Origin of the sequence: Stenotrophomonas maltophilia group sp. RNC7 (assembly GCF_030910085.1) — a bacterium.
Lineage (GTDB): Bacteria > Pseudomonadota > Gammaproteobacteria > Xanthomonadales > Xanthomonadaceae > Stenotrophomonas > Stenotrophomonas sepilia.
Genome location: NZ_JAVFVN010000444.1, coordinates 1 through 56015, shown reverse-complemented (window position 1 = coordinate 56015; position 56015 = coordinate 1). Strand labels below are relative to the sequence as shown.

General features: G+C 68.2%; 52 protein-coding genes and 1 tRNA gene (1 of these 53 running past the window's edge). 29 read left to right on the top strand and 24 right to left on the bottom strand.

Annotated features, from left to right (window positions below):
* The 8 genes from RCF13_RS07710 to RCF13_RS07675 form a co-directional block, all read left to right on the top strand.
* Positions 1-692 carry the 3' portion of a nucleotidyltransferase domain-containing protein gene (locus RCF13_RS07710; protein WP_061479019.1) on the top strand. 130 nt of this gene lie to the left of the window's left edge, so only the last 692 of its 822 coding nucleotides appear in the window; its start codon lies off the left edge, out of view; its stop codon occupies positions 690-692.
* Between the two features lie 142 nt (positions 693-834).
* A complete protein-coding gene (locus RCF13_RS07705) occupies positions 835-1365 on the top strand; it encodes a gamma carbonic anhydrase family protein (protein WP_134969184.1) in 531 nt (176 codons plus the stop codon).
* 123 nt (positions 1366-1488) lie between these two features.
* Positions 1489-2178: an RDD family protein gene (locus tag RCF13_RS07700; protein ID WP_061479017.1), complete on the top strand. Its 690-nt coding sequence runs from the start codon at positions 1489-1491 to the stop codon at positions 2176-2178.
* Positions 2175-3167 carry a stage II sporulation protein M gene (locus tag RCF13_RS07695; RefSeq protein ID WP_065177881.1) on the top strand — a complete coding sequence of 331 codons (993 nt, stop codon included), beginning with the start codon at positions 2175-2177 and terminating at the stop codon, positions 3165-3167. Before RCF13_RS07700 ends, RCF13_RS07695 begins: the two co-directional genes overlap by 4 nt.
* The gene (locus tag RCF13_RS07690; protein ID WP_231352384.1) at positions 3157-4773 is read left to right on the top strand and encodes a DUF4129 domain-containing protein; all 1617 of its coding nucleotides are present in this window, start codon (positions 3157-3159) and stop codon (positions 4771-4773) included. The genes RCF13_RS07695 and RCF13_RS07690 overlap by 11 nt, the downstream gene beginning before the upstream one ends.
* The gene (locus tag RCF13_RS07685) at positions 4770-5954 is read left to right on the top strand and encodes a DUF4350 domain-containing protein (RefSeq protein WP_231352386.1); all 1185 of its coding nucleotides are present in this window, start codon (positions 4770-4772) and stop codon (positions 5952-5954) included. The genes RCF13_RS07690 and RCF13_RS07685 overlap by 4 nt, the downstream gene beginning before the upstream one ends.
* Positions 5951-6937, top strand: a complete 987-nt coding sequence (locus RCF13_RS07680; protein WP_061479013.1) for a MoxR family ATPase — start codon at positions 5951-5953, stop codon at positions 6935-6937. The genes RCF13_RS07685 and RCF13_RS07680 overlap by 4 nt, the downstream gene beginning before the upstream one ends.
* Positions 6934-8247, top strand: a complete 1314-nt coding sequence (locus RCF13_RS07675; protein ID WP_231352388.1) for a DUF58 domain-containing protein — start codon at positions 6934-6936, stop codon at positions 8245-8247. The genes RCF13_RS07680 and RCF13_RS07675 overlap by 4 nt, the downstream gene beginning before the upstream one ends.
* A gap of 85 nt (positions 8248-8332) precedes the next feature.
* On the opposite strand, the gene RCF13_RS07670 is transcribed toward RCF13_RS07675, so the two are convergent.
* From RCF13_RS07670 to RCF13_RS07660, 3 genes are read right to left on the bottom strand one after another with little or no spacing between them, the layout of a single operon-like run.
* Positions 8333-8980, bottom strand: a complete 648-nt coding sequence (locus RCF13_RS07670; protein ID WP_134969137.1) for a hypothetical protein — start codon at positions 8978-8980, stop codon at positions 8333-8335.
* On the bottom strand, positions 8980-10158 hold the full coding sequence (locus RCF13_RS07665) for a glutathionylspermidine synthase family protein (RefSeq protein ID WP_061479010.1): 1179 nt from the start codon (positions 10156-10158) through the stop codon (positions 8980-8982). Before RCF13_RS07665 ends, RCF13_RS07670 begins: the two co-directional genes overlap by 1 nt.
* A gap of 7 nt (positions 10159-10165) precedes the next feature.
* Positions 10166-10738 carry a DUF1190 domain-containing protein gene (locus RCF13_RS07660; RefSeq protein ID WP_005420172.1) on the bottom strand — a complete coding sequence of 191 codons (573 nt, stop codon included), beginning with the start codon at positions 10736-10738 and terminating at the stop codon, positions 10166-10168.
* A gap of 367 nt (positions 10739-11105) precedes the next feature.
* On the opposite strand from RCF13_RS07660, the gene ilvD reads away from it, so the two are divergent.
* Positions 11106-12944 carry a dihydroxy-acid dehydratase gene (ilvD, locus tag RCF13_RS07655; protein WP_061479009.1) on the top strand — a complete coding sequence of 613 codons (1839 nt, stop codon included), beginning with the start codon at positions 11106-11108 and terminating at the stop codon, positions 12942-12944.
* Between the two features lie 107 nt (positions 12945-13051).
* Here ilvD and dinG read toward each other — a convergent pair whose 3' ends face one another.
* From dinG to aroE, 3 genes are all read right to left on the bottom strand, one after another.
* A complete protein-coding gene (dinG, locus tag RCF13_RS07650) occupies positions 13052-15154 on the bottom strand; it encodes an ATP-dependent DNA helicase DinG (protein WP_134969139.1) in 2103 nt (700 codons plus the stop codon).
* A 155-nt stretch (positions 15155-15309) separates the two neighbouring features.
* The gene (locus RCF13_RS07645) at positions 15310-15663 is read right to left on the bottom strand and encodes a hypothetical protein (RefSeq protein WP_134969140.1); all 354 of its coding nucleotides are present in this window, start codon (positions 15661-15663) and stop codon (positions 15310-15312) included.
* Between the two features lie 3 nt (positions 15664-15666).
* Positions 15667-16512 carry a shikimate dehydrogenase gene (gene aroE, locus RCF13_RS07640; RefSeq protein ID WP_049414396.1) on the bottom strand — a complete coding sequence of 282 codons (846 nt, stop codon included), beginning with the start codon at positions 16510-16512 and terminating at the stop codon, positions 15667-15669.
* Positions 16513-16560: 48 nt separating this feature from the next.
* On the opposite strand from aroE, the gene RCF13_RS07635 reads away from it, so the two are divergent.
* Positions 16561-17424 (top strand): hypothetical protein, encoded by an 864-nt coding sequence (locus RCF13_RS07635; RefSeq protein WP_231352389.1) that lies wholly within the window; start codon positions 16561-16563, stop codon positions 17422-17424.
* Between the two features lie 82 nt (positions 17425-17506).
* On the opposite strand, the gene RCF13_RS07630 is transcribed toward RCF13_RS07635, so the two are convergent.
* The 4 genes from RCF13_RS07630 to RCF13_RS07615 all read right to left on the bottom strand — a co-directional run bounded on the left by RCF13_RS07630 (position 17507) and on the right by RCF13_RS07615 (position 20107).
* Positions 17507-17776, bottom strand: a complete 270-nt coding sequence (locus RCF13_RS07630) for a hypothetical protein (RefSeq protein ID WP_061479005.1) — start codon at positions 17774-17776, stop codon at positions 17507-17509.
* Between the two features lie 32 nt (positions 17777-17808).
* A complete protein-coding gene (hemB, locus tag RCF13_RS07625; protein ID WP_006400669.1) occupies positions 17809-18798 on the bottom strand; it encodes a porphobilinogen synthase in 990 nt (329 codons plus the stop codon).
* Positions 18799-18817: 19 nt separating this feature from the next.
* Positions 18818-19735 carry a bestrophin family ion channel gene (locus RCF13_RS07620; protein ID WP_061479004.1) on the bottom strand — a complete coding sequence of 306 codons (918 nt, stop codon included), beginning with the start codon at positions 19733-19735 and terminating at the stop codon, positions 18818-18820.
* Positions 19736-19858: 123 nt separating this feature from the next.
* Entirely contained in the window at positions 19859-20107 is a 249-nt protein-coding gene (locus tag RCF13_RS07615; protein ID WP_005420185.1) for a hypothetical protein, read from the bottom strand.
* Positions 20108-20294: 187 nt separating this feature from the next.
* Between RCF13_RS07615 and RCF13_RS07610 the strand changes: the two genes are divergently transcribed.
* Entirely contained in the window at positions 20295-20753 is a 459-nt protein-coding gene (locus RCF13_RS07610) for a hypothetical protein (protein ID WP_005420187.1), read from the top strand.
* 84 nt (positions 20754-20837) lie between these two features.
* On the opposite strand, the gene RCF13_RS07605 is transcribed toward RCF13_RS07610, so the two are convergent.
* The 4 genes from RCF13_RS07605 to RCF13_RS07590 form a co-directional block, all read right to left on the bottom strand.
* Positions 20838-22640, bottom strand: a complete 1803-nt coding sequence (locus RCF13_RS07605; RefSeq protein WP_061479003.1) for a DUF885 domain-containing protein — start codon at positions 22638-22640, stop codon at positions 20838-20840.
* Between the two features lie 67 nt (positions 22641-22707).
* Positions 22708-23223, bottom strand: a complete 516-nt coding sequence (locus tag RCF13_RS07600) for a cytochrome c oxidase assembly factor Coa1 family protein (RefSeq protein WP_134969089.1) — start codon at positions 23221-23223, stop codon at positions 22708-22710.
* A gap of 25 nt (positions 23224-23248) precedes the next feature.
* Positions 23249-25474 (bottom strand): S9 family peptidase, encoded by a 2226-nt coding sequence (locus tag RCF13_RS07595; protein ID WP_134969090.1) that lies wholly within the window; start codon positions 25472-25474, stop codon positions 23249-23251.
* Between the two features lie 160 nt (positions 25475-25634).
* A complete protein-coding gene (locus RCF13_RS07590) occupies positions 25635-26324 on the bottom strand; it encodes a glutathione binding-like protein (protein ID WP_061479000.1) in 690 nt (229 codons plus the stop codon).
* A 112-nt stretch (positions 26325-26436) separates the two neighbouring features.
* On the opposite strand from RCF13_RS07590, the gene RCF13_RS07585 reads away from it, so the two are divergent.
* Positions 26437-27057, top strand: a complete 621-nt coding sequence (locus RCF13_RS07585; RefSeq protein WP_049414405.1) for a TIGR00645 family protein — start codon at positions 26437-26439, stop codon at positions 27055-27057.
* Between the two features lie 200 nt (positions 27058-27257).
* Positions 27258-28271 (top strand): energy transducer TonB, encoded by a 1014-nt coding sequence (locus tag RCF13_RS07580; protein WP_231352390.1) that lies wholly within the window; start codon positions 27258-27260, stop codon positions 28269-28271.
* Between the two features lie 82 nt (positions 28272-28353).
* Here RCF13_RS07580 and RCF13_RS07575 read toward each other — a convergent pair whose 3' ends face one another.
* Positions 28354-28608 (bottom strand): hypothetical protein, encoded by a 255-nt coding sequence (locus tag RCF13_RS07575; protein WP_099485746.1) that lies wholly within the window; start codon positions 28606-28608, stop codon positions 28354-28356.
* A 78-nt stretch (positions 28609-28686) separates the two neighbouring features.
* Here RCF13_RS07575 and RCF13_RS07570 point away from each other — a divergent pair, with 78 nt between their 5' ends.
* Together RCF13_RS07570 and RCF13_RS07565 are read left to right on the top strand one after the other, a co-directional pair.
* Positions 28687-29472, top strand: coding sequence for a helix-turn-helix transcriptional regulator (locus tag RCF13_RS07570; protein WP_061478997.1), 786 nt, complete (start codon positions 28687-28689; stop codon positions 29470-29472).
* Between the two features lie 67 nt (positions 29473-29539).
* Positions 29540-29965 (top strand): hypothetical protein, encoded by a 426-nt coding sequence (locus tag RCF13_RS07565; protein WP_134968856.1) that lies wholly within the window; start codon positions 29540-29542, stop codon positions 29963-29965.
* Positions 29966-30037: 72 nt separating this feature from the next.
* On the opposite strand, the gene RCF13_RS07560 is transcribed toward RCF13_RS07565, so the two are convergent.
* From RCF13_RS07560 to RCF13_RS07550, 3 genes are read right to left on the bottom strand one after another with little or no spacing between them, the layout of a single operon-like run.
* Positions 30038-31222 (bottom strand): ABC transporter permease, encoded by a 1185-nt coding sequence (locus RCF13_RS07560; protein WP_053496786.1) that lies wholly within the window; start codon positions 31220-31222, stop codon positions 30038-30040.
* Positions 31219-31965: an ATP-binding cassette domain-containing protein gene (locus RCF13_RS07555; RefSeq protein WP_134968857.1), complete on the bottom strand. Its 747-nt coding sequence runs from the start codon at positions 31963-31965 to the stop codon at positions 31219-31221. The genes RCF13_RS07560 and RCF13_RS07555 overlap by 4 nt, the downstream gene beginning before the upstream one ends.
* Positions 31962-33488, bottom strand: a complete 1527-nt coding sequence (locus RCF13_RS07550) for an alpha/beta hydrolase (protein ID WP_134968858.1) — start codon at positions 33486-33488, stop codon at positions 31962-31964. The genes RCF13_RS07555 and RCF13_RS07550 overlap by 4 nt, the downstream gene beginning before the upstream one ends.
* A 270-nt stretch (positions 33489-33758) precedes the next feature.
* Between RCF13_RS07550 and RCF13_RS07545 the strand changes: the two genes are divergently transcribed.
* The 3 genes from RCF13_RS07545 to RCF13_RS07535 all read left to right on the top strand — a co-directional run bounded on the left by RCF13_RS07545 (position 33759) and on the right by RCF13_RS07535 (position 36998).
* The gene (locus RCF13_RS07545; RefSeq protein WP_061478993.1) at positions 33759-34244 is read left to right on the top strand and encodes a DUF1203 domain-containing protein; all 486 of its coding nucleotides are present in this window, start codon (positions 33759-33761) and stop codon (positions 34242-34244) included.
* Positions 34245-34477: 233 nt separating this feature from the next.
* Positions 34478-35647 carry a lytic polysaccharide monooxygenase gene (locus tag RCF13_RS07540; protein WP_134968859.1) on the top strand — a complete coding sequence of 390 codons (1170 nt, stop codon included), beginning with the start codon at positions 34478-34480 and terminating at the stop codon, positions 35645-35647.
* 181 nt (positions 35648-35828) lie between these two features.
* The gene (locus RCF13_RS07535; protein WP_134968860.1) at positions 35829-36998 is read left to right on the top strand and encodes a lytic polysaccharide monooxygenase; all 1170 of its coding nucleotides are present in this window, start codon (positions 35829-35831) and stop codon (positions 36996-36998) included.
* A 75-nt stretch (positions 36999-37073) separates the two neighbouring features.
* Here RCF13_RS07535 and RCF13_RS07530 read toward each other — a convergent pair whose 3' ends face one another.
* Positions 37074-37823: a ferredoxin--NADP reductase gene (locus tag RCF13_RS07530; protein ID WP_072168039.1), complete on the bottom strand. Its 750-nt coding sequence runs from the start codon at positions 37821-37823 to the stop codon at positions 37074-37076.
* 84 nt (positions 37824-37907) lie between these two features.
* Here RCF13_RS07530 and RCF13_RS07525 point away from each other — a divergent pair, with 84 nt between their 5' ends.
* The 4 genes from RCF13_RS07525 to RCF13_RS07510 all read left to right on the top strand — a co-directional run bounded on the left by RCF13_RS07525 (position 37908) and on the right by RCF13_RS07510 (position 41685).
* A complete protein-coding gene (locus RCF13_RS07525) occupies positions 37908-38876 on the top strand; it encodes an ABC transporter ATP-binding protein (RefSeq protein ID WP_061478990.1) in 969 nt (322 codons plus the stop codon).
* Positions 38873-39664 (top strand): ABC transporter permease, encoded by a 792-nt coding sequence (locus RCF13_RS07520; RefSeq protein WP_061478989.1) that lies wholly within the window; start codon positions 38873-38875, stop codon positions 39662-39664. The genes RCF13_RS07525 and RCF13_RS07520 overlap by 4 nt, the downstream gene beginning before the upstream one ends.
* 159 nt (positions 39665-39823) lie before the next feature.
* Positions 39824-40762 (top strand): 2-dehydropantoate 2-reductase, encoded by a 939-nt coding sequence (gene panE, locus RCF13_RS07515; protein WP_061478988.1) that lies wholly within the window; start codon positions 39824-39826, stop codon positions 40760-40762.
* Complete coding sequence (locus RCF13_RS07510) at positions 40759-41685, top strand: NAD-dependent epimerase/dehydratase family protein (RefSeq protein WP_134968862.1); 927 nt, start codon at positions 40759-40761, stop codon at positions 41683-41685. Before panE ends, RCF13_RS07510 begins: the two co-directional genes overlap by 4 nt.
* A 78-nt stretch (positions 41686-41763) precedes the next feature.
* On the opposite strand, the gene RCF13_RS07505 is transcribed toward RCF13_RS07510, so the two are convergent.
* Positions 41764-42561: a TatD family hydrolase gene (locus RCF13_RS07505; protein WP_099485779.1), complete on the bottom strand. Its 798-nt coding sequence runs from the start codon at positions 42559-42561 to the stop codon at positions 41764-41766.
* 67 nt (positions 42562-42628) lie between these two features.
* Here RCF13_RS07505 and hrpB point away from each other — a divergent pair, with 67 nt between their 5' ends.
* Together hrpB and RCF13_RS07495 are read left to right on the top strand one after the other, a co-directional pair.
* Positions 42629-45133, top strand: a complete 2505-nt coding sequence (gene hrpB / locus RCF13_RS07500; RefSeq protein ID WP_231352391.1) for an ATP-dependent helicase HrpB — start codon at positions 42629-42631, stop codon at positions 45131-45133.
* A gap of 198 nt (positions 45134-45331) precedes the next feature.
* Positions 45332-45706, top strand: a complete 375-nt coding sequence (locus tag RCF13_RS07495) for a hypothetical protein (protein WP_061478985.1) — start codon at positions 45332-45334, stop codon at positions 45704-45706.
* A gap of 94 nt (positions 45707-45800) precedes the next feature.
* Here the strand turns inward: RCF13_RS07495 and RCF13_RS07490 are convergent, their stop codons facing one another.
* Positions 45801-46340 (bottom strand): pseudouridine synthase, encoded by a 540-nt coding sequence (locus RCF13_RS07490; protein ID WP_061478984.1) that lies wholly within the window; start codon positions 46338-46340, stop codon positions 45801-45803.
* Between the two features lie 242 nt (positions 46341-46582).
* Complete coding sequence (locus RCF13_RS07485) at positions 46583-47440, bottom strand: class I SAM-dependent methyltransferase (RefSeq protein ID WP_061478983.1); 858 nt, start codon at positions 47438-47440, stop codon at positions 46583-46585.
* Positions 47441-47609: 169 nt separating this feature from the next.
* Here RCF13_RS07485 and RCF13_RS07480 point away from each other — a divergent pair, with 169 nt between their 5' ends.
* The 4 genes from RCF13_RS07480 (at position 47610) to RCF13_RS07465 (ending at position 52044) form a co-directional block, all read left to right on the top strand.
* Positions 47610-48566, top strand: coding sequence for an aldo/keto reductase (locus RCF13_RS07480; RefSeq protein WP_061478982.1), 957 nt, complete (start codon positions 47610-47612; stop codon positions 48564-48566).
* A gap of 649 nt (positions 48567-49215) precedes the next feature.
* Positions 49216-49286, top strand: a tRNA-Gln gene (locus tag RCF13_RS07475).
* A gap of 356 nt (positions 49287-49642) precedes the next feature.
* The gene (locus tag RCF13_RS07470; RefSeq protein ID WP_134969094.1) at positions 49643-50767 is read left to right on the top strand and encodes a slipin family protein; all 1125 of its coding nucleotides are present in this window, start codon (positions 49643-49645) and stop codon (positions 50765-50767) included.
* 56 nt (positions 50768-50823) lie between these two features.
* Positions 50824-52044 carry an RtcB family protein gene (locus RCF13_RS07465; protein ID WP_134969095.1) on the top strand — a complete coding sequence of 407 codons (1221 nt, stop codon included), beginning with the start codon at positions 50824-50826 and terminating at the stop codon, positions 52042-52044.
* A 109-nt stretch (positions 52045-52153) separates the two neighbouring features.
* Here RCF13_RS07465 and RCF13_RS07460 read toward each other — a convergent pair whose 3' ends face one another.
* The gene (locus tag RCF13_RS07460; protein ID WP_134969096.1) at positions 52154-53059 is read right to left on the bottom strand and encodes an NAD(P)/FAD-dependent oxidoreductase; all 906 of its coding nucleotides are present in this window, start codon (positions 53057-53059) and stop codon (positions 52154-52156) included.
* A complete protein-coding gene (locus tag RCF13_RS07455; RefSeq protein ID WP_134969097.1) occupies positions 53049-53504 on the bottom strand; it encodes an Rrf2 family transcriptional regulator in 456 nt (151 codons plus the stop codon). The genes RCF13_RS07460 and RCF13_RS07455 overlap by 11 nt, the downstream gene beginning before the upstream one ends.
* A gap of 183 nt (positions 53505-53687) precedes the next feature.
* Between RCF13_RS07455 and RCF13_RS07450 the strand changes: the two genes are divergently transcribed.
* The gene (locus RCF13_RS07450; RefSeq protein ID WP_231352392.1) at positions 53688-55808 is read left to right on the top strand and encodes a methyl-accepting chemotaxis protein; all 2121 of its coding nucleotides are present in this window, start codon (positions 53688-53690) and stop codon (positions 55806-55808) included.
* Positions 55809-56015 lie beyond the last annotated feature (207 nt).

Genomic DNA, 56015 nt, shown 5'->3' with positions numbered 1-56015 from the left:
CTTCGCCGGACAGCGACTACGACGCACGCTTCATCTACGTGCATCGCCAGCCGTGGTATCTCAGCGTCAACGAGAGCACCGGTCCCGGCGAAGCGCAGCGCGATGTGATCGAACTGCCGATCGACGATGAGCTCGACGTCAGCGGCTGGGACCTGCGCAAGGCACTGCGGCTGGTCTCAAAATCCAATCCGACACTGATCGAATGGCTGCGTTCGCCGATCGTGTACCGGCAGGACGACGCCGCCGTGGCGCAGTTGTGGGAGGCCGCAAAGTCCTTCTATTCGCCGCTGGGCACGTGGTGGCACTACTTCAGCATGGCGCGCTCGAACCATCGCGGGTACCTGCGTGGCGAGATGGTACGCACCAAGAAGTACCTGTACGTGCTGCGCCCACTGCTGGCCTGCCAGTGGATCGAGCACGAGCAGACACCTCCGCCGATGGCCTTCGAGGATCTGCTGGATCGACTGCTGCCGCATGGCCCGGTGCGTGAAGCCATCGATGCCCTGCTGGTAGTGAAACGCGCCAGTGCCGAGGTCAATGCCGGACCACGCATCGCGGCGATCAGCGATTTCATCGATCGTGAGCTGGCCACCCGGACTGCGCAGGCGCCACAGCTGCCCGTTGGACACGGTGATGCGGCGTGGCTGGATGAGCTGTTCCGGCAGGTGCTGGCCAAGCACGCGCCGGCATGAAGAGCCGCAGCTGCTTCCGGTCGTGCCGGCCGCTGGCCGGCAACCCCAGAATTCCAGGTACGCCCATTGACGTTGCCAGCCAGCGGCCGGCACTACCACACGGGTATCATCGTCGCGAACGTCCTGATTTCCGGAGACACCGATGACCCCGCTGCGCCCCTTCCGCGACAAGATGCCCGTCCTCGGCGAGCGCGTGTACATCGATCCGGCCTGCACCGTCATCGGTGACGTGGAGCTGGCCGAGGACGTATCGGTGTGGCCGGGCACGATCATCCGCGGTGATGTCAATCACGTGCGCATCGGCGCGCGCACCAACGTGCAGGACGGCACCATCATCCACGTCAGCCACCACAGCCCCTACAACAAGGCCGGCTACCCGACCCTGATCGGCGAAGGCGTGACCGTCGGCCACGGCTGCATCATCCATGCCTGCACGATCGGCGACTACAGCCTGATCGGCATGGGCGCCTGCATCCTCGACAGTGCGCGCGTCGAGCGCCATGGCTTCGTCGGCGCCGGTGCGGTGGTCGGCCCGGGCAAGGTGGTCGGCGAAGGCGAGCTGTGGGTGGGCAATCCGGCCCGCCCGGCCCGCACGCTGAGCGACAAGGAGATCGAGTCGCTGCACTACTCGGCCGACCACTACGTGCGGCTGAAGGACGAATACCTGGGCTGAGCAGCCAACGCCGCCATGCGGCTCTGCTAAAGTCTGGGCCCGACCAGGACCTGTCGAGACCCCCATGCCTGTGGCTGCCTGCCGGAGAGGACTCCGGCGCCCACAACGAAGGCCATCGCACTGATGGCCGCACCGATGCTCGATACCTACCGCGAGGTGGTGACGCCGGAGGGTGTGCCGCTGCAGCTGCCGGCAGCCGGCCCGGTGCCACGGGCGATGGCGTGGCTGGTGGATCTGGGCGTGCGCATCGCGGTACTGGTGGTGATGTCGATTCCACTGGCACTGCTGGATTCGTTCGGCTCCGGGCTCGGCCTGGTGCTGATGTTCCTGGTGTACTGGGCCTACCCGATCGTCTGCGAAGCGCTGTGGGGCCGTACGCTCGGCAAGCGCGCGCTGGGCCTGCGCGTGCTTGCGCGCGATGGCGCGCCGGTAGGCTGGATGGCTGCCATCACCCGCAACCTGCTGCGCACCGTGGACATGCTGCCGTTCGGCTATGCACTGGGCCTGATCAGCAGCCTGTTCGATCCCCATGGCCGTCGCCTGGGCGATCTGGTGGCCGGCACCGTGGTGGTGCATGCGCCCGTGCCGTACCTGCCGCCTCCGCCCACCATCGACAGCGTGCTGGCCCCGCCGCAGCCGCTGCGACCGGAAGAGCAGGCCGCGCTGATGGCCTTCGCCGAGCGCGCGCCACGGCTGTCGGCGGCCCGCCAGCAGGAACTGGCCGGCATCGCCGAACCGCTGACCGGCACCCACGGCCAGGTCGGCGTACTGCGCCTGTATGCCATGGCCAACTGGCTGTTGGGGCGGCGATGAAGCAGGAACAGTTCGTCGCCCGCTACCAGCAGGAATGGCAGGACCTGGAACACTGGCTGCTGCTGCGTGCTGGTGCTGCGCGCCGCACGCGGCGCAAGGCCAGCGCGCTGGCAGTGGACGACGCCGCCTTCCCGCAGCGCTACCGGCGCCTGTGCCAGCAGCTGGCACTGGCCCGCGAGCGCGGCTACAGCCCGCAGCTGGTGCAGCGCCTGCAGCAGTTGATGCAGCAGGGCCACAGTGTGCTGTACCGCACTCCGCCGACGCGCTGGCGCGGTGCACTGGAATTCCTGGTGGCCGACTTCCCGCTGCTGGTGCGCAGCCAGGCGCGCAGCATGTGGGTGGCACTGGCGATGTTCGCGCTGCCGGCGGTGGCCTGCTTCGTGCTGGCGCAGCTCTACCCGGACCTGATCCACATGGTGATGGACAACCGCCAGATCGCCGAGATGGAGCGCATGTACGATCCAGCGGCCGAACGCCTCGGGCGTGACAGCGGCACGGACTGGATGATGTTCGGCCACTACATCCTGAACAACATCAGCATCGCCCTGCGTACCTTCGCCAGTGGCCTGCTGGCCGGCCTGGGCACGCTGCTGGTGCTGCTGTTCAACGGCGTGATCATCGGTTCAGTGGCCGGCCACCTGCAGCACATCGGCCATGGCGATCCGTTCTGGCGCTTCGTCGCAGGCCATGGTGCGTTCGAGCTGACCGCGATCGTGATCGCCGGCGGTGCCGGCCTGCAGCTGGGCATGAAACTGCTGGCCCCCGGCCGGCGCAGCCGCCTGGATGCCCTGGTCGAAGGCGGCCGCATCGGGGCCCGGCTGTGCCTGGGCGTGGCGTTCATGCTGCTGGTGGCCGCGTTCATCGAAGCGTTCTGGTCGTCGATTGCCGAAGTGCCGGCGTGGGGCAAGTTCAGCGTGGCCGGCGTGCTGTGGGCCGGCGTGCTGCTGTGGCTGTGGCGCGGCGGGCGCGGAGGCGGCAATGCGCATTGACCGCCTGGACGTGGCGCTGCGCGCGCGCAGTGGCTGGGAAGCGATGGAGCTGGGCAGCGCCCTGTCGCGCCGCCACGCACGTGCGGTGTGGGGCAGCTGGCTGCTGGCCAGTGCGCCGCTGTTCGTGATCTTCAACGCGTTGGGCTGGTGGCTGGATGCGTTCGGCTGGGCCTGGCTGGCAATGTGGTGGTGCAAGCCGCTGTTCGAGCGCGCACCGCTGTACGTGCTGTCGCGCGGCATCTTCGGTGAGCCGGTGGGCGCGCTGGCAGCGCTGCGTGCGCAGCGCAGCTGGGGCAATGCAGGCTTCTGGGGCTACCTGGGCTGGCGCCGCTTCAGCGTACTGCGCAGCCTGTGCCTGCCGGTGAACCTGCTGGAAGGCAACGCGCCGGCCCAGCGCGGTGCACGCCGCCGCGCCGTGGCGGCCGGTGCCGCGGGCGCCGCCGTTGTGCTGACCGTGGCCTGCATGGCCTTTGAAGGGGTGCTGGTGTCCGGCGCGATCGGCGCGGTGTTCATGTTCATGCCACTGGAGCTGATGTCCGAATCATGGCGTGCCGCATGGGACATGATCGGCCAGGACACGCCTGCCTGGGCGCAGCTGGGCTTCAACCTGGCGTGCTGGCTGGCATCGGTGCTGATCGGACCGTTCTATGTCGGCGCCGGCTTCGGCCTGTACTTGAACCGACGTACGCAGATGGAAGCGTGGGACGTGGAGATCGCCCTGCGCCGCCTGCGCGAGCGGCTGCTGCCGGCAGCATCGACGCTGGCGCTGCTGCTGTGCCTTGCCCTGCCGCTGGCCTCCGCGCCAGTGCATGCGCAGGACGCGCAGACAGTCGCTGGGCAGGCCGACGATGCCGAAGAGGACGAGGGCCGTGCGGAAGAACCCGCCACTGCGGCCAACGATCCGGCCAATACGCCGGCGATGATCTTCGGTGCGGCGCCGGTGGACACCGCCGGTTTCCGCCAGGCGGTGAACCGCGCCTATGAGGATCCGCTGCAGCGCCCGACCCGCCAGGTCACGCGCTGGAAGCCGATCGAACAGGCCGAGGAAAAAAAGAAGGAAGACAAGGCGCTGCAGAGCGACGGCAGCGACAAGGGCGAGCGCAGCAACCGCAAGGCCAGCATTGCCTGGCTGGCGCGCCTGGCCGAGTGGGGTCTGTGGGGCCTGCTGGGCGTCCTGCTGCTGGTGCTGTTGTTGACCGCCCGTCTGTGGCTGCCGTGGCTGCGCGGCAGTGGCCGGCGCAAGGCCGAGGCTGCACCACAGGTGGTGGAGGAACAGGTGGAGCTGCCGGTCGTGCTGCCGCCGGACGTGGCCACCCAGGCCGGCCTGCTGTGGGACCAGGGCCGGCCGCGTCAGGCGCTGGCCCTGCTGTACCGCGCCAGCGTACGCACCGTGGGCGAGCGCAGCGGCATCGCGCTTCCGCCCGGTGCCACCGAAGCGCAATGCCTTCGCGCCTCGCGGCGCATGCCCGATGCCACCGACCGTGACCTGTTCGCGCGCATCGTGCGCATGTGGCAGTACGCCGCCTACGGTGGCCGCCTGCCCAGCCGCGCCGATTTCGATGCACTGGCCGACACGCTGCGCCAGCAATACGGGTGGCTGGCATGAGCCCGCGCCTGTTCTGGTCGCTGTTGCTGGGCGGGCTGGTGCTGCTCGGCGTACCGCTGACGATCCTCTTTCTGCGCACGCATGAGCGGGTGACCGAGACCGTGCAGCTGCCGCCGCAGGGCGAAGCTGGCTACAACCCGCTGTACGTGCTTGGCCAGGCACTGCGCGCCGATGGCATCGACGTGCACTCGCGGCCGCGACTGGACCTGCAGCAGATGGCGCTGGGACCGCGCGATACGGTGGTGCTGCTGCAGGACAGCAGCGAACTGCCGGCACCGGCAGCCAGGGCCCTGCTGGCCTGGGTCGATGGTGGTGGCCATCTGCTGGTGCGTACGCCGCCACCCGCAGAGGACGACGCCAGCAGTACGCAGGGACCGCTGCTGGACCAGCTCGGCGTGGACAGCCTGTACCAGCAGAGCGACTGCCAGCCGTTCCACGTCATCGACGATCCCAGCCATGTGGAGTTCTGCGGTGGTCGCCGCTTCACGCTGGGCTTTGCCGCCCGTACACAAGCCGAACGGCGTTGGGGCAACGAGCGCAACCTGGTGTTCGCGCGACTGCGCCACGGGCAGGGCAAGGTGAGCGTGCTGGCCGACATGGAGTTCATGCGCGGCGAGGTGGATTCGCCGGCAGCACGCCTGGCATCGGCTGCGGGCAAGGCCAGCGACGGCCTGCACGATCTCTCGCACCGCGACCTGACCCGTTATCTGCTCGATCCGAACTATGGCAAGGGCACTTTCTGGCTGGTCTACGCCAGCCGCCCGCCGTCGCTGTGGGCGCGCCTGTTCTACCAGGGCTGGCCGGTGTGGGCGCCGCTGCTGCTGGCCCTGCTGGGCTGGCTGTGGGGCCGTTCGCAACGCTTCGGCAGCCGCCTGCCGTCGCCGGTGCTGGAACGCCGCTCGCTGCTGGAACACGTGCGTGCCAGCGGCGAGCTGCTGCTGCGCTTCGGCCACGGCGCGTGCCTGTACCACGCCGTGCTCGCCCTGTTCCTGCATCGCCTGCGCCTGCGCGCACCGGTGGCTGCCGCACTGGAGGGCGCCCCCCGCGAACAGGCCATCGCCGAACTGCTGAAGTGGCCGCAAGGCCGCGTTGCCAGCGCGCTCACGCCGCCTCCGCCGCACGATTCCTCCGCCCTGCGCGAGCGCATCCGCTTGCTGCTCCAGATGAGATCCCTGCTATGACCGAAGTCCCCGAGCTGCCGGCGGCCGCCAACGCCCGCCTGATCGAACGCGTCGATGCCATCCGCGATGCCGTCGGCCACGCCTTCATTGGCCAGGCCGACGTACTGGACCAGATCCTGGTGGCCCTGCTGGCCGGTGGCCATGTGCTGATCGAGGGCGTGCCCGGGCTGGGCAAGACCCTGCTGGTGCGGGCACTCGCGCAGGCGCTGGAGCTGGATTATGGCCGCGTGCAGTTCACCCCCGACCTGATGCCCAGCGACGTCAGTGGCCATGCGGTGTACGACCCGAAGAGCGAGAGCTTCAGGATCCGCCGTGGCCCGGTGTTCACCAATCTGCTGTTGGCCGACGAGATCAACCGTGCGCCGGCCAAGACCCAGTCGGCACTGCTGGAAGTGATGCAGGAAGGCCAGGTGACCATCGAAGGCAAGGCGTTCACCCTGGCGCCGCCGTTCATGGCGCTGGCCACGCAGAACCCGCTGGAGCAGGAAGGCACCTACCCGCTGCCAGAGGCACAGCTGGACCGCTTCCTGCTGAAGGTGCTGATCGACTACCCGCAACTGGAGGACGAGAAGCGCATGGTGACCGCGATCACCAGTGGCCGTGCCGCCAGCGATTTCGACCTGAGCCAGGTGCCACGCGTGCTCGGTGCCGGCGAACTGCTGGAACTGCAGCGTGCGACCGCGGCGATCACCGTCGATGACGAAGTGATCGACTACGCGGTGCGGATTGTGGCGGCCACGAGGCAGTGGCCAGGCATCGCGGTCGGCGCTGGCCCGCGCGGCAGCATCGCGCTGGTGCGTGCCTCGCGCGCGCAGGCGGTGCTGGCCGGCCGTGACTTCGTCACGCCCGACGACGTGCGCGACATTGCTCGCCCGGCACTGCGCCACCGCATTGCACTGGCCCCGGAGCTGCAGATCGAAGGCCAGGACGCCGACGACGTGCTGGGCGCACTGCTGGCCAAGGTGGAAGCACCGCGCCGATGAGGCCTGCCCCGCTGCTGCTGGCGCTGCTGCTGGCCTGGGCCGCCCTGGGCGGCCTGGTGCTGGGCGGCCTGGTGCTGGGCGGGTTGCTGCCGCGCTGGAGCTGGGCGCTGGCCGCGGCGGCCATCGCGTTGCCTGCGCTGTTCGACCTGTGGCGGCAATCGCGGCGTCCGTCGCCGCAGGTACAGCGCGAACTGCCCGAAGCGCTGGCGCTGGGCGTGCGCCGCGAGGCGGCGCTGCGGCTGCAGGCCGAGCAAGCGATGACGGTGCAGGTGTTCGACCTGGTCCCCGGCGGCTGGCCGCTGGAATCGCTGCCACAGCGCGTGCGCCTGCGGGCCGGTAGCGCCTCCACGCTGCACTATCACCTGCAGCCGCTGCAGCGCGGGCACTTCCGCTTCGAAGGCGTGCACCTGCGCATGCGCTCGCCGTGGCGCCTGTGGTGGCAGCAACGCACGCTGCCGCCCGTACTGGACGTGCGGGTCTATCCGAACTTCGTCCCGCTCACGCGCTTTGCGTTGTTCAGTGCTGACCAGGCCTCGCGGCTGGTCGGTGCACACGTGAAGCGCCGCCGTGGTGAAGGCACCGACTTCCACCAGATGCGCGAGTATCGCGTCGGCGACAGCCTGCGCCAGCTGGACTGGAAGGCCACCGCGCGTGCGCGCAAGCTGATCTCGCGCGAGTACCAGGACGAGAAGAACCAGCAGTTGCTGCTGATGCTCGACAGTGGCCGGCGCATGCTGGCCAGCGAAGGCGGGCTCTCGCACTTCGACCATGCCTTGAATGCCTCGCTGGTGGTGGCCTACCTGGCGCTGCGCCAGGGCGATGCCGCCGGCCTGTTCGCTGCCGGTGGCGAACGCCGCTGGGTCGCGCCGCAGCGCGGCATGGGCACGGTCGAGCACCTGCTGCGCGCCAGCTACGATCTGCAGCCACGCGCGGTGGCCACCGACTACCTGGCCGCCGCCACCGAGGTATCGCTGCGCCAGCGGCGACGTGCGCTGGTGATGCTGGTCAGCAACGTGCGCGATGAAGACATCGAAGACCTGCTGGCGGCGGTGCGCCTGCTGCAGCGGCGCCACCTGGTGTGCGTGGCCAGCCTGCGCGAGCGCGAGCTGGACGGCGTGCTGGAGGGCGAAGTGCAGACACTGGAAGACGCCACCCAGGCCGGTGCCGCCGCGCTGTACCTGCAGCAGCGCGCGAAGGCGCACGAAGCGCTGCGCAGCGAGAAGGTGATGGTGCTGGACGTCACCGCCGACGCCCTGCCCGGCGCGCTGGTGGAGCGCTACCTGGCGGTGAAGCGCGAAGGGCTGCTCTGAGCCGAGCGCGGGCTCGGCTCTACACGGATCGGGTTGTCTGTAGCGCCGAGCCCATGCTCGGCTGCCGGCCAGCGGCCGGCACTACCTACCCCTGCAGCAAGCGCCGCTGCAACCGCTCCACCGCACGCTGCAGCAGCACCCGGTTGCGGGCCAGCTTCATCCACTGCGGCAGGCGCGAGATCATGGATCGATGATGGCCGCGGCCTTCGCGCAGCGTCGCGCCCGCGTAGTCGTGCAGTGCCTGCAGATGTTCGGCGTTGTAGGCCCACAGCAGGCCCGCGCGGGTCGATTCGACCAGGCGCAGCGGCAGACCGAAATGCGGATCGGCAGGCTCGGCGTCACGCAGTGGGCGCATCGAGACCGCGACCTCGGTGCTGCGACCGCACTGTGCGCATCGGGCGGGGAAGGATGCCGGCGCGGGGATGCCGACGGGAATCGGTCGACACACATGCAGCCACTGATGCCCGCAGAATCCACAGGGCTGGCGGCCCAGAATGCGGACCGCACCGACCCAGTCGCCGCTGTCCAATGCAGCGCTGCAAGCGGTGCAGCGGAAACGCGCGGTCCATCGATAGGGTTCCCAGCGGGCGATCACCCAACCGGGGGCATCGCAGCGGTGGCAACGCACCGCGACGCGGTCCGCGAAGGCCTGCAGGCTGCGCCCGTCATCGAAATGCCGGCCCGGCGCGGGCGTGGCACGTCCATGCCGGCCAGGCCAACGCCGCACCGTCATCAGACGTAGATCCGCGTCGGCGCCTCGTCGACGATCGCGTGCGGCACGAACCGCGCACTGTCGCGGGTGATCGCGCTGTCGTCCTCGCGGATGCCGATGCCGCAGGCGTGGTCACCCACCACCCAGCTGCCGATCAGCGGGTAGCCGCCTTCGAAGCGGGTCAGCGGATGGGCGCGCTGGATGATCGCCGGGCCGTCATAGGGACCGTCGCTGCGCTGGGTGCTGCCATCGGCCAGGTGCATCTCGATGTTGGCACCTTCGCGCGAGAACAGCGGCTTGCGCACCCAGCCCGACGCCAGCGCGCTGCCGTCATCGAAGTGCGCCTCCAGCAGGTTCGGATGGCCTACGTTGCGCTGCCACAGCAACGGCAGGATGCCCTTGTTGCTCAGCACTGCCTTCCATGCCGGTTCCAGCAACTGCACGCCCGAACCGGGCAGCGCGCGGCCGAACTCTTCGGCCATCAGGTCTTCCAGCGGGTACAGCTTGAACAGCGTGCCGATCACCGAATCATCCAGCGCGGTGAAGCGGCCGTCCTCGGACAGGCCGATGTCCTCGATCGCGATGGCCTGGCCATGCAGGCCGGCCTGCGACGCGCAGTCGCGCAGGTACTCGACCGTGCCACGGTCTTCTTCCGAGCTTCCCACCGCGCTGAAGTACAGCGGCGGCGGCAGCTGCGTGGCCAGTTCGCCGAAGCGCTCGACCAGTGCCTCATGGATCGCATTGAACTGGTCGGCATGCTGCGGCAGGCGGCCGGCGTTGCGCTGGTCTTCCAGCCACTGCCACTGGAAGAAGCTGGCCTCGAACAGCGAGGTCGGCGTGTCGTAGTTCAGCTCGTACAGCTTGGCCGGACCGGTGCCGTCGTAGGCCAGGTCCAGGCGGCCGTAAAGGTGCGGCTGGCGCTGGCGCCAGCTGTCGGCGATCCAGTCGCGGTAATGCGACGGAATCGCCAGCTGGTCCATCAACCGCTCGCTGCCGATGACATCACCGACCAGATCCAGCGCCATCTGGTGCAGCTCGGCACTGGGGTCTTCGATGTCCTGTTCGATCTGGCGCAGGGTGAACGCGTAGTACGCGCTTTCATCCCAGTAGGGCTGGCCATCGATGGTATGGAAACGGAAACCCGCTTCCTCCGCGCGTGCCCGCCACTGGGCACGCTCGGCAATCCGGATGCGCTGCATGGGTCGATCAGCCGCCGTAGCTGCCGCTGGTGCTGCGGCGTGCGCTGGTGTTGCCGAAGCCACCACGGCTGGCAGTGACCGCACGGTTCGGTTCGCTGGTGACCGGTGCCAGGCCGGCCTTGCCGGCACCGATGCCGCTGGCGGTGTTCAGGCCACCGGTGCCGCCCGGTGCCGGGCGCGCCCAGCCAGCGTTCTTGTCCTGGTAAGCCGGTGCCGACGCCGGCGCCTGCGGGGCGAGGCCGCCGCGGTTGCTCAGCATCTGCGACATGAAGAAGCCCATCATCATCGGGCCGATGAACGAGGTGCCGGCCGAGGTGTGCTGCTGCACGCACTGCTCCGGCTTGTAATCCTTCTCGCAGGCTTCCTTGCTGGCGTACTTCGGCGCCGCATCGGCGGCCTGTTTCTGCGCTTCGGCGAAGGCATTGCGGCACGACGACGGGTCGCCGGTGGCCTCGGTGCAGGCCTCGACCGAGGTGTACAGGCCTTCCTGCACCTTCACTTCCGGCTCCTTCTGGCAGGCGGTGAACAGCAGCGGCGCGGCGCTCATCAGCAGCAGCGCGGTGGTGCGGGAACGTTTCATGGCCTCATGCCCTGTCGACGGATCAATGCCCCAATGATGCCAAATCCTCACCAACAACCGGAATCGGCAAAGTGGGAAAGATGAACGGAATTTCATTTTCGTCGTTCCCCATCAGCCACGCATGACGTGGATCCATCGTGTCGACCAAGGTCGACACCTACCAACAGCCACAGGAAACTGTCGAAGGCGGGCTGGGTCCCGCGGATAGCCCAGCTGATGCTGTTGAGGTTGCCGGCCAGCGGCCGGCGCTACCACGGGTGCAGGGCGCAGCCCTGCCACTCCCTTCCCGGTGGTTGCAGCAGCAACCGAAAAAATTGGCCATGATCGGCTGACCCCCACGTCGTACGGCCCGCCCGTTCCGCCCGCCATGCCCGAATACCGTTCCCGCACCTCCACCGCCGGCCGCAACATGGCCGGCGCCCGCGCCCTGTGGCGTGCCACCGGCATGAAGGACGGCGACTTCCACAAGCCGATCATTGCCATCGCCAACTCCTTCACCCAGTTCGTGCCCGGCCACGTGCACCTGAAGGACCTCGGCCAGCTGGTAGCGCGCGAAATCGAACAGGTCGGTGGCGTCGCCAAGGAATTCAACACCATCGCCGTGGACGACGGCATCGCGATGGGCCACGACGGCATGCTGTATTCGCTGCCCAGCCGCGAGATCATCGCCGACGCCGTGGAGTACATGGTCAACGCGCACTGCGCCGACGCGCTGGTGTGCATCAGCAACTGCGACAAGATCACCCCCGGCATGCTGATGGCTGCGCTGCGCCTGGACATCCCGGTGGTGTTCGTCTCCGGCGGGCCGATGGAAGCGGGCAAGACCAAGCTGTCCGAGCACAAGCTGGACCTGGTCGACGCGATGGTGGTGGCCGCCGATGACAGCGCCTCCGACGAGAAGGTCGCGGCCTTTGAACGCAGCGCCTGCCCCACCTGCGGCTCCTGCTCGGGCATGTTCACCGCCAACTCGATGAACTGCCTGACCGAAGCGCTGGGCCTGTCGCTGCCCGGCAACGGCACTACGCTGGCCACCCATGCCGACCGCGAGGCGCTGTTCCGCCGCGCCGGCCGCCTGATCGTCGAGCTCTGCCATCGCTGGTACGGCGGCGAAGACCCGAGCGCGCTGCCGCGCGGGATCGCCACCCAGGCCGCGTTCGCCAACGCGATGACCCTGGACATCGCCATGGGCGGCTCCACCAACACCATCCTGCATCTGCTGGCCGCAGCGCAGGAAGCGGAGGTCGACTTCGACCTGACCCACATCGACGCGCTGTCGCGACGCGTCCCGCAGCTGTGCAAGGTGGCGCCGAACACACCGAAGTACCACATCGAGGACGTGCACCGCGCCGGCGGCGTGTTCGGCATCCTCGGGGAGCTGGATCGCGCCGGCCTGCTCGATACCACAGTGCCGACCGTGCACAGCGCCAGCCTGGCCGAGGCGCTGGAGCGCTGGGACGTGGTGCGCAGTGACAACGACACCCTGCACACCTTCTTCAAGGCCGGTCCGGCCGGCATCCCCACGCAGGAGGCCTTCAGCCAGGCCACCCGCTGGCCCGCGCTGGACCTGGACCGCGCCGAGGGCTGCATCCGCTCGCTGCAACATGCGTATTCGCTGGAGGGTGGCCTGGCTGTGCTGCGCGGCAATCTGGCCGTCGATGGCTGCGTGGTGAAAACCGCCGGCGTGGACGAATCGATCCATGTGTTCGAAGGCCCCGCGCGCGTCTATGAAAGCCAGGACGCCGCCGTCGCCGGCATCCTCGCCGACGAGGTACAACCGGGCGACGTCGTGGTGATCCGTTACGAGGGCCCGAAGGGCGGCCCGGGCATGCAGGAGATGCTGTACCCGACCAGCTACCTGAAGTCGAAGGGACTGGGCAAGCAGTGCGCGCTGCTCACCGATGGCCGCTTCTCCGGTGGCACCTCGGGGCTGTCGATCGGCCACGTTTCGCCGGAAGCGGCCAGTGGCGGCGCGATCGGCCTGGTGGAAGATGGCGACCGCATCCGCATCGACATCCCGGCCCGCCGCATCGACCTGCTGCTGGATGAGGCCACGCTGGCCCAGCGCCGCAGCGAGGCCGACGCACGCGGCTGGAAGCCACGCGCACCGCGCCCGCGCAAGGTCACCAGCGCGTTGAAGGCCTACGCCCTGCTCGCCACCAGTGCCGACAAGGGCGCCGTACGCAACACCGCCCTGCTCGGCGATTGATGCCGATCCGGTAGTGCCGGCCGCTGGCCGGCATCTTAAAAAAAGGGGACGGAGGGGATTAAGTCGTTTGAGGCACAGACGACTTAATCCCCTCCGTCCCCTTTTTTTCAGCCGATCACGCGCTTGAACGGCGGCAGCGCGTCGATGATGCGCTTGCCGTAGCGGCGGGTCAGCAGCCGCGAATCGAGGATGATCACGCGGCCGGTGTCGGTGGAGGTGCGGATCAGGCGGCCGGCGAACTGGGTCAACGTGCGCAGCGCGTGCGGAATGGCGATCAGGTTGAACGCATTGAGCCCGCGGCCCTCGAACCATTCGCTGAGCGTGGCGGTCTGCGGATCGGTCGGCACCGCGAACGGTACCTGGGTGATCACCACCGTGGTGCAGGCTTCGCCGGGCAGGTCGAGGCCTTCGCCGAACGAATTCAGCCCGAACAGCACCGAACCCTCACCCGCGTCGACGCGGCGCAGGTGCTCTTCGATCAGCCGGGTCTTGGACATCTCGCCCTGCACCAGCACCTGCTTGCGGCGCGCCACCGACATCAGGCCGGCCACCTTTTCCATCTTCCAGCGCGAGGTGAACAGCACCATCGAGCCCTTGGCCCAATCCAGCTCGGTATCCAGGTAGCGCGCCACTTCGCGGGGATGGCCTTCGCGATCGTCGGGGGTGACCGGAAACTTCGGCACGATCAGCTCGGCCTGGTTGGGCAGGTCGAACGGCGACGACAGCGAGACCATCTCGGCCTCTTCGGGGATGCCGTTGTCGATCGCCAGCGACTGGAAATCGCCGCCACCGGTCAGCGTCGCCGAGGTCATCACCACCGAATCCACTTCATCCCACAGCAGCTTGCGCAGCACGTGCGCGGCCGACACCGGCGAGCCGTGCAGCACCAGGTCGCCGTCGCGGGTAGCAGTGACCCAGCGCGCCATCGGCGGCGCGCCGTCCTTGTCCTCGCGGCGCCACGCCTGCCACAGGTTGTACTGTTGCTCGATCATTTCCAGCGCCATGCCCAGGTTGCGCTGCAGGCGCTCGCGCGCGGCATCGTCCGGCTTGCCCTTGGCCACCTGCGCGGTGGCGGCATGCGCCCAGTTGTAGAGGCTGCGGGTCTCGTCGGCCAGTGCCTCGATCGGCTCGCGCCAGGCCTCGGGCAGGCGTCCATTGGCCGCACGCCACATCGGCTCCTCGTCCGCCGGCGCCGGCATCCACACCCGCTCGATGTGATCGCGGAACGCGCGCAGCTGCTTGGCGACGTTGCTGGCCACCTCGATCGCTTCGTTCGGCAGCAGGTTGCCGAGGCGGTCCTTGTCGACCGCGCGGTAGGCACCGGCAATCAGGATCTGCAGGCGGCCGGTGCGCTTGGCCATTTCATCCAGCGCGAGGCTGGCCGCGCCCTGGTCGATCGCCACGTTGCCGATGTGATGGCCTTCGTCCAGCACCAGCAGCATGTCCGACGGCGGCGCAATCAACGGCTGGCCGTTGTCGCTGTCGCCGATCGACAGCGCCGACAGCAGCAGCGCGTGGTTGGTAACGACGATCTGCGCATCACGCACGGTGTTGCGCGAACGCAGCACCGCACACTGCGCCGAATAGGCACAGCGGCGCCCGGCGCAGCCCGAGGCCGGCGTGGTGATGCGGCTGCGCAGGCCGGGGCTGATGGTCTCCGGTGCGTTGTCGATGTCGCCATCCCAGCTGCCGCTGGTGAAGGCGTCGGTCAGGCGCTTGGCGATGTCCATCTCGATCGGCGCCAGTGGCCGGTCGAACAGTGGTGCATCCTCCTCGAACATGCCGCCCTGCGAGCCCTCGCCCTGTGCTTCGGCGGCGTTGCGCGTGCACAGGTAGCGGGTACGGCCCTTGGCCAGCGCCACGGTCGCTTCCAGGCCGGTGGCCTTGAGGAAATTCGGAATGTCGCGCTCGACCAGCTGCGACTGCAGCGCCACGGTGCCGGTGCTGATCACCAGCTTCTTCTTGCTGGCCAATGCGATCGGCACGCCTGCGGTGAGGTAGCCCAGGCTCTTGCCGACGCCGGTGGGCGCCTCGACCACGCCAACGCCACCGCTCTTCGACAGCGCGCGCGACACCACGCCGATCATCTGGCTCTGCGAGCGACGGGTGGAGAAGCCGGGGGTATTGGCCTGCAGCGTCGTGTACGCCTTGCGGATCGCGTCCTTCAAGGTGTCATCGAGCGTGCGCGGAGCGGCGACGGTTTCGGTCACGCCGGGAATTACCGTGGCTGGATCGGGCCGGTCATTGTCGCATGGCCGGCCATGTCCGCCGCCGCTGGCTGCCTGAACGGGGCAGCGGCGACGCCCGGCGGCTGGATGAACACACCGTACGCTGCTGGCGACGGCCCTGGGCCGTCACCGGGGTGTCACTGCACCGCGTTGCCGCGCAGCCGCAGCAGACGCACCAGCGCCCACACCAGCAGCACCACGCCGATGGCCTCGACCATCGCCAGCGCGAAGTGCAGCACGCCAAAGATGGCGCTCATGCCCGAGATGGCGCTGAAGTTGCCACTGCTGACCAGCCACATCGGCAGGACACCCGCGACCAGGCCGCCCAGGCTGGACAACAGCAACAGCAGCAGGCCGACCAGCGCGCCGGTGCGGGTCGCATCACGCGGCGCACCGACCACCCAGACCAGGCCGACGCACAGCGCGATCAGCACCGGCAGGCGCACACCGACCATGCTCAGCACGGTCACCATCAGGGTCGTGCCGTCCATCGATCAGTCCTCGCCGGCCAACACAGCCGGGCCCTGGCGCAGCGCCTGGTAGACCTCGTCGGTCTGCGGGCGTACGCCGTGCCACTGCAGGAAGCTCTCGGCAGCCTGCTCGACCAGCATGCCCAGGCCGTCGACGGTGTTACGGCACTGCGCCGCACGGGCCCAGGCCAGGAAGGCGATGGCCGCCTCGCCGTAGTTCAGGTCGACGGCGGTGGTCATCGAATTGACCAGCGACAGCGGCAGCTTGAACTCGACGTCGCGGTCGCGGCCCGCCGAGGTGGCGTTGACGATCAGTTCGAAGTCGCCCAGCTCGCGCAGGTCCTCCCAGTAGCGGCTGATCGCGCGGCCCGGTTCGCCCATGGCATCGATCAGTTCGTCGGCGCGCTCCGGCGTGCGGTTGACCACGACCAGTTCGGTGATGCCGGCATCGAGCAGCGCCGGGGCGACGCTGCGCGCCGAGCCACCGGCACCGATCATCAGCACGCGGCGGCCGCGCAGGTCCAGGCCGTGGCGGTCGGTCAGGTCGCGCACCAGGCCGATGCCATCGGTGGTGTCGCCGTGCCAGCGGTCGCCCTTGCGCAGCAGCGTGTTGACCGATCCGGCGCGGCGCGCCCGTGCGGTCAGCGTGGTGCATGCCGAGAACGCGGTTTCCTTGTGCGGCAGGGTGACGTTGGCACCGACGCCGCCCTCGGCAGCGAAGGCCTCCAGGCCGGCCAGGAACGCCTCCGGGGCCAGGTCGATCGCGCGATAGTCGATGGCGATGCCTTCCTGGCGACCGAACGTCGCGTGGATCTGCGGCGACTTCGAGTGGGCAACGGGGTGTCCGAAGACGGCGTAACGGTCGGTCATGGAATCCTCAAGCTGGCTAGACTGATGCTCTTTCGTGCACGGAACCGGATGATGCGCATCACCCCGCCCCTGCTGGTGCTCGCCGCCAGTCTACTCTCTGCCCCCGTGGCGATGGCGTTGAACGAGTACGGCATCGAAGGCATGGGCGTGGTCTCGACCCGCGCCGACGAAGGCCGCGCCACGATCAGCGCCGATGGCCAGCGCATCGTCTTCGCCCGCCGCGGCGAGGCCGGCTGGGGCCTGTGGGAGGCACGCGTGGTCGACGGTCGTTGGCAGCAGGCACAGGCACTGCCGGTCGGCGTGGCCGGTGAAGCCCGCGATCCCTACTTCAGCCGTGACGACCGCTGGCTGCTGTTCGCGGCCGGTCGCGAGGGCGCGCTGGCGCTGTACCGCGCTGCGCTGGCCACCGATGGCCGGCTGGGCCCGGCGCAGCCGCTGGCCGGTGACGGCGGGCGCCGGGAAGAGCGCGGACCGGCCCTGAGCGCGGATGGAAAGCAGCTGTTGTTTGCCCGCCAGCAGGGCCATGGCGCCGGCTGGGATCTGTTCGTAGCGACGCTGGATGCGCAGGGCCTGCGTGGCCCGGCCACCGCACTGAGCGCGTTGAACAGCGCCGACGACGAGACCGACGGCGACTGGCTGGGCCATGACGGCGCCGTGGTGTTCAGCCGCGGCCACGGCAGTACCGCGCAGGTCTGGAGCAGCGGCTGTGCGTGGAGCGGTGTGGCGCTGCAGCCGCTGGGGCTGTCGTTCAACCAGGCCGGCGGCTGGACCGGCGCGCCGGTGATCGACAACGCCAAGCCCGGCGAGATGATGGTGGCCAGCAGCGCGGCAAAGGCGCCGCGCGCCGGTGGCGTGGACGTGTACCGGTTGGCGGTGCCGAGGGTGACGGCGGTGGCCGGGTGCGTGCGGTAGATCCACGCCATGCGTGGATGGCGCCCGCGAAGGGGTCAGAGCCCTTTCCTGCGGAAAGGGATCCGACCCCGGGGATTGCCCGTCAGCGCGACAGCACCTTGGCGCGCAACTGCTCGTACTCCATCTCGCTCAGCTGGCCGTTGTCCTTGCGCTGGTTCAACGCGGCCAGCTCGGCCTGCACGCTGTCCGGCAGGGCCTGCTCACGGGCCACGTGGCGGGCGGCGGAGAGCTGCTCCGGTGGGCGCTTGCCCGCGCGCCATGCGGCGATGAAGACAGCGACGATGATGGCACCGAACACCAGCGTACCGATGCCCCAGATCAGCCATTGCATCCATCCCAGTTCGGGTCCCATCGCGCAGTCCTCCGTCTATCGTGGCGCTATTGTCAGCGCTCGCGCAGCCATCGCGCCACCTGCGGCGCGAAATAGGTCAGCACGCCGTCGGCACCGGCCCGCTTGAAGCCCAGCAGCGACTCCAGCACGCAGGCGCGCTCGTCCAGCCAGCCGTTGGCGAAGGCGGCCTTCATCATCGCGTACTCGCCACTGACCTGGTAGGCGAAGGTCGGCACGCCGAACGTCTCCTTCACCCGGCGCACCAGGTCCAGGTACGGCATGCCCGGCTTGACCATCACCATGTCGGCGCCCTCTTCCAGGTCCAGCGCGATCTCGCGCAGAGCCTCGTCGCCGTTGGCCGGGTCCATCTGGTAGGTCTTCTTGTCGGCCTTGCCGAGGCTGGCCGCGCTGCCCACCGCATCACGGAACGGGCCGTAGAACGCCGAGGCGTATTTGGCCGAGTAGGCCATGATGCGCACGTTGATGTGGTTGTCGGCATCCAGCGCACGGCGGATCGCTCCGATGCGGCCGTCCATCATGTCCGACGGCGAGACGATGTCCACACCGGCCTCGGCGTGCGACACCGACTGCTTGACCAGTGCTTCCACGGTGATGTCGTTCAGCACATAGCCCTTGTCGTCGATGATGCCGTCCTGGCCGTGGGTGGTGTACGGGTCCAGCGCCACGTCGGTCATCACGCCCAGTTCCGGGAAGCGCGACTTCAATGCGCGGATCGCACGCTGCGCCAGGCCGTCCTCGGCCCACGCCGCCGATGCGTCCAGCGACTTCAGCGACGGGTCGATCACCGGGAACAGGTCGATTACCGGAATGCCCAGCTCCAGCGCCTCTTCGGCCACCTTCAGCAGCTCTTCGATCGACAGCCGCTCCACGCCCGGCATCGACGGCACTGCGGTGCGGCCCGCCAGTTCGTGCACGAACACCGGGTAGATCAGGTCGTCGGTGGTCAGCGTGTTCTCGCGCATCAGGCGGCGCGAGAACTCGTCGTGGCGCATGCGGCGCGGGCGGTAAAGCGGATGGGACATGGCAGGCTCCGAGGAGTGGCTATTGCAACAGGTAACCCTGCGGCAGCAGGGGTTCGGGCAAGGGGCGTTCGCCGAGCGCGTCGAGCTGGTCGATCTCGATCGTGCGCACCAGCGCGTCCAGCGGCAGGTCGTTCGGCTCCAGGCCGAACGGGTCTTCCATTTCTTCGCCCAGCTGGTCCAGGCCGAAGAAGGCATAGGCCAGCACCGCCGACAGCACCGGCGTGCCCCAGCCCAGCGAACTGGCCAGGCCGAACGGCAGCAGCACGCAGAACATCCACGCGCAGCGATGCAGCAGCAGGGTGTAGGCGAACGGCAGCGGCGTGGTGAGGATGCGCTCGCAGCCGGCCTGGATCGACGACATCGCGTGCAGGCGCTCCTCCAGCTGTGCGTAGAGGATCGGATCGAGCTCGCCGGCGCGCAGCGCCTGGGCCAGCTCGGCGGCGATCATCGACAGCAATGCATCCGGCACGTTCTCGCGCTGGCCCAGCTGCTCGCGCTGCGGCTTGTCCAGCCATGGCAAGGCGACCAGGGCCACGACGCGCCCACGCAGGCGCGCGGCCAGCGCATGGGCGAACGCGGTGGTGAGGTACGCGATGCGGCGACGGCGGCCGCCGTCATCGGCCAACAGCAGGTGCACCTGGCGCGCCAGCGAACGCGATTCGTAGACCAGCTGGCCCCACAGCTTGCGGCCTTCCCACCAGCGGTCATAGCAGGCGCTGTTGCGGAAGCTGAGGAAGATCGACAGGACCAGGCCGAGCAGGGTGAACGGCGTGACCGACACGCGTTCGATGCCGGTCGGCGGGGCCAGTTCCACCACGGCCGCCACGGCAATGGACAGGATCAGGATGGCCAGCACCTTCGGCGCGATCGCTTTGACGATCGAGCCGCGCAGGATGTACAGCAGTTGCCAGCCGTGGGGACGGGGTCGGATGATCATCGGGCAGCCGCGCCAGGCGCGGAATCACAGGCACGCGGGGGGCTCGCGCAGCCGCTCATTGTACGCCCCTGCCCGGCCACCGGCCGTGCGCCTGCGACGCCCTGTCGCACCCGGCGCCGGGATTCAGATCACGCCGCCGCCCAGGCCCAGGCGCAGGATGCCGACCACCACCACGATGCCGTTCAGCACCAGCCCGGCCCAGGCCCGACCGCGCTTGGTCGGGTGGGTAAACAGGATGCCCAGCGCGGCGATCACCGCGCCGACGGCGGCGAACGGGATCAGGAACCAGTTGCCCCAGCCAAGCAGCGGAATCAGCGCCAGGATCATCCACAACAGCGCCAGTACGCCCCACAACAGACTGATCACGCCCATTCCGCTCTCCCGCAGTTGGTTCTGTCTGTGTCCACCATAGTCGTTCCCGCAGTCGCCGCCTACTGCCGTTGGCGGGGCTGTCACCCGACGCGTGCTAGCGTGCTGCCGTGGGTGCCCTGGCCCGGGTGTTGGCGCCGATTCAGAGTGGCCCGCCGATGATCGCAACCAGTCCTACAGGGGTCGTGCCATGAACATCCGTTGGGCCGCGCTGGCGGCCATCCTGCTGGTCGCCGCCGGTTGTGCCAGCACCTCCAAGGTCATGCTGGGGCGCGCCCGCGCGCCGATCGATCCGGCACTGGTGCAGATCTATTCCACGCCACCGGCCGGCTCGCAGGAAATCGCGCAGCTGGAATCGGCATCTGCCGTGGGCTTCGGCACGCAGGGCCAGACCGATGCCGCGGTGGCACGCCTGAAGCGTGAAGCGGCGGCACTGGGCGCCAATGGCGTGGTGCTGATGGGCGTGGGCAGCAGCGGCTCGCCGGTCGGCATGTCGGTGGGTGCCGGCACCTTTGGCTCGCATGTGGGGGGTGGCGTCGGCATCGGTATTCCGACCACGCAGAAGCGCGCCGCCGGCGTGGCGATCTGGGTACCCAATCCGGAACCGCCGGCACGGCTGCCGACCCAGGTGATCACGCCGCAGCGGTGAGGCGGCAGCGTCACCGCGGGTAGCGCCGGGCCATGCCCGGCGTCTCTCCCGCTGCGCTCGCCGGGCATGGCCCGGCGCTACCGATTATTTCTGCCGGTACTTCGGCACGAACACCTTGTTTACCGCATCAGCCAGCTGGTCCGGCGGCAGCAGGCCCTGGTCGAGCAGGAAGTTGTTGAACGCCAGGCGGTCGAACTTCGCACCCAGTGCCAGCTCGGTCTGCATGCGCAGTTCCAGGATGCGGGTGTAACCGTAGAAGTAGCTGCCCGCCTGGCCCGGCATGCGCACCATGTAGCGGTCCAGTTCCTGGGTGGCCATCGCCTTGGACAGGCCGACCTGCTCCATCAGCACGCGTTCGCCGTTGGCGCGGTCGGTCAGGCCGAGGTTGAGCATCGGGTCAAGCATTGCGCGTGCGGCCCGCAGCAGGCGGAACTGCAGGGCGATCATCTGCCCGTCCAGCGGCTCGTACGGCACCATCTCGGCCTCGGCATACAGCGCCCAGCCTTCAACGTTCACCGAATTGAACGCGAACATGGTGCGTGCCAGCGAGACACCACGCTCGACCATGGCGGTGAACTGCAGCTCGTGGCCGGGGCGGCCTTCATGCGCGCTCAGCGTCCATGCCGCCGCACCGAAGTTGAAATCGTCGTATTGTGCGCCCGGGCCCGCCGCCGGGTTGCCCAGCGGCAGCACGAAGGTGCCCTGCTGCCCGGTGTTGTTGACCAGCGGCGCCGGCAGGAAATGCGGGGCCGGGCTGGCCGCGCTCTCGGCGGCCGAACCCAGGCGCATCTGCATGGCGCGCTTGGGTACATCGACGATGGCATGCTCGCGGATCAGCGGATCGATCGCATCGATCACCTTACGGTAGTGGCCTTCCAGCTGGTCGTCGGCGATCTTGTCGGCCTTCAGCGCGCGGATCACCGCCACCGGGTCGCTCGGATCGGCCACCTTCAGGCCCTTGTCCTTCACCACCAGCGGCGCCAGCTGCTGCATCGCCGAGCGGGTTTCCATGAACTCCAGCTGCGCGCGCTGCATCAGCAGCTTCGGGTCGATATCGATGCCGACCTGCTTGAGCTGGTAGGCGTACAGCGGCGCCGGCAGGCGCGCATCGGTGCGTGCCTTCGGCAGCACGTCCTTGCGGGTCCAGGCGGCGTAGTCCTTCATCTGCCCGGCCAGGGCCTTCATTGCCTCATCGGCGCCGGCGATCTGGTACTTCTTCAGCAGCGACTCGATGCCGGTGATGTACGTCTCGACGTTGTCCAGCGATTGCTGCACTTCGATCTTCGTCGGCTGCAGCAGGCTGCCGTCCTTCAAGCGCTCTTCGTAACGCTGGCGGGCCAGCGTGGTGAACGCGGTGCCACCCGGCTGCAGCCCGGCGTAGGCCTTGAGGCGGTCGATCGCCTTGGCCCGGCGCTCGGCCGGCACCTGGTCGGACAGCAGCAGGTTGAGGCCGCTGAACACGGTCTGCGGTGCATCGGTCCACGGCAGCAGGTACTTCTCGTTGAGCTCGCTGCCCTCGATGTTCTGGTTGGCGGCGTGGATCATGATCTCCAGGTCCTGGCGGACGTTGGGATCCTGCTCGGTGGCCAGCTTCGCCTTCAGTTCGTCGCGCGCCTTGGCCATCGCCGCGCGGTAGCGCTTGCCGTTGTCCGCACCGAGGTCGGCCACCTTGTCGTCATAGCCGGGCACGCCGAAGAAGCCGGTTTCTTCCGGCTGGAACGGGCCCTGCGCATCGAGCAGGATCTGCGCCAATGCGTTGCTGCGGGCCACCCAGGCCGGGCTGGCCGGAGTAGCGGCCTTGGTGGCGGGTGCCGCCAGCGCCGGCGGTGCGAACATCAGCGGGGCGGCAGTCAGGGCCAGGGCAACGGCCAACGCGATCGGCTTCATGGTGCACTCCAGGACAGGGTTGCCCGCACCCTACGCGCTCAGCGCTGTGGCGACAATCGGCCGGAGGTCACAACGCCGCGGCCAGCGGGCATTCGCCGCGTTCGCGGCATGCCTGCAGCTCGCATTCCTGCGCGGCTTCGTCATCATCCAGCGCGGTCAGGTCGAAGGTCTGCTTGTTCTCGCCCAGCACATACATCACCGGATAGTCCCAGACCTCGTCGCTGCGGGTGCCCTTCACGAACAGCCGGCCGTGCGCGCGCGGGCCTTCCAGGGCCACGGTCAGGCCGACGTCGCGCTGGCCATTGATCGCGGTCTGCATGCTGCCCAGCGGCATCGATTCGGCACGCAGCGGCTCGCCGAAGGCTTCCACCAGTTCGATGCTGCATCCGGCGCGGCGCATCGCCTCGCGCATCGGCGGGCTCTCGCGTGCCGCCTCGCTCCAGCGCAGCACGCTCCAGGCCACCACGCCACCGGCACCGGCCAACACCAGCAGCACGGCCAGCGGCATCGCCCAGCGCCAGTGACGGGACCACCAGCCGGCAGGCTTCGGGCCATGGGTGGGAATCGGCGGCGGCAGTGTCATCGGCGGGCTCCTTCCCGTTTGTGCATCAGGGCTTCAGGCAGCGTCCCAGGAAGGCTTCGGCCACACGGTAGCGATGCAGGGCATCGGCGCCGGACAGGCCATGCTTGGCACCCGGATAGGTCATCAGCTCGAACGGCTGCCCGCGCTTCTGCAGCGCGCTCATCAGGCTGGTCGAGTTGCTGAACAGCACGTTGTCATCGGCCATGCCGTGGATCAGCAGCAACGGCGAACGCAGGCCGTCGATATGGGTCAGCACGCGCGCTTCGCGGTACCCCGCTTCGTTGCGCGCCGGCAGGTCCATGTAGCGTTCGGTGTAGTGGCTGTCATACAGGCCCCAATCGGTGACCGGTGCGCCGGCCACGCCACAGGCGTACTGGTTCGATGCCTTGGCCAGCAGCATCAGGGTCATGTAACCGCCGTTGGACCAGCCCTGCACGCCGATGCGCGCCGGGTCCACCCACGGCTGCTGCTTCAGCCAGGCCACGCCGCGCAGCTGGTCGGTCACTTCCACCGTGCCCTGCTTCCCGTACAGCGCACCACCGAAGTCGCGGCCGCGGCGCGGGGTGCCGCGGTTGTCCAGCGAGAACACGACGTAGCCCTGCTGGGCCAGGTACTGGTTGAACAGATGGTCGCCACGGCCGGGCCAACTGTCAGTGACGGTCTGGCTGGCCGGGCCACCGTAGACGTACACCGCCACCGGGTAGCGCTTGGACGGATCGAAGCCGGCCGGCTTGATCAGGCTGTAGTTCAACGGGGTCTTGCCGTCGGCAGCCATCAACGTGCCGAACTCGACCGGGCGCTGCGCATCGCGGTAGCGCGCATACGGGTGCCTGGGATCGGCCAGGTCGTTCTCGACCAGCGTGGCGATCTTCTCGCCGTTGGCGCGGAACAGTTCGATCTGCGGCGGCGTGGTGCTGTTGGACCAGCTGTCCACGTAGACGCTGGCATTGCGGGCGAAGCTGGCGCTGTGCATGCCCGGCGCCTTCGACAGGCGCTGCGGCTCACCGCCCTGCAGCGACACCGCGTAGATCTGGCTTTCGCGCGAGGTCTCGATGCCAGCACGGAAGTAGGCCTTGCCGGCCTTCTCATCGACCGCCAGCAGTTCGTCCACCGGCCAGTTGCCATGGGTCAGCGCAGTGGCCTTGCCCTTGCTGTCGATGCGGTACAGGTGCTGGAAGCCGGTGCGCTCGGACGACCACAGCACGCTGCCATCTTCAAGGAAGCGCAGGCTGTTGTGCAGCGGCACCCAGGTCGGGCTGGTCTCGTGGGCGAGCACGCGCTGGCGGTTGGAGTCGAGCGCCACTTCGACCAGGTCCAGCTGCTTCTGGTCACGCGACTGGCGCTGGAAACTCAGGTGCTGCGCATCGCGCCAATCGACGCGGGCCAGGTAGATGTCCTGTTCCTTGCCCAGGTCGATCCAGCGCGGCTGCGCATCGGCGGCTGGTGCGATCACGCCCAGCTGCACGCGCACGTTGGCGTCGCCGGCGGCCGGGTAACGCTGTTCGATCACATCGGTGCGGTCGGCGTAGACCTCGTAGCGCTTCTGCACCGGCACCGGCGCCTCGTCGATGCGGGCAAAGGCAATGGCCGAGTCATCCGGCGCCCACCAGTAACCGGTATGGCGATCCATTTCCTCGTCGGCGACGAACTCGGCCACGCCGTTGCCGATGGTGGTGCTGCCGTCGCGGGTCAGCTGCAGCTGCTTGCCACTGGCCAGATCGATCACCCACAGGTTGCGGCCGCGGATGAAGCTGACGAAACCGCCCTTGGGCGACAGCTTGGCGTCGGTGGCGAAGCCTTCACCGTGAGTCAGCTGGCGCACGGCCGCCTGGCCCTGCTGCTTGAGGTCGTACAGGTAGAGTTCGCCGCCCAACGGGAACAGCAGGCGCTGCGCGTCCGGCGACCACTGGTAATCGACGATGCCGGTCATCGCGGCGATGCGCTGGCGCTCGCGTCGGGCCTTTTCCTCATCGCTGAGGGTCTCGGTGCCGGGCAGCACCACCTTGGAATCAACCAGCAGGCGGGTCTGGCCGCTGCCGATGTCGTAGGTCCACAGGTCCAGCTGGTTGCGGTCGCTGTCCTTGCCGCGCAGGAAGCTGACCTGCGAACCGTCCGGCGCCACCTTGGGCTTCATCAGGGTCGGGCCGGACAGCGGCAGCGGGCCGGTGATGGCTTCCAGGGTCAGCTTTTCGGCGTGGGCGGCGGTACTGGTGGCGAGCATGAGGGCGAGCGAAGCGAACAGATGGCGCATGGAGGATCCCGGCAAACGGCAGGTCCGCCTCCACGCGGGGCGCGGGACGGTCGTCCCTCATCCTAACCAAGCCCGTGCGGGAAGGCAGCATGACCTTCTGCCCATAAGCAGTGCGGACGAGTGCCGACCAACGGTCGGCACCCACCTTCAGATGCCGGGGTCAACGCTGGCCGAACAGGTGCTTGCGCTCCTCGTCGCTGAGCGGCTTGCCGGCGTTCGGGTTCACCTGCTGGCGCAGCGCATAGGCGCGCTGGGTGGCCGGGCGCGCGGCGATGGCCTCGTGCCAGCGCTTGAGGTTCGGGAACGCGGCGAAGTCCACCGGCAGCGTGTCGTAGGCGCCGACCCACGGGTAGCTGGCCATGTCGGCGATGGTGTACGCGTCGCCGGCCAGGAAGGCGTGCTGGGCCAGGCGCTTGTCCATCACCCCATGCAGGCGGCGCACTTCGTTGTCATAGCGCTCGATCGCATACGGGATCTTTTCCGGAGCATACACATTGAAATGCCCCATCTGGCCGCTCATCGGGCCCAGGCCCGCCATCTGCCAGAACAGCCATTCCAGGGTGGTGACGCGGCCGCGCGGATCGCTGGGCAGGAAGCGGCCGGTCTTCTCGGCCAGGTACAGCAGGATCGCACCGGACTCGAACACGCTCTGCGGGGCGCCGCCGTCGGCCGGGGCGTGGTCGACGATGGCCGGCATCTTGTTGTTGGGCGAGATGGCGAGGAATTCCGGCTTGAACTGGTCGCCCGAGCCGATGTTGACCGGGTGGATGCGGTACTCCAGGCCGGTTTCCTCCAACAGCAGGGTCACTTTATGGCCGTTCGGGGTGGGCCAGTAATACAGGTCGATCATGGCGTCGGCTCGGGGTGCGGAAAGGAACCTGAAGTCTAGTGCGTGAGTTGGGTTGGCACCGTCATGGCGGGCCGGTAACCTCGCCTCTCCCCCGAAACGCAGCATCCCCCGCATGAGTGCAAACCGCCCGCCGCTCTCCCCGTTGTCCACGCTGATCTTCGCCTCGCGCTGGCTGCAGCTGCCGCTGTACCTGGGCCTGATCGTGGCGCAGTGCGTCTACGTGTTCCTGTTCGGCAAGGAACTGTGGCACCTGATCTCGCATTCGGTGTCGATGGGGGAGCAGCAGATCATGCTGATCGTGCTGGGCCTGATCGACGTGGTGATGATCTCCAACCTGCTGGTGATGGTGATCGTCGGCGGCTACGAGACCTTCGTCTCGCGCCTGCGCCTGGAAGGCCACCCGGACCAGCCGGAATGGCTGAGCCACGTCAATGCCAGCGTGCTGAAGGTGAAGCTGGCGATGGCGATCATCGGCATCTCCTCGATCCACCTGCTGAAGACCTTCATCGCCAGCGGTGCGCTGGGCGGTATTCCGCTGTGCACGCCGGAGCAGATGAGCGTGGCCGCGGCCAACATCGGGGTCGCCCGCTGCTCGATGCTGACCCAGGACGGCGTGCTGTGGCAGACCATCATCCACTGCGTGTTCATCCTGTCGGCGATCGGCATCGCCTGGACCGACAAGCTGATGTCCAACGGCCACAGCAAGTCGCACGACAAGGCGCACGACCACTGAGGTCGGCGCCGGCAACGGCACGACCGCCGTTGCCCATCCCGGCCACTGCTCTTGTACGCGGCGGCGGCCGGGATGCTAGATTGCACCCTCGCCGTTGCCGGCGGTGGCGTCGGGAAACGTCACCCTGCCGCGCCCGGACCGCAGGTCCCGGCCATGCATATCAATGATTTACGTCACGTCGTCTTCTAGAGGGGAGCAGGATGTCGCACGTCTCAACGATCACCGCCGCGCGCCGGTGGCTGCCGGTTGCCCTGGCACTGGCACTGGCTGCCTGCTCGGGCAAGGAGGAAACCGCCGCACCGGCCCCGGCCGCCGCCCCCACCGCCGCTGCACCGGCCGCACCGGTGGTTGCCGCCAAGGTGCAGTCGATGGGCACCGAGCAGCTGCGTGAGTCGGCCAGCCAGGCCCTGCGCGAGAACCGCATGTACGCGCCGGCCGGCGACAACGCCATCGAGTACTACCTTGCCCTGCGCGACAAGACGCCGGACGACGCCTCGGTGAAGAGCGCACTGACCGATCTGCTGCCGTACACCCTGATCGCCGCCGAACAGCACCTGGGCCGCGAGGACTACGCCGAAGCGCAGCGCCTGGTGGCGCTGATCGAGAAGGTGGATGCGTCCGCGCCGGCCCTGCCACGCCTGAAGGACGGCCTGGCCAAGGGCGTGCAGAACGCGGCCAAGCGCACCGAGGCCGAAGCCGAGAAGGCGAAGAAGGACGCCGAGGACCGCAGCAAGCAGCAGACCGAACAGCAGCGCCTGGCCGAGCAGCGTGCCAAGGAAGCCGACGCAGCCAAGCAGATCGCTGCCCAGCAGGACGCCGCCCGCCGCGACAACGAGCGCCAGGAAGCCGAGCGCCAGGCTGCGGCCCGCCGCGAAGCCGAGCAGAAGCAGCAGCAGGCTGCCGCCCAGCAGGCCAGCGCCGCACGCCAGGCCGCAGCACCGGCGGCCGCTGCGGCGCCGAACCTGCGCCCGGTCAGCACCCCGGCGCCGCGCTATCCGTCCGAGGCGCTGCGTGCAGGCACCTCGGGCGAGGTGCTGGTGGAGATCACCGTCGGCACCGACGGTTCGGTGACCAACGCCCGTGTGCTGCGCGCAACGCCGTCGCGCGTCTTCGATCGCGAGGCCATGAACGCGGTCAAGCGCTGGCGCTTCGAGCCGGTCAGCGCACCGGTCACTACCCGCCGCACCCTGGTGTTCGCCCCGGGCGGCAGCTGACCACGAAAAGGGGACGGAGGGGATTAAGTCGTTTCCGCCCCGCAATGACCACACGGCCCGGCATGTCCGGGCCGTGTTCGTTTCAGGAGAGGCTGTCGATCAGGCGTTGCAGTGCCGGATCACGCGCGGCCAGCACCTGGAACAGGCCCAGCGCATGCAGGCCCGGCAGCAGCGCACGCAGGTCGGCTTCGGCGGTGGCGCGGGTGGCGTCATCGCTGGCGGGGTCCTGCCAGTCACGGACGCTGGCGAGGAAGGCGCCGACGCTGCCCTTGCGCACGGTGAGGCCGTTCACCTGCACCTCGTTCTGATGGTCGGGAAGGATGTCCTGCGGCTGCATGGGTGATGCTCCTGTGGGATCGGGAGCCCAGTGTGCCGCCCAGCCAGCGGCACTTCTGCCGTATAACTGCCAATGGATATGGCAGATCAGACATCACCCGCGTTGATTGACCCCGCTTTGGCGAACGCCGAAGGCGGTCCCCTCGTCCTGGCCTCGCAGCTGCGGGTGCCGGGACGGCGCCGCACCGCACGCCACCAGCACGTGCGCGGCCAAGTGCTGGGTGCCCACCACGGCCTGCTGCGGATCGAGGCCGGCGATCTGCACTGGTTGCTGCCGGCGGGGCACGTTGCCTGGATACCGCCCTTGCTGCCTCACGCCCTGGTAGGGGCAGAGGCATTCGATGGCTGGAGCCTGTACTTCAACGCCGAAGCCTGTCTGGAGCTGCCCGCCGTGCCGCGCATTTTCCAGCCGAACGTGCTGTTGCAGGCGGCGATGATGCGCGCACTGAGTTGGCCACATCAGGCGCTGGACGCCGCGCAGGCACGCCTGGCCGGCGTGATCACCGATGAGATCGCCGCCAGCACGCCTTTGCCGCTTGCCTTGCCACAACCGCAGGATCGACGGTTGCGGCGGATCGCGGCGGCGCTGGCACGGTCGCCGGACGACCTTCGCAGCGTCGAAGCGTGGGCAGCCGCCACCGGACTGTCCGGCCGCAGCCTCGCCCGCCGGTGGCAGGCCGAAACAGGCATGACCCTGGGCCATTGGCGGCAGCGCCTGCGCGTGCTGCTGTCGCTGCCACGCCTGCTTGCCGGCGAGCCGGTGATCAGCGTTGCGCTGTCGATGGGCTACGACACCCCGAGCGCGTTCATCACCGTGTTCAAGCGCGAGATGGGGGTGACGCCTGCGCGGTACAGGGTGGGCTGACGTATCCAGCACTCCCTCTATCCTTCCTTGCGACCTAAGCTGCTTGCTGATTTCGGGAGGGGAACAGATGAAGTACGACGACGCCAGCTGGCATTCCGACGGTGATTTTCCTGCCGAGCTTCCGCCCGAGGCCGGTGCAACGCATATCGGCATGTACGTGGCATGGCTCCTACTGCGGGGTATGGCAGGCGAAGAACTGGCCGACGACATGCAGGAGGAGCTGGAATCCTTGACCCGGCGTGCTATGACACCCGGTCAGTTCCTGCTGGTGTGTGATGGCAAGTTCCTTGACGAAATGATCAACGATGAAGCGAACGCATTCACGCTGGAGTACTACCAAGCGGATGACTGCCTGTATCCCGATGACTACATCGAATTGCTGGCAGACGATCTTCCTTCGCTGTACCACGTCGCCGATACCTGGGAAAACTTTGACCGACTGGCACCGGTGATCGCCCAGCGCTTCGCCGTTTGGCAGGCAACGCGAACCTGAGAACAACGAGGCCCGGAATGACCGGGCCTCGTTCCCCATCCGCCGGGCATGGCCTGGCGCTACCGGTTGCAGTCAACCAGAGATGGCCAGGCGCTCGTTGTGATAGCGGCGCACGGCGGCGAACCACAGCACGGCGGCCAGGCCGAGGCTGGCGCCGAGGTAGATCGCCCAGACCGCCGGGGTGATGATCTCGTGGCGGATCACTTTCAGCAGCATCTGGTTCTGCGACAGGAACGGCACGGCGTACTGCCACAGCTCGCTCTTCAGCGGATAGGCCACCAGTGCGTAGCCGGGCAGCATCGGCAGCAGCATCAGCCAGGTCATGTGGCTCTGCGCTTCCTTCATGCTCTTGGCCGCGGCCGACAGGAAGGTCAGCAGCGAGGTGCCGATCAGCAGCATCGGCAACATCACCAGCAGCATCTGCAGCATCGAGCCGACGTTCATGTTGAACTGGCGGCCGATGTTGCCGGGTGCGATCTGCGCGCTCACCTTGAACGCGACCAGGGTCAGCAGCAGCGACACGAAACCGACCACGCAGGCGGCGGCGATCTTGCCGCTGACGATCGCGCTGCGCGAACCCGGCGTGGCCAGCAGTGGCTCCAGCGACTGCCGCTCGCGCTCGCCGGCGGTGGCGTCCATCACCAGGTAGGCGCCACCGATGAACGAGGTCAGCGTCAGCAATACCGGCAGCAGCATCGACAGGATCATGCCGCGCTTGGCCTCGGCACTGGCCAGGTCCTGGCGCGCCACGTCCAGCGGGCGTGCCACCTGTGCGTCGATGCCGCGTGCCATCAGGCGCAGTGCACCGACCTGGCCGTTGTAGGTGGCCAGCGCCGCCTCCAGGCGTGCACTGGGTACTTCGGCCGCGCGACGCGTACTGTCCTTGATCACCTCCACCAGCGCCGGCTTGCCCTCGGCCCAGTCCTTGCCGAAATCATCGCTGATGCGCAGCGCCACATCGATGTCCTGGGTGCGGATGGCCTCGGCCAGGTCTTTCGGTGCCGGTGCGGCATTGAGGCCCTGTGCGGCGAGGAAGCGCACCAGGTTCGGCGCGTTCTCGGCGCCGATGGTCGGGATCTGCAACGGCTCTTCGATCTGGGTACGCACCCGGCTCTCGGCCAGCTTGCCCATGCCCAGCAGCAGCACCGGGTACAACAGCGGCCCGAACAGCAGGGTCAGCAGCAGTGTGCGGCGATCACGCGACAGGTCGCGCAGTTCCTTGCGCATCACCGTCATCAGGGTCGACATCATGCTCATGCGTGCAGGCCCTCTTCGCTGCCGATCAGTTTCACGAACGCATCTTCCAGGTTGGCTTCGCCGGCCTGCGCACGCAGCTCGTCGGCGCTGCCGGCAGCCATCACCGTGCCCTTGGCGATGATCACGATGTGGTCACACAACGCCCCCACCTCCTGCATGATGTGGCTGGACAGGATCACGCAGCGCCCCTCATCGCGCAGGCCCAGCAGGAAGCGGCGCAGCGCGCGCGTGGTCATCACGTCCAGACCATTGGTCGGTTCATCGAGGATGACGTTGCGGGGGTCGTGCACCAGCGCGCGGGCAATCGCGGTCTTGGTGCGCTGGCCCTGCGAGAAGCCATCGGTCTGCCGGTCGAGGATGTCACCCATGTCCAGCGCGTGCGACAGCACCTCGATGCGTTCGCGGATGCGCTCGGCAGACAGGCCATGCAGTTCGCCGAAGTAGGCGATGTTCTCGCGCGCGGTCAGGCGCTTGTAGACGCCACGCGCATCGGGCAGCACGCCGAGGTGGCGGCGCACCTCCACCGGATTGAGGGCGGCATCGATGCCATCGACAGTGATGCTGCCCTGGTCGGGCGTCATCAGTGTGTACAGCATGCGCATGGTGGTGGTCTTGCCGGCACCATTGGGGCCGAGCAGGCCGGTGATCTGCCCATCCCCGGCGCGGAAGCCGACGTTGGCGACCGCCTGGATGCGGCCCGTGCGGGTATCGAAGGCCTTGTGCAGGTTGTCGGCGACGATCATGGTTCCCATCCGTTGAACGAGGTGAACGCCGGCACGTAGCTCAGCGTGTCCAGGCAGCCGGCATCCAGCGCCTTGGCATCGGTCTTGTCGATGAACTGTCCGAGCAGCCGCGGCATGCAGCCGGCGGTCAACGTGCCATGGCCCTGGCCACGGGCGACCAGCGCACGGCCGTTGGGCAGGCCCTTGAGCACCTGTGCGGCGTAGCGCGGCGGCGTCACCGGGTCCAGCTCACCGGACAGCAGCAGTGCCGGCACGTCGCTGCGCAGCGGCACGGCATCGGTTGCCGACGCCGGACGGTGCGGCCACACCGGGCAGGCCGCGAAGAACGCACTGGCCACTTCGTTGCCGAACAGGCGTTCGGGATCCTCGGCCGGCGCGTGGTAGCGCGGCGCATCCTCGCTGCAGATCACCGACCATTGCATGCCGCGGTTGATCTGGAAATCCATGCTGCGGTTCGCGCCGCGCGCCAGCGATGCCAACGGGGCATAGCGCCCCTGTGCGGCTTCATCCAGCACCAGTGGCAGCAGCGAGGAATACTGCGGCACGTAGGAGAAGGCGAAGGCAAGGCCGACCACGCTGTCCGGCGTCAGGACATCCTGCCGGGGTGCGTTGGTACCCGGGTCGCGATACTCGACCGAGACCGGTGCACGGCGCAGGGTGTCGACCACGCTGCGCAGCTGCGCGCGGGTATCGGTCGGGAAACGCTTGCTGCACGCGGCATCCTTGCGGCACTGCGCCGACTGCAGGGCGATCGCATCCTCGAAGGTGGTCGCGAAGTCGCCACCGACCACCAGCTCGTTCGGTACCACGCCATCGATGACGATGCTGCGGGTGTGCTGCGGGTAGGCCCCGGCATAGCGCTGGGCCACGCGGGTACCGTAGGAGCCGCCAACCAGGTTGAGCTGGTCCACACCGAGCGCCGCACGCACCGCATCCAGATCGGCGATCGCCTCGGTGGTGGTGTAGAAGCGCGCATCGGCACGCCCCTGCAGCGATGCGGCACAGCGCTGGGCGTAGTCGCGCAACGCTGCCTCGGAAGGCGCGGCATCCTCGTCCACCTGCAGCGGCTTGCCGTCCGCGCCCAGGCAGCTGAGCGGGTTGGAGCCGCCGGTGCCGCGCTGGTCGATCAGGAACACGTCGCGCTGTTTGCGCACCTGGCGCAGTGCAGTGTCGACGATGACCGCCACCTCGCTGGCCGCCTGGCCGGGGCCGCCGGCCAGGAAGAACACCGGGTCCGGCTGGCTGGCGCCGCTGCTGCCCGATTCCAGCCAGGCGATACGCAGGCCGATCCGGCGACCGCCGGGCTGGGCCCGGTCCTCCGGCACCTGCAGGGTGGCGCACTGCGCCTCCACGTTGGCGCTGGCGCCTTCGGTAGACAGCGTGCAGGGCTGGAAGTCGATCGTGCCGAAGCGGCGGCTGGGTGCATCGCTGGCGCTTCCGGCGTCGGCCGGCGGCGGCTGGCTGCACCCGGCAAGCATCAGGCTGGCCAGCATCCCGGCCAGCGCGAGGTGGTGTCTTTGCATCGTGCTCGTTTCCCCTGGAGGACGTTCCTGTCGACCACGACGGGCTGCCGCGGAAGATGTGACCCAACTTACACGGGCAGCGCGCCGACGGCGATGGGCAAATGACGAATCCGCCCAGACCAGGCAGTCCCGCCCCTCGGCCTCGGCCGGCACAGGGCGGCATCGGCGGCGGACCGCAGCGCCCCGGCCCGACGGCGATGCGGGGTCTGAAAACGGCGAGCACGGCCGCCGGCGCACGCGCAGAATCCGCCGCAGACCCAGGAGACGCCCATGCACACGTGGTACCTCGGTGGCATCGACCATCGCCCCTTCCTGCACCTGTTCGAGATGAGCGACAGCGCGCTCGCCGCGCTCGGCATCCAGCGTCGCTGGGCCGGCGCCAACGGCGGACATCCCTGCCGGATCAGCCTGAGCGATCCCGCGCCTGGCAGCGAGCTGCTCCTGCTGTCCCACGTCCACCTGCCGCTGCATTCGCCGTACCGCGCCGCCGGCCCGATCTTCGTGCAGCGCGGCGTGACCCGTTGCGTCCTGACGCCGGGCGAGGTGCCCCCGTATGTGCAGCGCCGGATGATTTCGATGCGTGCCTATGACCACGCCGCGCTGATGTGCGGTGCCCAGGTCTGTGCGGGCACCGAGGTGGCCGACCATCTGGATGCACTGTTTGCCGACCCGTCGGTGGCGTTCGTCCAGCTGCACAACGCGGCGCATGGCTGTTTCTCGTGCCAGGCAGATCGGGTGGGTACCGGGACCGCGTAGCGTGATCTCCATGACGTGATCGATGCCACGCCGATCACGTGACATACAGCGCATCTGTTCAGTCCTGCGTGAAGCCTGCGGGAAGGGCTTCACATGCGCAGTCACGGATCGGCACTTCGATGGTTCCGTCGCCTGCATCGCGACTCGATACTCGCCGTGGTGCCGCCGGAAGTCCGCCGCGCAGCGCAGCGCCTGCGGTCACCGTTCCCTTTCGACGACCACAAGGATGCGCCATGTCATTCCGATCCACACCGCTGTTGCTGGCCACCTCGTTCGTGGCTGCGGGCCTGTGCCTGGCCGGCAACGCGTTCGCCCACGGCACCATGACCACGCCTGTCAGCCGCGTCTACGCCTGTTTCCAGGGCAACCCCGAGAACCCGACCAACCCGGCCTGTGCCGCCGCCAAGGCCATCGGCGGTTCGCAGGCGTTCTACGACTGGAACGGCATCAACCAGGCCAATGCCAATGGCAACCACCAGGCCGTGGTACCCGACGGCAAGCTGTGCAGCGGCAACAACCCGACCTTCCGCGGGCTGGATGTGAACCGCAGTGACTGGCAGACCACGCCGATCCAGCCCGATGCCAATGGCAGGTTCACCTTCGTGTTCAAGGCGACCGCACCGCACGCCACCCGTGACTGGCGCTTCTTCGTCACCCGCGAAGGCTGGCAGCCGGGCAGCCCGCTGCGCTGGGCCGACCTGCAGGAGTTCTGCACGCTGGGCAATACACCGCTGTCGGCCGATGGCACCTACAAGCTGCAATGCACGTTGCCGCAGCGCAGCGGCCAGCATGTGATCTACAACACCTGGCAGCGCTCGGATTCGACCGAGGCGTTCTATACCTGCATGGATGTGCGCTTCCAGGGCGGCGGCGGAACGGCACCGGCAACGCAGTGGCAGGATGCCGGCCCGGTCACCGCGCGCGGCGAGCTGCCGGTAGGCACCACGTTGGCGCTGCGCGTGTTCAATGCCAACGGCAATGATGTCGAACGCGTGGAAGCCACGCTGACCAGCGGCCAGACTGCCGCCGCACAGTGGCCGCTGGTACTGGCACGCAAGGTCAACGCCAGTGCGCAGCACGCACGCGTGGGCGTGCTCAGCAACGGCGTGATCACGCCGGCCGCCTCGGCCACCGACAACCGGGTGTACCTGAAGGACGGCAACCGCTTCCAGCTCGACACCCAGGTACCGGACGCGGGCACGCCGTCACCGGGCGGTGATTTCGACCACGTGTACCCGGCGGGCATCGGCAGCTACATCCCCGGCCAGACCGTGGTGAAGGGTGCCGACGGCACGCTGTACGCCTGCCGCCCGTTCCCGGAAGGTGCGTGGTGCAACGTCAATGCCGAGGCATATCGCCCCGGTGTGGGCAGTGCATGGCGCGATGCTTGGATTGCATACTGAGACCGGGTACAGGGAACGGTGGCAGAGCGCCGTTCCCTGCATAGCGTGAGACGCGACAGCGCGTGAGTGTGAAGCCGTTCCCATATGCAACCACGCGATGCTTTTTTCAACGTAATCCGATGGATGCGGGCGGGCGGGATGCCGAGACTTCGCGGGGTTTCACCACCCACAGGAGATCTCCATGCATCTGTCACACCGGACTGTCTTCGCGCTGTCTGTGATCGCAGGCATTGCCACCTCTGGCAGCGCGTTCGCCCACGGCACCCTGTCCAAACCCGCCAGCCGTGTCTATGCCTGTTACCAGGGCAATCCCGAAAATCCGACCAACCCGGCCTGCGCCGCCGCCAAGGCCATCGGCGGCGCCCAGCCGTTCTACGACTGGGCCGGTGTCAACCAGGCCAACGCCAACGGCAACCATCAAGCGGTGGTTCCAGATGGCGAGTTGTGCAGCGGCGGCAACAGCAAGTACCGCGGCCTCGATCTGAACCGCAGTGACTGGCCGACCTCGCCGATCCGCGCCGATTCGCGCGGGCGCTACACCTTCGAGTTCAAGGCACCGGCCCCGCATGCTACCCGCGAGTGGAAGTTCTACGTCACCCGCGACGGCTGGCAGCCGGGCAGCCCGCTGCGCTGGGCCGACCTGCAGGAATTCTGCACGCTGGGCAACGTGCCGGTCTCCGGCGACGTCTACAAGCTGGATTGCCCGCTGCCCAAGCGCAGCGGCCAGCACATCATCTACAACACCTGGCAGCGCTCGGATTCCGGTGAAGCGTTCTATACCTGCGCGGATGTGCGCTTCGAAGGCGGTGGTGGCGTTGAACCGCCGCCGCAGTGGCAGGACGCCGGCCCGGTCACCGCCCGCGGTGCATTGGAAGAAGGCACCACCCTGACGCTGCGCGTGTTCAACGCCCAGGGCAATGATCTGGAGCGTCCGGAGATCACTCTGGCCGCAGGCCAGACCGCTGCGAACCAGTGGCCGCTGGCGCTGGCCCGCAAGGTCAACGCCAGTGCACAGCAGGCGCGTGTGGGCGTAATGAGGAACGGCGTGATCACGCCGGTCGCCTCGGCCACCGAGAACCGCGTCTACCTGAAGCCGGGCAACCTGTTCCAGATCGATACCCGCCTGCCGGGCCCGGTCGATCCGGTCGATCCGCCGCCGGGTGACGACTACGACTTCGTGTATCCGGCCGGTATCGGCAGCTACACGCCGGGCGAAACCGTGGTCAAGGGCACCGACGGCAAGCTGTATGCCTGCCGCCCGTTCCCGGAAGGCGCGTGGTGCAACATCAACGCCGATGCCTATCGCCCGGGCACCGGTTTCGCCTGGCGCGATGCCTGGGTCGCGTACTGAGGCAGGCGACCGGGGGCGGCGTGGCACCGCCTCCGGTTCTTGGAGTTGCCGGCCAGCGGCCGGCACTACCCTGACTTACTTGCTGCTGACGTACTTCTCGCGGCGGATCTGCGGGTTGCCCAGGCCGGCGGCCTTCAGCAGCTCGGCGCAGGCATCGACCATGTCCGGGTTGCCGCACAGGTAGGCGATGTCGGTGGCCGGGTCCGGCGTGAAGCCGGCCAGCGCCTGCTGCACGTAGCCGTGCTGTACGTCCGGGTGCGGATCAGCCGGGAGTTCACGCGACAGGCACGGAACATAGCGGAAGTTCGCGTGTTTTTCGGCGAAGCTGTAGAAATCTTCGCTGTACAGCAGCTCGCCCGGGCTGCGCGCGCCCTGCAGCAGCACGATCTGCACGCCGCGTTCGGCCATGGCCTTCTCCAGCAGCGGCAGCATCGAGCGGTACGGGGTAACGCCGGTACCGGTGGCGATCAGCAGGTAACGGGCGTTGTGGTCACCGGGATTCAGGCAGAACCGGCCATAGGGGCCGGACGCACTGATCTGGCTGCCCTGCTCCAATGCCTCGAACAGGGCCGTGGCGGCGCCACCGGGCACGAAACTGACCGCGATGTCCACCGCCTCGCCCGGGCCCAGCGCATGGTCGTGGATGGTCGCCAGCGAGTAGCTGCGCTTGGTTTCGGTGCCGTCGGCGTAGCTGAAATGGACCTGGATGAACTGGCCGGGCTGGAAATCCAGCGGCTGCCCATCGTCACGCACGAACTGGTAATGGCCGACGGTCGGGGCCAGCATGCGGCAGCCGACCAGCTTGAGGGGGAATTGAACAGGCACGACTTTTCGGGACAGTGTGTAGCCGGGGCAAGCCCTCGGGGTCTTCTATAATAGCCCCTCCCCGCCCCTCTCCAGCGCCAGCCCATGGGCGCGAAGGCTTCGAGCTTGGCATCCCAGAACGATACGGCGCCCGCCCTGCGCGTGCGCGACCTGCGCAAGACCTATGACAACGGCACCCAGGCCCTGAAGGGCGTTTCCCTGGAAGTGGCCCCGGGCGACTTCTTCGCCCTGCTCGGCCCCAACGGGGCCGGCAAGTCGACCCTGATCGGCATCATCAGCTCCCTGGTCAACCTCAGCGAGGGCCAGGTGGAAGTGTTCGGCAGCGACCTGGTGCGCAACCGCAGCGCCACCATGCGCCTGATCGGCCTGGTGCCGCAGGAAATCAACTTCAACCTGTTCGAGAAGCCCTTCGACATCCTGGTGAACTACGCCGGTTTCTACGGCGTGCCGCGCGAGGAAGCCGAAAAGCGCGCCGAGGAAGAGCTGAAGCGCGCACACCTGTGGGAAAAGGCGCAGGTGATGAGCCGCACGCTGTCCGGCGGCATGAAGCGCCGGCTGATGATCGCCCGCGCGATGATGACCCGCCCGCGGCTGCTGATCCTGGACGAACCCACCGCCGGCGTGGACATCGAGATCCGCCGCGACATGTGGCGCGTGCTGAAGGAGATCAACGGTGCCGGCACCACGATCATCCTCACCACCCACTACCTGGAAGAGGCCGAGTACCTGTGCCGCCACCTGGCGATCATCAACCATGGCCAGATCGTCGAGCAGGGGCCGATGCGCACCCTGCTGGCCAAGCTGGACGTGGAAGGCTTCCTGCTGGACATCGACGGTGACCTGCCGGCACAGCTGCCGGTGATCGAGGGCGCGACGCTGACCGCGCCGGATCCGCACACGCTGGACATCGACATGCCACGCGCGATGGACCTCAACCGCGTGTTCGCCACGCTGAACGAGGCGGGTATCCGCGTGCGTTCGATGCGTACCAAGAGCAACCGCCTGGAGGAGCTGTTCGTGCGCCTCACCGGCAACATGGAGAAGCCTGCATGAGCACCACCGAGCTGACCGACGGCCAGCGCAACCGCATCGCGCTGATGACCATCGTGCGCCGAGAAGTCGCCCGCATCATGCGCATCTGGGGCCAGACCCTGGTGCCGCCGGCGATCACCATGACCCTGTACTTCCTGATCTTCGGCAACCTCATCGGGTCGCGCGTGGGTGACATGGGTGGCTACACCTACATGCAGTTCATCGTACCGGGCCTGGTGATGATGAGCGTGATCCAGAACAGCTACGGCAACATCAGTTCCTCGTTCTTCGGCGCCAAGTTCGGCCGCCACGTCGAAGAGCTGCTGGTCAGCCCGATGCCGAACTGGGTGATCCTGTGGGGCTACGTGGCCGGCGCCGTGCTGCGCGGCCTGATGGTGGGCGTGATCGTGCTGATCATCGCCATGTTCTTCACCCCGGTGCGCATCCCGCACCCGCTGGTGACGCTGACCACGGTGCTGCTGGGCGCAACGATCTTCTCGCTGGCCGGCTTCATCAATGCGGTGTACGCGAAGAAATTCGACGACGTGGCGATCGTGCCGACCTTCATCCTGACCCCGCTGACCTACCTGGGTGGCGTGTTCTATTCGGTGAAGCTGCTGCCAGGCTGGGCCGAAGCGGCCACGCACGCGAACCCGATCTTCTACATGGTCAATGCGTTCCGCTATGGCCTGCTGGGCAGCAGCGATGTGCCGCTGCCGGTGGCCTACGGCCTGATGATCGGTTTCGTGGTGGTGCTGACGGCGCTGGCCCTGTGGCTGCTGCGCCGTGGCGTGGGCATGCGCAGCTGAGACCTGCGTGGTAGTGCCGGCCGCTGGCCGGCAACACCAGATCCACGCCATGCGTGGATGCAGCAGCCTGTAGAGCCGAGCCTACGCTCGGCTCTTTTTCGCCAGCAATCTCCGGCACAATCGCAGTTCTGATTCCCCCCAGAAAACGGTGAACGTGCAATGCGCATCCTGATCCTCGGCGCCGGCGGCACCGGCGGTTACTTCGGTGGCCGCCTGGCCCAGGCCGGCGTGGACGTGACCTTCCTCGTGCGCCCCGCGCGCGCCGCGCAGCTGGACCATGATGGCCTGGTCATCCGCAGCCCACTGGGTGATGCGCGTTTCCCGGTTCAGCACGTCACGGCTGATGCACTGCCCGCACTGGCCGCGCAGAAGCCCTTCGATCTGGTCATCCTCAGCTGCAAGGCCTACGACCTGGACAGTTCGATCGATGCCATCGCCCCGGCAGTCGGAGCGAACACCACCGTGCTGCCGATCCTCAACGGCCTGCACCACTACAACGCACTGGATATGCGCTTTGGCCGCGACGCGGTGCTCGGCGGCCTGTGCTTCATCAGCGCCACCAAGGCGCCCGATGGCGCGGTGCTGCATCTGGGCAAGCCGGCCAAGCTCACCTTCGGCGAGCGCGACGGCGGCGCGATCTCCGCGCGCGTGCGCGCCTTGGCTGCGGTCTGCGCGAAGGCCAACCTTGATCACCTTGCCAGCGAACGTATCGGCCAGGAACAGTGGATCAAGTACACCTTCCTGACCGCGCTGGCCGCGGCCACCTGCCTGCTGCGCGCGGATATCGGCACCATCGTCGCCACCGATGATGGCGAAGCGATCGTACGTGGCCTTTACGACGAGTGCCTGGCCGTCGCCGAAGCCGCCGGTGAACCGGTTCCGGAGGCAGCGCAGGACACTGCGCGCGGCACGCTGACCCAGGCCGGCTCGGCGTTGAAGGCCTCGATGCTGCGCGATCTGGAGGCCGGCCAGCAGGTGGAGGCCGAACAGATTGTTGGCGACATGCTGGTGCGTGCGCGCAGGGCTGATCAGGAAGCCCTGCTGCTGCAGGTTGCCTACAGCAGCCTGCAGGCCTACCAGGCACTGCGGGTCGCGTGAGTACCGCCTTGCAGGCCAGCCCGTTGCCCGCGCGGGTACTGATTCTCGGGCTGGGCTGGAGCGGACGCGTGCTGGCCGCGCAGCTGCAGGCGCACGGCGTAGGCGTGGCCGGCACGGTGCGCGATCCCTCGTTCGCGCCGGACGATGGCCTGCCGCGGCATCAGCTGCACGCCGACACGCCACCGTCGCCTGCCCTGCTCGATGAGATCGCACAGGCCGATGCCGTGCTGTGCAGCGTGCCACCGGATGCTGAAGGGGACCCGGCACTGCGCCTGCTGCTGCCCGCGCTGCAGGCCAGCCCGGCATTGCGCTGGGTCGGCTATCTGTCGTCGGCCTCGGTGTATGCCGACCGCGCCGGCGGTTGGATCGACGAGCGCAGCGCGGCCGACGCCACTGAAGCGGCTGGCGTGCAGCGCCTGCTCGCGGAAGCCCAGTGGCGTGCACTGGCCGGACAACGCGGCATCGCCTCGGCGGTGTTCCGCCTGCCCGGCCTGTACGGGCCGGGTCGCAATGCGCTGGTGCAGTTGGCGCTGGGCCGTGCACGCCACGTGGTTCGCCCGGGCCAGGTGTTCAACCGACTGCACGTGGATGACCTGGCAACCGTCGTCATCGCCGCAATGCAGCGACCGACGCACAAGGGCCTGTACCTGCCCAGCGACGACGAACCGGCACCGCCACAGGATGTGCTGGCCTTCGCTGCGCAGCTGGGTGGGTTTGCGCTGCCGCCCGCCGTGGCCTGGGATGACCCGGCACTGAGCCCGACGCTGCGGCGCTTCTACGAGAGCAACAAGCGCATCGACAGCCGTGGCACGCGTGAAGCGCTGGGGTGGCAGCCGCGCTTCCCGAGTTACCGTGAAGGCCTGACGGACCTTGCCGCTTCGCTCGCCGGGCATGGCCCGGCGCTACCGGACAGCGCTTTGTAGAGCCGAGCCCATGCTCGGCTGCTCTTTGCGTCTTTCGCGCTGCGCGCGATAAGCCGAGCATGGGCTCGGCTCCACGGATCAACCCGCGTCGGGCAGGCGGAAGAACGCGCGGGCGGCCGCCGTGGCATTGGCCGCGGTCACCGCAACGTCCTCGCCACGGTCACGTGCCAGCTCTTCCACGATGTGCGACAGGAACATCGGCTCGTTGCGCCGGTCCTTCGGCATCGGCTTCAGCGTGCGCGGCAGCAGGTACGGCGCGTCGGTCTCGATCATCAGGCGGTTGGCCGGGATGTTCTTCACCAGTTCGCGCAGGTGCGCGCCACGGCGCTCGTCGCACAGCCAGCCGGTGATGCCGATGTACCAATCCTGGTCCAGATAATCGAACAGCTCATCGCGTTCGCCGGTGAAGCAATGCACCACCGCCGGGCCGATGCGACCTTCGAAATTCTTCATCTGCGCCATGAAATCGGCGTGCGCGTCGCGCTGGTGCAGGAACAGTGGCTTGCCGTTGTCTGCCGCCAGCTGCAGCTGGCGCTCGAACGCGCGGTGCTGGGCCGGGCGCGGCGAGAAATCACGGAAGTAGTCCAACCCGCACTCACCCACCGCCACCACTTCCGGGTGGGCATGCAGCGCGCGCATCTCGGCATCGCATTCCTCGGTGTACTCCACCGCGTGATGCGGGTGCACGCCGGCGGTGGCGTACAGGAAGCCCGGATGCTGCTGGGCCAGCTGCACCGCCAACGGCGAGTGCTCGCGGCTGGCGCCGGTGATGACCATCTGCACCACGCCGGCCTGGCGCGCGCGGTCCAGCACGGCGTCGCGGTCGCGGTCGAAGGAGTCGTGGGTCAGGTTGGCGCCGATATCGATCAGGTGCATGGTCATCGTGGGGGAAAAGTGCCCGCGCATTGTACCTGGGCCCGCCGTGGCCCCTTATCCTTTGCACATGACCGCCCCGCTCTTCCCGATTTCCCCGCTGCTGCCGCAGATCCAGCAGCACCTGGCCGCACAGTCGCGACTGGTGCTGGAGGCCCCGCCCGGTGCCGGCAAGACCACCCAGGTGCCACTGGCCCTGCTCGACGCACCGTGGCTGCAGGGCCGCAAGATCATCCTGCTGGAACCGCGCCGGGTCGCCGCACGCAGCGCGGCGCTGTTCATGGCGCGACAACTCGGCGAGGACGTCGGCGGCACGGTCGGCTACCGCATCCGCTTCGAGAACAGGATCTCGTCACGCACGCGCATCGAAGTCGTCACCGAAGGCATCCTGACCCGCATGCTGCAGGACGACCCGATGCTGGAAGAGGTCGGGGCAATCCTGTTCGACGAGTTCCACGAACGCCACCTCAGTGGCGACCTCGGGCTGGCGCTGGCGCTGGACGTGCAGGCGCAGCTGCGTGACGACCTGCGCCTGGTGGTGATGTCGGCCACGTTGGACGGGGAGCGGCTGGCGCGCTTCCTCGATGCACCGCGGTTGAGCAGCGAAGGCCGCAGTTATCCGGTGGCGATCAGCCACTTCCCGGCGCGCCGCGATGAAGCACTCGAGCTGCAGGTGCGGCGCGCTGTGCAGCAGGCCCTGGCCGAGCACCCCGGTGACCTGCTGGTGTTCCTGCCCGGCCAGCGCGAGATCGCACGGGTGCAGGCGGGCCTGCAGGAATCGCTCAATGGCGATGTCGAGGTCCTGGCCCTGCACGGTGAACTGCCGGTGGAACAGCAGGCGCGCGTACTGCAGGCGGCCAGCGATGGCCGCCGTCGCGTGGTGCTGGCGACCAACGTCGCCGAGTCGTCGGTGACGTTGCCCGGCGTGCGCGTGGTGATCGACAGCGGCCAGGCACGCGAACCGCGCTACGACCCCAACAGTGGTTTCACCCGGCTGGACGTGGTGGCCATCGCGCAGGCATCGGCCGACCAGCGCGCGGGCCGCGCCGGCCGCGTCGCCGAGGGCGTGGCCTGGCGGCTGTGGCCCCAGTCGCAGCGGCTGGAACCGCAGCGCCGCGCCGAGATCGACCAGGTGGAACTGGCCGGACTGGCACTGGAGCTGGCGGCCTGGGGCAGCAGCGATCTGCGCTTCCTCGATCCGCCCCCGGCGGGTCCGATGGGCGCGGCGCGCGAACTGCTGCAACGGCTCGGCGCCTTGTCCAGCAGTGGCGCGATCACCGAACTGGGCCGACGTGTGCTGGCGCTGGGCACGCATCCACGGATGGCGGCGATGCTGCTGGCAGCGCCCGATGCCCGCGCCCAGGCGCTGGCCGCCGATCTGGCCGCGCTGCTGGAGGCGCGCGACCCGTTGCGCCAGGGCGGCGACGCGCTGGCGGCCCGCTGGCGCGCACTGGCCGCGTTCCGCAATGGCCGCACACCGGGCGATGCCAACCGCAGCGGGCTGGCCGCGATCGATGCCGCCGCCAAGCAGTGGCGTCGCCGCCTGCGCTGCGAAGCCACGCCGCCGGCCAGCATCGAGGCCCATGAGCTGGGCGACCTGCTCGCTCATGCCTTCCCTGACCGGATTGGCTTCCAGCATCCCAGCGATCCTCTGCGCTACCTGCTGGCCAATGGCCGCAGCGCGCGCCTGCACGAGCTGAGCGACCTGCGCGGTGAGCCGTGGCTGGTGGCCAGCGAACTGCGCTTCGAGGCGCGCGATGCACTGCTGCTGCGCGCCGCACCGGTGGACGAGGATCGGCTGCGCAAGGCGTGGCCGGAGCGCTTCGTCACTGAAGACGTGGTGCGCTGGGACAGCGAACGACGCGCCCTGGTGGCGCTGCGCGAGACCCGTTTCGACCGCATCGTGCTGGACAGCCGCTCGGCCGGCCGGGTCGATCCGCAGCACGCCGCGCAGGCACTGACCGACGCGGTGGCTGAACTCGGTCTGCAGGCGCTGCCGTGGACCGAGGGCCTGCGCCAGTGGCAGGCGCGCGTCGAGTCACTACGGCGCTGGATGCCGGAGCTGGACCTGCCCGACTGCAGCGACGCGGCGCTGCTGGCCAACCGTGCGCAGTGGCTGCAACCCGCGTTTGCCGGCAAGAGCCGTCTGGATGCGCTGGACGAATCCAGCTTCGGTGAGGCACTGAAGTCGCCGCTGGAGTGGTCGCAGCGGCAGCTGGTCGAGCGTCATGCGCCGACCCGCATCACGGTGCCGTCCGGACTGGAGCGGCCGATCACCTATGCGCTGGACAGCGAGAGTGGTGACCCGCTGCCGCCAGTACTGGCGGTGAAGCTGCAGGAACTGTTCGGCCTGGCCGACACGCCGCGCATCGCCGATGGCCGCGTGCCGCTGACCCTGCACCTGCTCTCCCCCGGCGGCCGCCCGCTGCAGGTCACCCAGGACCTGCGCAACTTCTGGGAAAGCACCTACGCCGAAGTGAAAAAGGAAATGAAGGGGCGCTACCCGCGCCATCCGTGGCCGGACGATCCGTGGACCGCGACAGCCACGCACCGCGCCAAGCCGCGTGGAACCTGACGGGTAGTGCCGGCCGCTGGCCGGCAATGCATTCCACAAGGTGCTCCGGGACTGCCGGCCAGCGGCCGGCTACCGGTTTGGGACCCTGCCTGATCCTGAATGGCTGCGGTAGAGTCACACCACGTGCGTCCCCGACTGACATACCGTTTACGGGCAACGCGCGACACTGGACTTCGACCCGAGGCAAAGGACCCCCGCATGAGCAAGCTGACCGTAATCACCGACCGCGCTCTGGAGCGCGCCCTGGAGCTGGCCCACACCGCCGGCGATGGCCTGAAGAGCGCCGGTGGCAGCCTGCGCAACGCGGATTGGATCAAGACCGGCGCCGCCCTCGGCGCAGTGAAGACCGGCGGCAAGGTCGCCACCAAGTTCGTGCGCCGCAATCCCGCAGTGGCCGTGGCCGCTGCTGCGGTGGGTGTCGGCCTGCTCGGCTATGCGCTGTACCGCAAGCAGCAGAAGAAGAAGGCTGCCAATGGCCACGTGGTGAATGGGCAGGCGCAGCGCATCAGCGCGCGTGACCGCCGCAACGACACCGTCGTGGACGAGCACAGCGATATCGGCAGCGACGCCTGAGCCTGCCGGGGTCGGATCCCTTCCACAGGAAGGGCTCTGACCCCAAGGCACTCCATGAGGGCCGGATGCCGCGAGGCCTCCGGCCCTTTCTGTTTCAACCGATCTGCCGCCACTGTCCGGGCTGCAGGTCCTCCAGCCGGTACGGTCCCATCGACACCCGCACCAGCCGCAACGTCGGCAGGTTCACTGCCGCTGTCATCCGCCGCACCTGGCGGTTGCGGCCTTCGCGGATCGTGATCGCCAACCAGCTGTCCGGCACGGTCTTGCGGAAGCGTACCGGCGGATCGCGCGTCCACAGCGTCGGCGCCGGGTCGAGGCGCTCGATCTTCGCCGGCAGGGTCGGCCCATCGTTGAGCACAACGCCATCGCGCAGCTGTTGCAGCTGCTCGTCACTGGGCGTGCCTTCCACCTGCACCCAGTAGGTCTTGTCGGCCTTGTGCCTGGGGTCGGTGAGCTTGTGCGCCAGCGTGCCGTTGTCGGTCAGCAGCAGCAGGCCCTCGCTGTCATGGTCCAGGCGGCCGGCGGCATACACGCGCGGCGGCAGGCCGAATCCGGCCAGGGTCGGCCGCGGCGGCACGCTGCGGTCGGTGAACTGGCAGAGCACGTTGAAGGGCTTGTTGAAGGCGATCAGCATTGCAGGCACGGCGGGCGGCGGGTGGGGCATTGTCCCACGCCTCGCGCCCAGGCAACTGTAGAACCGGAGGCAGCGGCAGGAGCCGCTGCCAACGTCGCGTGCGACGGTCCGAAGGGTGCCGGTCAGGACGGCCGGCATTGCCCACGCTCGGCTGCTGTTGTGCTCCGTCGCGCTGCGCGCAATGAGCCGAGCATCGGCTCGGCTCTACGGGGCACTCCGCGCTGGCGCTACGGCGTGCCGGCTTACGGCTTGATGAAACGCAGGGTCATGCGGTCGCTTTCGCCGATCGCCTGGTACTTCGCATCATCGGCCTTGTCGTGCTGGTTGGTCGGAGGCAGCGTCCACACGCCATTGGGGTGGTCCTTGGTGTCGCGCGGGTTGGCGTTGACCTCGCTGCGCGCGTCCAGCTTGAAACCGGCGGCCTCGGCCATCGCGATCACCTGCTGCTGGCCGACATAGCCGGTGTCATCGTCGTCGGCCACGTCGGTCTTGGCGCGATGCTCGACCACGCCCAGCACGCCACCCGGCTTGAGCACGTTGAAGAAGCCCTGGAACATGCCCTGCGCCTGGCCGGCCTTGCGCCAGTTGTGCACGTTGCGGAAGGTCAGCACCACGTCGGCTGAATTGGCCGGGCCGAACACCGGCTTGGCCGGATCGTAGGCCACCACGGCGGTCTTGCCGAACTGTGCCGGCGCGCCGGCGTACTTCTTTTCCAGGCTGTCGCGGCTGCGCTGCTGGTAGTCACGGCCACGGCCTTCGGGCACCGCCATCGGATCGACCACCGCAGCGACGTAATGGCCCTTGTCATGCAGCAGCGGCGCCAGGATTTCCGAATACCAGCCGTTGCCGGGGGTGATCTCGATGACGGTCTTTTCCGGTGCCACCTTGAAGAACGACAGCGTCTGCGCCGGATGGCGGAAGCCATCGCGCTTGACGTTGTTGGCATCGCGGGTGGGCGCCTTTACCGCCGCGTCGATGGCCGGCAAGACCTCGATCTTCGCCGGTGCCACCGTGGCCGGTGCGGCGAACGCGGGAACAGCAGCAAGCAGGGCCGAAGCAAGCAGCAGGCGGCAACCACGCAGGGACGAAGCAGGCATCATCGGGGCGACTCCAGCGGAAGATGCGGCGAGACTAGCAGTCGCAGCGTCCCAGGTGTTCACAAAACGTTAGCGGCGTGCGCGTCGCGGAACACTGTTTTGTGGTCGTCGCCGCAGCACGGTCACACATCGCGTTCTATTCTGGAACACTTCCCCCAAGGAGTCCGTGCCCATGACGGCAACCCGCGAACTGGGCCGTTCCGGCCTTCATGTACGTCCGCTCGCCTTCGGTGGCAACGTGTTCGGCTGGAGCGCCGATGAGAAGGCCAGCTTCGCCCTGCTCGATGCCTTCGTCGATGCCGGCTTCAACCTGGTCGACACCGCCGATGTGTACTCGGCCTGGGTGCCGGGCAATGTCGGCGGCGAATCGGAGACGCTGATCGGCAAGTGGCTTGCCCGCAGCGGCAAGCGCGACAAGGTGGTGCTGGCAACCAAGGTGGCCAAGTGGGCCGAACGCCCTGGCCTGACCCCGGACAACATCAATGCGGCGGTCGAGGATTCGCTGCGCCGGCTGCAGACCGACGTGATCGATCTTTACCAGGCCCACGAGGATGACGAGTCGACGCCGCTGGAAGCCACGCTGGCTGCGTTCGGCCGCCTGATCGAGGCCGGCAAGGTGCGTGCGATCGGTGCTTCCAACTACAGCGCCACGCGCCTGGCCGATGCGCTGAAGGTGTCCACCGACTACAAGTTGCCGCGTTACGAAACCCTGCAGCCGGAGTACAACCTGTACGACCGCGCCGGCTACGAAAGGGAGCTGGAACCGCTGGTGCAGCGCGAGCAGATCGGTGTGATCGGCTACTACGCGCTGGCCAGTGGCTTCCTCAGCGGCAAGTACCGCACGCCGGCCGATGCAGCCAAGAGCCCGGCACGTGGCGAGACGGTGGTGAAGCGCTATCTGAACCCGCGCGGCCTGCGCATCCTGCAGGCGCTGGATGACGTAGCCAGCAAGCACAGCGCCAGCGCTGCGCAGATCGCACTGGCCTGGCAGATCGCGCGGCCGTCGATCACCGCGCCGATCGTCAGCGCCACCAGCGTCGAACAGCTGCACGACCTGCTGGCCGCAGCCAACGTATCGCTGAGCGTGCAGGATGTCGCGCAGCTGGATGCCGCCAGCGCCGAATCATGAGACCCGGTAGTGCCGGCCGCTGGCCGGCATGACACGTACATCGAAGAAAATAATTCAACAAAATGGTTGCGCGCGACTAAATCGTGGTTTATCGTGCGCACCTCGTTTCAACACCCACTGGAAACTTCCCTTGAACGCGCATTCCTTCGCCATCGCCAAACTGCTGCCATGCCTGCGCATGGACCGGCCGGCGCGCGCGTTCGGCAAGGAAGACCAGCTGACAACGGCCTGATACCCGCCCTGCGGAGATCGGCCACCCCGATCTCCGAGGCCTGACGACGCCCTCGGAACGCAAGTCCCGGGGGCGTTTTCGTTTGCGTCGGCACAAGGACCCGCGATGCCAGAACTGCACCCCGCGCGGCGACCCGCCGCTCACTGATCCAGGTTTTTCTGCCGCGCCGGAGGATTTTCTCCGCGTGCATGGCAACGCCTGGACATTATCTGCATCGCACCCAAACATTATCGCTCGCCGATAATGTCGGTGGCCTGCACCCTCGATTCTCCAACGGTCCCGTTTCCACCACGGGCTGGTGCGCGCGGCGTTGCCGTGGCGTATGCCGGCGGTCGCGGACAAGCCATCGCCTGGATCGCCTGCTGGAGGCAGGCGCCGGTTCGCCGGTACGCGGTTCGATTCCGCGCGGTTCACCACTGGATAGCTCAGTCGGGTAGAGCAACGGATCCTGATTCCGTCTGTCGTGGGTTCGATTCCCACTCCAACCACATGACCTGTCACGTCATGACTTGAAGCAACACCCGGGGCGCAAGCCCCAGCGGCCATCGTCGCCGTCCACCGCCATCGCCTTCGGGCGGGGCCTGGAAGGCAACGGACCGCACGCCGGGCCTCGGCCCGCCGTCACTGCCAGCCACGTTCCGCCCCGGTGCTGCCTGCCGGGAACGACGATGGCAGCACTGCCGGTGCACCGAAGGCTCCGCGCGCGGACCGTCCGCCGATGGCCGCCCTCTTCCGCTGCCTGCACGTGGTGTGCAGGCGGCCTCGCCACGACCTGATCGACCCGGGTCTTGGCGATTCATCCGCAACGGGTCGAACCACCAGAGCCATACAAGGAGAGACTCCCATGTTCTGGACCATCAAGGTCGTGATCGGCGACGGCGAGCGCGGCCTGGTGTATCGCAACCGTCGTTTCCAGCAGATCCTGCTGCCGGGCGTGCACCGCCTGTCGCTGTTCGGCGGCCGCCCGCAGGTAGACATCCACACCGCATCGAAGGGCGCGGCCTACACCGGCAGCGACCAGGACAGCCTGATCGAGGCACTGGGCGCGCGGTTGGAGACGCACTTCGTGCTGGCCAACGTCGGCGCCAGCGAAGTTGGCCTGTTGCTGCGCAATGGCCGCATCGATGAAGTGCTGCCGCCGGGCAGCCGTCGCCTGTACTGGCGCGGTTCGGTCGACACCCAGGTGCGCGTGATGGCGCTGGGTGACGAGCCGCGCATTCCGGCGGACGTGCAGCAGCGCCTGGGCCAGCTGGGCGTGCTGCCGCGTGTGGCGGTGATCAGCAGCGTGCCGAGCGAGTCGGTGGGCCTCCTGTTCATCGATGGCACGCTGCGGCAGACGCTGGACGCCGGCCTGCACGCGTTCTGGAACTTCAACGGCAACGTGTCGGTGGAGCGTGTGGAGCTGCGTGCGCGGTCGCTGGACGTATCCGGCCAGGAGCTGCTCAGCCGCGACAAGGTGACCCTGCGCGTGAACCTGGCCGCGACCGTGCAGGTGGTCGACCCGGTGCGTGCACACCGCACGCTCAGCAATGCCGATGAATTCATCTATCGGCAGCTGCAGTTCGGCCTGCGCCAGGCGATTGCCGCGCGCAGCCTGGACGAGCTGCTGGGCGACAAGGCAGCACTGGACGGTGAGATCGCCGCCCATGTGCAGGCGGCGATCGAGGGCCACGGCGTGCGCTTGCTCGGCGTCGGCATCAAGGACGTGATCCTGCCGGGCGAGATGAAGGAGATCCTCAACGGCGTGGTGCTGGCCGAGAAGCAGGCCCAGGCCAGCGTGATCCGTCGCCGCGAGGAGGCCAACGCCACGCGTTCGCAGCTCAACACCGCAAAGCTGATCGAGGACAACCCGGTGCTGATGCGCCTGAAGGAGCTGGAGGCGCTGGAGAAGGTCACCGAGAAGATCGACACGCTCACCGTGTTCGGCGGCCTGGATGGCGTGCTGAAGCAGCTGGTGACGATCAGGTAGGGGGTCGCGGCGGCGCAGGGACGCGCCGCCGGCCCATCAAGGACATACACGGAGACATGGACACTCAACACAATTATCAATGGCTGCATGCCGAGGGCAGCACGCCGATCAAGGGCTGGGTCAACGGCGTGCCACTGGAAGCGCAGGCGCATGAGCAGCTGCGCAACATCGCCGCGATCCCGTTCGTCGGGCCGTGGGTGGCGGTGATGCCGGACGTGCACCTGGGCAAGGGCGCGACCGTCGGCTCGGTGATCCCGACCCGCGGTGCGATCATCCCGGCCGCAGTCGGCGTCGACATCGGCTGCGGCATGGCGGCCGTGCGCACCACGCTGCGCGCCAACGACCTGCCCGATGACCTGCGGCAGCTGCGCAACAGCATCGAGCGCAGCATCCCGGTCGGCAACGGGCGCGGCGGCGAGCATCAGCGCATGCCCGACAGCATCCATACCCGCCTGGTGCAGTCCGGGCTGGCCGCCGGCCTGGAGAAGATCAAGGACAGGCACCGCAGGATCCGCACCGACAAGCTCGACCGCCAGCTCGGGACACTGGGTGGTGGCAACCACTTCATCGAACTGTGCCTGGACGAGACCGACACGGTGTGGGTGATGCTGCACAGCGGGTCGCGCGGTACCGGCAACCTGATCGGTACCTACTTCATCGAGAAGGCGCGCGAGGAACTGGCCCGGCGCGTGCTCGGCTTCCACCTGCCGGACAAGGACCTGGCCTTCTTCATGGAAGGCGAGCCGCTGTTCGATGACTACGTCGAAGCCGTGTCGTGGGCACAGGACTACGCCCGGCAGAACCGCGAGGCGATGATGTCGCGCGTGCTGGCCGAGATGCGCCACCGGCTGCCGAAGTTCCAGCTGGCGGCGATGGCGGTGAACTGCCACCACAACTACGTGCAGAAGGAAACGCACCACGGGCAGGAGCTGCTGGTGACCCGGAAGGGAGCCGTCAGTGCCCGCGAAGGTGAGCTGGGCATCATTCCCGGCAGCATGGGCACGCGCAGCTACATCGTGCGTGGCAAGGGCAACGCGGACAGCTTCCACAGCTGCAGCCACGGTGCCGGCCGGGTGATGAGCCGTGGCGCCGCGCGCCAGCAGATCACGCTGGCCCAGCACCGCGAGGCCACCGCGCACGTGGAATGCCGCAAGGACAGCGGCGTACTGGACGAGTCACCGGCCGCGTATAAGTCGATCGACGATGTGATGGCCGCGCAGCTGGACCTGGTCGACGTGGTGCACACCCTGCACCAGGTGTTGTGCGTGAAGGGGTAATGGAGCGGTGCCGGCCAAGGCCGGCACCCACCGCACCCAATGGCAGTAGATCCACGCCATGCGTGGAGGGAACGGCGCCGACCAGGGTCGGCCTCTACCTGTGCAACGTTCAGCGCGCGCTGCTGTCTTCAGCCACCAGCGCGTGGTGCACGCCGATGCCCGCGCGCACGCCTTCGGCCATGGCCAGGGTGATGTTGCCGACCGTGGTCGCATCGCCTGCGGCATACACGTTCGGCACCGAGGTCTGCTTCATCATGTCGACCTCGATCAACTCGCCCAGCGGGCTCTCGGCCAATGTGCAACCCAGCTGCTGCACCAGCGGCGTGGCCATCACCTGGGTGGCCGGCACGAACAGCGCACGCTGGGCGATGCGGCGGCCATCGGCCAGCTCCACTTCCAGCCAGGTCGGCTGGTCGCCCTGCACGCCCAGCACCGGCGACGTCTCGATCCGCACGCCACGCTGCTGCATGGCAGCCCGTTCCTCATCGGTGATCGGCAGGCCCTGGCTGAAGAAGGTGACATTGCCCCAGTCGGCAAACAGCGGCGCCTTGCTGGCGGACATCGGATGCCCGCCAAGCAGCCCGATGGCGCCACCGCCCACTTCGTAACCGTGGCAATAGGGGCAGTGCAGCACGGTGCTGCCCCAGCGCTCGGCCAGTCCGGGCAGCTCCGGCAGCTGGTCGGCGATACCGCTGGCCAGCAGCAGCTTGCGCGCGGCCAGCACCTGGCCATCGGCCGTGCGCACTTCCACACCCACTGCGCCGGCGGTGGCCTGCACGGCCTCGGCATGCACCCAGCGCACGCTGGGGTAATCCAGCAGCTGCTGGCGCGCGGTCTTCAGCAGCTCGGCGCCGCTGATGCCATCCAGCCCCAGCACCCCGTGCGAATGGCTGGCGAAGCGGTTGCGTGGTGAACCGGCGTCGATGACGGTGACCGGGCGGCGGGCACGGGCCAGGATCAGGCCGGCGGCAATGCCGGCATAGCTGCCGCCGACGATGAGCACATCAGAATTCATGGTGACCTTCCAGGGAACGGTGATGGGCGAGATGGCGGGCGAAGTCGGCGCCGAGCTTGTCCAGCGTGGTCGCCCGCAGGCGCTGTTCGAGCAGGCGCTGTGCTTCGCGTGCACCCTCCAGCAAAGCGCTGTTGACCAGCTGCTGGATCGGGCAGCCACCGCCGGAATCACGGGTACCGACCTGTACCAGCGACGGTGCGCCCACCGCCAGGTAGACGTCATGCAGGGTGATGGCTGCGGCATCGCGCGCCAACTGGCTGCCACCGCCATGACCACGGGCGCTGTGAACCAGGCCCGCCCTGTGCAGCTGCGCCAGCAGGCGGCGGATCACCACCGGATGGGTCGGCAGGCAGGACGCCAGCTGCTCGGAGGTGCGCGGGCCGTCCTGGCCGACCAGGTGCGCCATCACGTGCAGGGCATCAGAGAGCAGGTTCGCGGATTTCATGTAACTACATTAGTTACATTTATATCTCCTGTCCAGGGTCCGTATTCGTTCCATATGGACACATTTGTCCTATGAAACACTTTCTTCACATCACTAAACGAAACGCTAATGTGATGTTCGTCGCACTTCAGCGGAGGCTGGGCGGGTCGATACCGCATTGCCCCTTCCCGAGAGTGCTTCCCGATGAATGCGTCTGTCCGTGCTCCGCGCCTGCAGTCCAAGCTGCTCGGCGCGGTCTCTGTTGGCTTGGCCGTGGTCCTGCTGTGCGCGCTGGCTGGCCTGGCCTCCGCCTGGTTCAAGTTGTCCACCGAGGTTCCACCCGAAGTCGCGCACAGCCGCGACGCCGAACGCCTGCAGCGTGAGTTCCGAGGCCAGGTGCAGGAATGGAAGAACGTGCTGCTGCGTGGTCACGACGACGCGTTGCGTCAGCGCCATCTGGACGCCTTCGACAACGAAGGCCGCCTGGTCGAACGGCTGGCCAAGGGCCTGGTGACCAGCCCGGACGCGCGCACGCGTGAACTGGCGCAGGCGTTCATCGGCCTGCACGCGCAGCTGCAGCAGGACTATCGCGCGGCGCTGCAGGCATTTGCCGCGGCCGGCTACGATCCCGCCGCCGGCGACACCCTCGTGCGCGGCAAGGATCGCGCGGTGGCGACCGCACTGGATGCATTGAGCACGCATGCCACGCAGGTGGCCGAAGCGGCGCTGGCGGCGCGTTCGCAGCAGGCGCGGCAGACCCTGCTGCTGTGCGCGTCACTGACGGTGCTGGCCGCCGTGCTGTTGCTGATCGGCCTGGCCTGGTGGCTGCGGCGCGCGGTGGTGCAGCCGGTACTGGCGGTGGAAGCCGCTGCACGCGCAGTGGCTGCCGGCGACCTGCAGCACGTGGTGCAGGTGCGCAGCCGCGACGAGATCGGACGCCTCGCCCAGGCGATGCAGGCGTTGCAGTCCACGCTGCGCGGCGTGCTGGATGCACAGGCCGCGATGGCCCAGGCGCACGAGGCCGGCACCATCAGCCATCGCATGGACGCCGCTGCCTTCCCCGGCGCGTTCGGCACCATGGTGGCCGACTGCAACACGCTGGTCGACGCGCACATCCGGGTGAAGATGCGCGCGATCTCGATCATGGGCCGCTACGCCGTCGGCGACCTCAGCCAGGACATGGAACGCCTGCCCGGCGAGAAGGCCGTGATCACCGAAGCGCTGGATGCGGTCAAGCACAACCTCGGTGCGATCAACGGCGAAATCCGCCGCCTGGCCGAAGCGGCGGCCGCCGGTGACTTCGGCCAACGCGGCGACAGCGCGCGCTTCGAGCATGACTTCCGCGCGATGGTCGATGGCCTGAACCGCCTGATGCAGACCACAGAACTGAACCTGGGCGAAGTCTCAACGATGCTGCGCGCGATCGCCGATGGCCGCCTCGGTGCACGCATGCACGGTGATTTCCAGGGTGTGTTCGCGCGTATCGCCGGCGATGCCAATACCACCGCCACGCAGCTGGCGACCATCGTCACCGACATCAAGCACGCCTCCGGCAACATCCACACCGCCGCCGCGGAGATCGCCGCCGGCAACAATGACCTGTCGCGCCGTACCGAGCAGCAGGCCGCCAATCTGGAAGAGACCGCGGCATCCATGGAAGAGCTGACCTCCACCGTGCGCCAGAACGCCGAACACGCGCGCCAGGCCAACCAGCTCGCGATCGGCGCGCACGCGGTCGCCTCGCAGGGCGGCAGCGTGGTCGGGCAGGTGGTGGCGACGATGGGCGCGATCGAAACCTCGTCACGGCAGATCGCCGAGATCATCAGCGTGATCGATGGCATCGCGTTCCAGACCAACATCCTGGCGCTGAACGCCGCGGTGGAAGCGGCACGCGCCGGTGAGCAGGGCCGCGGATTCGCGGTGGTTGCCAGCGAAGTGCGCACGCTGGCACAGCGCTCTGCGGCGGCGGCAAAGGAGATCAAGTCGCTGATCGAGGCGTCGGTGGAACAGGTCGGTGACGGTGCGCAGCGCGTGCGCGAGGCCGGCGACACCATGGCCGAGATCGTCGCCTCGGTGCAGCGCGTGACCGACATCATGGCCGAGATCTCTGCAGCCTCGCAGGAACAGAGCGCGGGCATCGAACAGGTCAGCCAGACGGTGATCCAGATGGACGGCACCACCCAGCAGAACGCCGCGCTGGTGGAAGAAGCCAGCGCCGCGGCGCGCAGCCTGGAACAGCAGGCGAACCGGTTGATCGATGCGGTCGATGTGTTCGATCTGTCGGCCACGGCGACAGCGAAGGACGCGTTGGCGCGCGCGGCCTGAGGGATCCGGTTGCCGGCCCGCGGCCGGCACCACCGTGGAGCGCGGACTGGGGTAGTGCCGGCCGCGGGCCGGCAGCGTCCAACGCTACATGGGTGGCGGCATGAACAGTGCGGACCAACGTTCCGCACTCATTACGGCCTGTGGTCGTACACGGCAGTGCAATGCACCGTTGCCGGCATGCACACGGCCGCTGGCCTACCCTTTCGT

Bases quoted from the DNA above. Each gene is read 5' to 3' on its own strand.
- RCF13_RS07705 (WP_134969184.1), top strand. From the start codon at position 835: ATGACCCCGCTGCGCCCCTTCCGCGACAAGATGCCCGTCCTCGGCGAG.
- RCF13_RS07575 (WP_099485746.1), bottom strand. From the start codon at position 28,608: ATGCAGCCGCAGGACATCCTTCCCGACCATCAGAACGAGGTGCAGGTG.
- RCF13_RS07560 (WP_053496786.1), bottom strand. From the start codon at position 31,222: ATGAGCATGATGTCGACCCTGATGACGGTGATGCGCAAGGAACTGCGC.
- aroE (WP_049414396.1), bottom strand. From the start codon at position 16,512: ATGACCGACCGTTACGCCGTCTTCGGACACCCCGTTGCCCACTCGAAG.
- RCF13_RS07505 (WP_099485779.1), bottom strand. From the start codon at position 42,561: ATGCACCTGATCGATATCGGCGCCAACCTGACCCACGACTCCTTCGAC.
- RCF13_RS07480 (WP_061478982.1), top strand. From the start codon at position 47,610: ATGACGGCAACCCGCGAACTGGGCCGTTCCGGCCTTCATGTACGTCCG.
- RCF13_RS07525 (WP_061478990.1), top strand. From the start codon at position 37,908: ATGGGCGCGAAGGCTTCGAGCTTGGCATCCCAGAACGATACGGCGCCC.
- RCF13_RS07595 (WP_134969090.1), bottom strand. From the start codon at position 25,474: ATGCGCCATCTGTTCGCTTCGCTCGCCCTCATGCTCGCCACCAGTACC.
- RCF13_RS07665 (WP_061479010.1), bottom strand. From the start codon at position 10,158: ATGCAGCGCATCCGGATTGCCGAGCGTGCCCAGTGGCGGGCACGCGCG.
- RCF13_RS07580 (WP_231352390.1), top strand. From the start codon at position 27,258: ATGTCGCACGTCTCAACGATCACCGCCGCGCGCCGGTGGCTGCCGGTT.
- RCF13_RS07570 (WP_061478997.1), top strand. From the start codon at position 28,687: ATGGCAGATCAGACATCACCCGCGTTGATTGACCCCGCTTTGGCGAAC.
- RCF13_RS07610 (WP_005420187.1), top strand. From the start codon at position 20,295: ATGAACATCCGTTGGGCCGCGCTGGCGGCCATCCTGCTGGTCGCCGCC.
- RCF13_RS07645 (WP_134969140.1), bottom strand. From the start codon at position 15,663: ATGGACGGCACGACCCTGATGGTGACCGTGCTGAGCATGGTCGGTGTG.
- RCF13_RS07680 (WP_061479013.1), top strand. From the start codon at position 5,951: ATGACCGAAGTCCCCGAGCTGCCGGCGGCCGCCAACGCCCGCCTGATC.
- hemB (WP_006400669.1), bottom strand. From the start codon at position 18,798: ATGTCCCATCCGCTTTACCGCCCGCGCCGCATGCGCCACGACGAGTTC.
- RCF13_RS07585 (WP_049414405.1), top strand. From the start codon at position 26,437: ATGAGTGCAAACCGCCCGCCGCTCTCCCCGTTGTCCACGCTGATCTTC.
- RCF13_RS07450 (WP_231352392.1), top strand. From the start codon at position 53,688: ATGAATGCGTCTGTCCGTGCTCCGCGCCTGCAGTCCAAGCTGCTCGGC.
- RCF13_RS07555 (WP_134968857.1), bottom strand. From the start codon at position 31,965: ATGATCGTCGCCGACAACCTGCACAAGGCCTTCGATACCCGCACGGGC.
- RCF13_RS07605 (WP_061479003.1), bottom strand. From the start codon at position 22,640: ATGAAGCCGATCGCGTTGGCCGTTGCCCTGGCCCTGACTGCCGCCCCG.
- RCF13_RS07615 (WP_005420185.1), bottom strand. From the start codon at position 20,107: ATGGGCGTGATCAGTCTGTTGTGGGGCGTACTGGCGCTGTTGTGGATG.
- RCF13_RS07700 (WP_061479017.1), top strand. From the start codon at position 1,489: ATGGCCGCACCGATGCTCGATACCTACCGCGAGGTGGTGACGCCGGAG.
- RCF13_RS07690 (WP_231352384.1), top strand. From the start codon at position 3,157: ATGCGCATTGACCGCCTGGACGTGGCGCTGCGCGCGCGCAGTGGCTGG.
- RCF13_RS07455 (WP_134969097.1), bottom strand. From the start codon at position 53,504: ATGAAATCCGCGAACCTGCTCTCTGATGCCCTGCACGTGATGGCGCAC.
- RCF13_RS07470 (WP_134969094.1), top strand. From the start codon at position 49,643: ATGTTCTGGACCATCAAGGTCGTGATCGGCGACGGCGAGCGCGGCCTG.
- RCF13_RS07550 (WP_134968858.1), bottom strand. From the start codon at position 33,488: ATGCAAAGACACCACCTCGCGCTGGCCGGGATGCTGGCCAGCCTGATG.
- RCF13_RS07630 (WP_061479005.1), bottom strand. From the start codon at position 17,776: ATGGGACCCGAACTGGGATGGATGCAATGGCTGATCTGGGGCATCGGT.
- RCF13_RS07660 (WP_005420172.1), bottom strand. From the start codon at position 10,738: ATGAAACGTTCCCGCACCACCGCGCTGCTGCTGATGAGCGCCGCGCCG.
- RCF13_RS07685 (WP_231352386.1), top strand. From the start codon at position 4,770: ATGAGCCCGCGCCTGTTCTGGTCGCTGTTGCTGGGCGGGCTGGTGCTG.
- RCF13_RS07695 (WP_065177881.1), top strand. From the start codon at position 2,175: ATGAAGCAGGAACAGTTCGTCGCCCGCTACCAGCAGGAATGGCAGGAC.
- RCF13_RS07635 (WP_231352389.1), top strand. From the start codon at position 16,561: ATGATGCGCATCACCCCGCCCCTGCTGGTGCTCGCCGCCAGTCTACTC.
- RCF13_RS07485 (WP_061478983.1), bottom strand. From the start codon at position 47,440: ATGATGCCTGCTTCGTCCCTGCGTGGTTGCCGCCTGCTGCTTGCTTCG.
- RCF13_RS07465 (WP_134969095.1), top strand. From the start codon at position 50,824: ATGGACACTCAACACAATTATCAATGGCTGCATGCCGAGGGCAGCACG.
- RCF13_RS07590 (WP_061479000.1), bottom strand. From the start codon at position 26,324: ATGATCGACCTGTATTACTGGCCCACCCCGAACGGCCATAAAGTGACC.
- RCF13_RS07495 (WP_061478985.1), top strand. From the start codon at position 45,332: ATGAGCAAGCTGACCGTAATCACCGACCGCGCTCTGGAGCGCGCCCTG.
- RCF13_RS07620 (WP_061479004.1), bottom strand. From the start codon at position 19,735: ATGATCATCCGACCCCGTCCCCACGGCTGGCAACTGCTGTACATCCTG.
- RCF13_RS07545 (WP_061478993.1), top strand. From the start codon at position 33,759: ATGCACACGTGGTACCTCGGTGGCATCGACCATCGCCCCTTCCTGCAC.
- ilvD (WP_061479009.1), top strand. From the start codon at position 11,106: ATGCCCGAATACCGTTCCCGCACCTCCACCGCCGGCCGCAACATGGCC.
- RCF13_RS07565 (WP_134968856.1), top strand. From the start codon at position 29,540: ATGAAGTACGACGACGCCAGCTGGCATTCCGACGGTGATTTTCCTGCC.
- panE (WP_061478988.1), top strand. From the start codon at position 39,824: ATGCGCATCCTGATCCTCGGCGCCGGCGGCACCGGCGGTTACTTCGGT.
- hrpB (WP_231352391.1), top strand. From the start codon at position 42,629: ATGACCGCCCCGCTCTTCCCGATTTCCCCGCTGCTGCCGCAGATCCAG.
- RCF13_RS07535 (WP_134968860.1), top strand. From the start codon at position 35,829: ATGCATCTGTCACACCGGACTGTCTTCGCGCTGTCTGTGATCGCAGGC.
- RCF13_RS07675 (WP_231352388.1), top strand. From the start codon at position 6,934: ATGAGGCCTGCCCCGCTGCTGCTGGCGCTGCTGCTGGCCTGGGCCGCC.
- RCF13_RS07460 (WP_134969096.1), bottom strand. From the start codon at position 53,059: ATGAATTCTGATGTGCTCATCGTCGGCGGCAGCTATGCCGGCATTGCC.
- RCF13_RS07600 (WP_134969089.1), bottom strand. From the start codon at position 23,223: ATGACACTGCCGCCGCCGATTCCCACCCATGGCCCGAAGCCTGCCGGC.
- RCF13_RS07670 (WP_134969137.1), bottom strand. From the start codon at position 8,980: ATGACGGTGCGGCGTTGGCCTGGCCGGCATGGACGTGCCACGCCCGCG.
- RCF13_RS07540 (WP_134968859.1), top strand. From the start codon at position 34,478: ATGTCATTCCGATCCACACCGCTGTTGCTGGCCACCTCGTTCGTGGCT.
- RCF13_RS07520 (WP_061478989.1), top strand. From the start codon at position 38,873: ATGAGCACCACCGAGCTGACCGACGGCCAGCGCAACCGCATCGCGCTG.
- RCF13_RS07490 (WP_061478984.1), bottom strand. From the start codon at position 46,340: ATGCTGATCGCCTTCAACAAGCCCTTCAACGTGCTCTGCCAGTTCACC.